This is a genomic window from Pseudomonas reidholzensis (genome assembly GCF_900536025.1).
Taxonomy (GTDB): domain Bacteria; phylum Pseudomonadota; class Gammaproteobacteria; order Pseudomonadales; family Pseudomonadaceae; genus Aquipseudomonas; species Aquipseudomonas reidholzensis.
The window spans coordinates 282484-339687 of record NZ_UNOZ01000030.1; the positions used below are offsets into that span (position 1 = coordinate 282484).

The window sequence follows — 57204 nt, forward strand, 5'->3', positions numbered from 1 at the left end:
TTTTGATTTCAAAAATATATCTATTTGATCTATCAGGCAACTGTCCATAACGTTGTACTCGAAAGGGCGGCCGGCGACTCGCTTGCCTGCCTCACACAAAAAAACAACAAGAGTACATGCCATGCAACGCATCAACGCCGTCGAGATTCTCGACTCCGCGAAGCTCAGTCGTTTTCATTTCCTGCTGGTGTTCTGGTGCTCCTTCATCATGCTGTTCGATGGCTATGATCTGGTCATCTATGGCTCCGTGCTGCCTCACCTGATGACCGAATGGAACCTGACCCCCGCAGAGGCCGGGATGCTGGGCTCCAGCTCCATGCTTGGGATGATGTTCGGTGCAGTGATCCTCGGTACCAGCGCCGATCGACTTGGCAGGCGCCCGGTGATCCTGTTCTGCGTTGCGCTGTTCAGCGTGGCGGCTTTTATCAACGCCTTCGCCTACGACGCCACGACCTTCGGCATCTGTCGGTTTCTGACCGGTGTAGGGCTGGGCGGGGTGGTCCCCAACCTGGTGACCATTCTCAAGGAAATGGCGCCCACCCAGTACCGCAATCGGCTGATCAACCTGATGCTCAGTTTCTTCGCCGTGGGTGGCCTGTTGTCGGCGCTCGCCGGCATGTACCTGATTCCTCTGCTGGGCTGGCACTCGCCGTTCTACATTGCCGGGCTGTCGTTGCTGTCGCTGCCCTTGCTGTACAAGACCTTGCCTGAGTCAGTTGCCTACCTGGTCCAGCGCGACCGCCAGGAACAGGTGGCCAAGCTGCTCAAGCGGATCAACCCGGCCCACCAGCCTACAGGGCCGGTCCGCTACCAGGTCGAGACGGTGAGCAATACCGCCGGCACCGCCATGGCGTCGCTGTTCAGTGATGCACGCGCTGTTGCCACCTTGATGGTGTGGGTCGCGTTCGGCATGTGCATGTTGATGGTCTACGGGCTGAATACCTGGTTGCCCAAGCTGATGAACAGTGGCGGTTACCCGCTGGGGTCGAGTATTGCGTTCCTGCTGGTGATGAACATCGGTGCGCTGATTGGCCAGCTTGCCAGCGGGTTCATCGCTGACCGCTGGGGTTGCAAGCCGACGTTGCTGCTGTTTTTCGCACTTTCTGCAGTGTCGATCTCGCTGTTGGGTGTGCGTCCCGGCCCGGCAACGCTGTACCTGATCCTGCTGATCGCCGGCGGCGCCACCGTTGGCTGCCTGTCGGTGGTGCATACCCTGGCCGCCGATATCTATCCGGCCGTTGCGCGCTCGACGGGCGTGAGCATGGCCGCCGCTGTCGGGCGCTGCGGGGCCGTTGCCGGTCCGCTGCTGGGGGGCTACCTGTTCAGCCTGAGCCTGCCGTTCGAACAGAACTTCCTGTTGTTCGGCCTGCCCGGTGTGGTGGCGGTGATCGCCGTGCTGATGATTGCTCAACGTCATGCCAACCGGGTGCCGCTGGATACCCACGCCAAGCAAGGCGCCTGATCGCGCTCGCACCATCCCGTGCAGGTCTGTAGCTCGCCTGTACACGGGTCTTTGGCGCGCCGGCAGTCGCGCCTTTTTTTATTCCTGCACAGGGTCCTGCTGCGTTCGCGGCACGGCCCGCTGCACCCGAAAACTCGCACACAAGAATAATTCGGAGTGGGTTGGATGAAGAGTACTGGTCAGATGGGGTGGGCTGTAACGGGCCTGGCAGCGCAAATGTCGATGCCCGCGCAAGCAGAGGTATTCAAGGACAGTCACCTGACGTTGGGGTTGCGCAATTTCTATTACGATCGCGACTTCAAGCAATCGGCGGCCCCCAAGTCACGGGTCGGCAGCTGGAGTCAAGGGTTTGACCTGCAATTCAAATCGGGCTATTCGCCAGGCCCGGTGCAGTTCGGGCTCGACGCCTCGGGGCAGTATGCCTATCGCCTCGACGGCGGTGGCGGGCGGGGCCCGGATACGGTCCTGCCGTATGACGACAGCAAGGGTCGGCCGGTACACGAGTACGGCCGTGCGGGCATGACCGCCAAGATCAAGGTGTCGAATACCGAGGTGCGCATTGGTGAGCATCGGCCAGTGCTGCCGGTCGCCTATACCGATGACTCACGCCAGCTGGTCACCACCTATGAAGGTGCAACGATCGAGTCCAGGGAGTGGTCGAAGCTGACCCTCAACGCTGGGCGCTTCTGGAAGATCGCTACGCGCGAGTCGTCTGATCGAGAGGACATCTACCTGTTTGGCGACACCCCCGCGCAAAGCAGCGATGGGCTGAACTTTGCCGGTGCCCGGTACGACCTGACGCCAGCACTCAACGCCACGTATTACGTGGCTCAGCTCGAAGACCTCTATCAGCAGCATTACGCGGCCGCTGCCTACACGTGGGACATGGGGGAGGGCTACAGCCTCAAGACCGACCTGCGCTACTACAACACCCAGGACGAAGGGGCGAAGCGTTCGGGTGATTTCGACAATCGCTCGCTCGGCATCATGACTGCACTGCGTAAAGGTGGGCACACGTTCACCGTGGCGTATCAACGCATGAGCGGCGATGACGCGTTCCCGCTGCTCAACGGCTACGCGCCTCAACCGTTCCTGGTCAACTGGTCGACCATCGCCTTTTACAAAGCCGGTGAGCGCTCCTGGCAGGCGCGCTACGACTATGACTTCGTTGCCATGGGGCTGCCTGGGCTCAAGCTCATGACTCGCTACATGCGGGGCACCGGCATCGACCGCGGCCCAGGGCTGGCAGACAACGTCGAGAGCGAGACCAACCTGATCCTGTCGTATGTCATCCAGAGCGGTCCTCTGCAAGGTTTGGCGTTCGAGGGGCGCAATATCAAGGTGAAGACGCGTTACGGCGCAGACTTCGACGAGAACCGGCTGATCACCAGTTACACCTGGAAATTCTGGTAATCCGCGCGGCGACCTGCTCAAGCCGTTACCCAGGCAGGTCGCCGACGCCTTTGCGCTAACGAGTGGTGAACCATGAACATCGAACTGCTGAGTCATCGAAGCAAGGTGTTTGATGAGGTGGATCCGCGTACGGTCTCTGCTTATGTCAAACAACATGTCGGGGACCATGAGATGGTCCTGGCAGGCGCCGGTACACATGCCAAGCTGAGCCATCGCCAGTTGTCTGGCCTCGACCTCTGCCATATCAGCTACGGCAGTCAAGCACGGATAACCTCGACCTCGTTGCGTGACAGGTATCACCTGCAGATCATGCTGTGCGGCAGCTGTGTGCAGCGCCAGGCCGGGCAGCAACGCACGCTGGTGGAGGGTGACGCGGTGATGATCAATCCACACGAGCCAATTGACCTGACGTACTCACGGGATTGCGAGAAATTCATTCTGAAATTGCCGGTTGCCCTGCTGGATGCGGTGTGTGACCAGCAACGCTGGTCACGTCCTGCAGAAGGCCTGCGCTTCGCCAGTCGGGTCTACAAACTGCACGCGCTGCACGGCATGGCGCCATTGCTGAGCCTGGTCTGCCAGGAGGTCGAAGCAGACTGCACGCTACCGTCGATCCAGGAGCATTTTGTCCAGATCGTTACACGTAAAGTGCTGTCGGGCCTGGCGACCAACCTGGAACTCAAGGCCTGCGATGTCCACGAGCGATCACTCCAGCGCGTGTTGACGCACATTGATGAACACTTGAACGCGCAGCTCGCGCCTGCGGCGCTGTCCAAGCTGGCCAACGTAAGCCTGCGCGGCCTGTACCTGTTGTTCGACCAGCGCGTCGGCGTCTCGCCGCGGCGGTACATTCTCAGGAGGAGACTTGAGCGGATCCAGGCGACATTGCTCGATCCTGGCTGTCGCGTGCGTAGCGTGACAGCGCTTGCCCTGGATTATGGGTTTACCCATTTAGGGCGGTTTGCGGCTGAGTACAGAGCGCAGTGCGGCGAGCTGCCATCCGAGACGCTTGGCCGGCGAAGTCTTGCTCGCGATGCCTGACCCTGAGCCCGCATTCGCGGGCCAGGGCACAATCGATCAGACCAGGTAGCGCTCGATTTCCTTCTCTCGCCAGACGATGCCCACCCCGGGCAAGTCCGGAATAACGGCGTTGCCTTCTTCGAATGCAAGCGTCGGCTCGATCACGCTACCCGCCAGGTCCAACCGTTCCAGCCAGTGCGCCGTGGGCGATGCCGCGAGCAGGTGGGCGCTGATTTCCTGGAACAAGTGGCTGGACATCGGCACGCCGAATTGCTGCGCCAGGGCACTCGCCCGCAGCCAACCGGTGACGCCACCGATCTTCATCGCATCCGGCATCGCCAGCCTGCAGGCGCCGGCGCTCAATGCCTTGAACATGTCTTCTGGCCCCAGCCAGTTTTCGCCCATCTGCACAGGCACCTCGAGGCTGTTCTGGATGCGCTGATGGCCGGCATGGTCGTGCTGCAGTGTGGGCTCTTCGATCCAGGCGACGCCGAGCGCCTGCAAGGCCTGACCGCGCTTGATGGCGGCGGGGACGTCCAGGCTCTGGTTGTAGTCGACCATGATCTCGAAGCCTTCGCCCACTGCGCGGCGAATGCTTTGCACCACTGCAAGGTCTTCAGCCAGGGTCGGGTAGCCGATCTTGGTTTTTACCGCACGAAAACCTGCCTGGGCGGCCGTTACGGCGCGCTCGGTTGCCAGCTTCTCGCCATCCAGGCTGTGGCTGTCGTAACTGCGGATGGGGCGTGGGCTCGCCCCCAGCATACGTACCAGCGGCATGTCATGCGCCTTGGCCAGTGCATCCCAGGCTGCCATGTCGATACCGGCGGCGGCCATCCGGATCAGCCCGGTGAACCCCGCAAGGCAGAAACGTTTTGCCAACAGGGCTTCAAGGTCTACCGGCGCCAGGGGTTGATCGACGATCAGTGGCGCCATGTCATCCAGCAACTGCTTGAGCGCCTTGAGCGCCACCGGCGTGTAGGCGAACAAGTAGGCATGGCCGATCACACCGGCGCTGGTTGCCAGGTCGATCAGCACCAGGGGCGCCGTGCCGACCGTGCCGACCGCAGTGTGCACGGGGTAGGCGAGCGGTACATTGACGGCGCGGGTGCGCAGATGGGTGATGAGGATGTCGCTCATGCGAGTGTTCCTTTGACGCGGGATGGGCCAACGGAGGCTGATTGCGCGCCTCCATCGGGTTCAAGGCAGGTACGGTTCAGTGAGGCCATATCGGCGCAGCCGATCTGCGCGAAGGTGCGGTCGATATCCGCCTTGAGCAGCGCCAGCACCTCGTCGACCCCGGTTTCACCCCGGGCGGCCAGGCCGTACAGCGTGGCGCGCCCCAGCAAAACGGCTTCAGCGCCCAGTGCCAGTGCCTTGACGATGTCGGAGCCCCGGCGAAAACCGCTGTCGATCAGCACGGGCTTGCCGGTCTTGGCCACCGACTCGAGCAGCACCTCCATGGGCGATACCGCACAGTCGAGCTGGCGGCCGCCGTGATTGGAAAGGATCACCCCGTCGGCGCCTTCGGCGATGCAGCGCTGGGCATCGTCGGCGTTCAGCAGGCCCTTGACCAACAGCTTGTGCGGCCACAGGTCACGTAGCCAGCGCAGCGCTTGCCAGTCGAAGCTCGCGTCCATCTGGCGGCTCATCAGGGCCGCTTGCATCTCCAGGCTGGAGGCCTGGCTGCTGACGAAGTTCGCCAGCTGAGGCATGCCGTGGCGCAGCAGATCGAGCGACCAGCGCGGGTGCAGGCAACCGTCGAGCATGACCCTGGGTGTGTAGTTCATGGGCATCTTGAAGCGGTTGCGCAGGTCGCGCTCGCGGTAACCGTTGACCGCAACGTCAGTGGTCAGGACCAGGGTGGTGTAGCCGGCGTGCAGTGCCTTGAGCACCATCGCCTGGGCGATTTCACGGTGGATGACATACAGCTGGAACCACAGGTCGCCGTCGCACTGGCGTGCCAGGTCCTCGATGGACAGGTTGGACGCTGTCGACAGCACGAACGGAATCCCGGCGCGGGTCGCGGCCCTGGCCAGGGCCAGGTCGCCGTTGGGCCAGAGCGCGCCGTTGAGGCCCGTCGGGCCGATCACCAGCGGCATGGCCTGGCGCTTGCCCAGCACTTCGCTGTGCAGGTCACGCTGGCTGACATCGATCAGCCGCTTGGGCTTGAAGCGCCACTGCTGAAACACTGAACGGTTGTGGGCAAGGCCCTGTTCATCTTCAGCGCCGCCTTCGAGGTAGTCGAAGACCATTTTCGGCAGGCGCTTCTGCGCCAGCCGGCGGTAGTCCTCGACGCTGAACACATTCTGCTGAGTCATGCCCCGGCCCTCACTTGGCAGGGCCGGTGGTGCTGACTTCGATCAGCACAGGGCCTTTGCTGGCCAGCGCCTGCTCCAGTGCCTGGCGCAGCTCGGTGACGGTTGCGGCTTTGAGCGCCTGGACGCCATAACCCTTGGCCAGCGAGCAGAAGTCGATGCCTGGCACGTCCAGGCCCGGCACGTTTTCGGCTTCGAGCACGCCGGCGAACCAGCGCAGGGCGCCATAGGTGCCGTTGTTCATGATCACGAAGATCGCAGGGATCTGGTAGTGGGCGGCGGTCCACAGCGCACTGATGCTGTAGTTGGCCGAACCATCGCCGATCACCGCGATGACCTGCCTCTGAGGTTCGGCCAACTGCACGCCGACGGCGGCCGGCATGGCAAAGCCCAGCCCACCTGCCGCGCAGAAATAGTAACTGCCGGGGTTGGCCATGTTCAGCCGCTGCCACATCACTGCGGTGGTCGAGGTTGACTCGTTGAGGTAGATGGCGTCTGCCGGTGCCATCTGGTCGAGGGTGTCGAACACGCTTTCGGGGCGCAGCGCGCCCAGGTCCTGTGCAACCGGCGCTGGCAGGGCAAGCGCGGCGGGCAGAGGCCCGGCCCTGTCGGTCACCCGAGCAGCCAGCGCGGCGGCCATGGCACCGATATCGGCAACGATGGCATCGCCCATCGGCGCGCGGGCCGCCTCCAGCGGATCACAGGTCACCGACACCAGGCGTGTACCTGCCTTGAGGTACTGGCCGGGGTCGTATTGGTGATAGCGGAACACCGGCGCCCCCAGTACCAGCACCAGGTCGTGGCCTTCGAGCAGGTTCGAGATCGCCGCGATCCCCGCAGGCAGCAAGCCGCGAAAGCACGGGTGGCGGGTAGGGAAGGGGCAGCGGGGGGCGGACGGCGCTACCCATACCGGCGCCTTGAGGCGTTCGGCCAAGGTCACGCAGTCGGCGTTGGCATTCGCCGCATCCACGTCTGGCCCGAGCACGATGACCGGGTTGCTGGCGCTGCTGAGGGCGTTGGCCAAGCGCTGCAGTGCTTCATCGTCAAGGCGCACGGAAGTACTGACCTGGCGATCGAACAGGTGATGGGACTGCGGATCGGCCTCGCGGTCCCAGTCATCGTAGGGCACCGACACGTACACCGGGCCTCGTGGGGCCATGCTCGCCATGTGGATGGCCCGGCTCATCGCATGCGGGACTTCGGCGGCGCTCGCCGGCTCATAGCTCCACTTCACCAGCGGCCGGGGCAGGTTGCTGGCATCGACATTGGTCAGCAGCGCTTCGACGCCAATCATCGCCCGGGTTTGCTGGCCGGCGGTGACGATCAGCGGCGAATGTGAGTTCCAGGCATTGCTCAAGGCGCCCATGGCGTTGCCGGTGCCGGCCGCCGAGTGCAGGTTGACGAAGGCCGGTTTGCGGCTGGCCTGTGCGTAGCCGTCGGCAATACCCACCACCACTGCTTCCTGCAGCGCGAGGATGTAGCGAAAGTCTTCGGGGAAGTTCTTGAGGAACGGCAGTTCGTTCGAGCCGGGGTTGCCGAAGACCGTGTCGATGCCTTGCCGACGCAGAAGCTCATAGGTGGTGCTGTGTACCGAAGCCATGGCGAGTTAACCCTTACCAAATGATGTTTGCCACGATAGAATCGAGGCATAAATAGATCAAATAGATAGTGTCTAAAGTTATATATAGACAGTGTCTATTTTATAAATCGCCAACAGAAGGGATGCAGCTATGCACTATTGCGAATGGACCACACTCCAGGAAAGCCGCAGTGGAGTGCCGCCCGCAGGGGTGCCCGACGACCTCTGCGAATTGACCCTCGGCGAGGCAGCGGCGCTGATTCGCCATCGGATGATCACCAGTCGCCAACTGGTTGAAGCGTGTTTGCACCGTGTGTCGAGCAACACGCACTTGAATGCGTTTATCAGCGTCGACGCGGCCGCAGCCCTGCACAGCGCGGATGCCTACGATCGCTACCTGATGGGCGGTGGCGAGCCGCTGGCCCTGGGCGGGGTGCCGATTGCAGTGAAAGACAACATTCAGGTCATCGGCTTTGCCAATACCGCCGGTACCCGGGCGCTGGGCGATTTCTTGCCCAAGACGCATGCTGCGGTTGTCGAGCCGTTGCTGGCTGCGGGCGCCATCGTGCTTGGCAAGAACAACATGCACGAACTGGCTTTTGGCACCTCTGGCTACAACACCGCCTTTCACAGCCCAGGCGTGATCGGCGTACGCAACGCCTTTGACCCGCGCCGGATTGCCGGCGGCTCGTCCTCAGGCGGTGGCAGTTCGGTAGGGGCGCGCCTGGTGCCTGCGGCACTGGGCACCGACACGGGTGGCTCGGTGCGCCATCCGGCCGCCTTGAACGGTTGCGTCGGCTTTCGCCCGACCGTGGGGCGTTACAGTCGCCAAGGCATCGTGCCGTTGTCGCCTACCCGAGACACCCCGGGGCCGATCACGCGATCCGTCGATGATGTGATCCTGATCGACTCGATCCTCACTGGGACCCAGCCGGCACCGCCACCTGCCGCCGAGACCCTGCGGTTGGGCCTGCTCAAGGAATTCTGGGGCGACGTCAGCGAGCCGGTGCTGCAGGTGGCCCGGGCAGCACTGGAAAAACTCCAACTCAGCGGCGTGGAGCTGGTGTGGGTTTCGCTGCCGGAGATCTTCACCCTCAATCACGCGATCAGCATGCCGGTCGTGCTGCATGAATGCCGGGCGGCACTCAGCGAGTACCTGCAGGAGAACGGCAGCGGAGTCACCTTCGACGCGCTGGTGGCTGGCATCAGTAGCCCCGATGTCAGGGCTATCTTCGAGCGCTATATCGTGCCCGGCCAACTTGGCGAGCGCGACGGCAATCCGATTGACCTGGAGCAGGCCTATGTGCAGGCCATGCAACACCTGCGCCCGCAGCTCATCGACAAACTCACGGCATTGTTTGCAGCGCACCGCCTGCACGCGCTGGTTCACCCCACCACCCCGGACCTCGCGCTGACAAGCGAGCCGCAGGCGACGAGCTTCGACGCGTTCGCGCGGATGATCCGCAATGCGGACCCGGCGAGTAATGCCGGCATGCCGGGTATCAGCTTGCCCGCCGGGCTGGCGCCAGACGAAGGCCTGCCGGTAGGCCTCGAATTCGAGGGTCTGCCAGGCAGTGACAGTCAGCTGTTGGCGCTGGCCGCGGTCATGCAGGGCATTCTCGGCCGCGCACCTTCCCCCGTCCACTTTGTTGGTCCAGCAACCGAATAGAGAGAGGCTATAGCAATGACGTATCCAACTCCCGCGCAGATCGACACCGTGTTTGCGCAGCAGAAGGCATTTTTTGCCCGCCGTGCGACCCACGATATCGGCTACCGCAAACAGGCGCTCGAACGCCTCAAGGACGCGGTCATCGACAACCGTGAGCTCCTTTATGCGGCGCTGGCCGAAGACTTGGGCAAAACCCGTGAGGTCGTTGACCTGGCCGAGATTGGCGAAGTGCTGCACGAGATCGACTTCGCCTTGGCCCACCTGACGCAGTGGTCCACCCCGCAGGCCGTGCCGACACCGGATATCATCGCCCCGTCAGAATGCTATGTGGTTCAGGAACCCTATGGCGTCGCCTACATCATCGGGCCCTTCAACTACCCTGTGAATCTCACCCTGACGCCGTTGGTGGGGGCGATCGTCGGCGGCAACACCTGCATCGTCAAACCCTCTGAAACCACGCCCGCAACCTCGGCCGTGATCGAGAAGATCATCAGCGAAGCGTTCGCGCCTGAGTACATCACGGTGGTCCAGGGTGGGCGGGCAGAAAACAGTCACCTGCTGAGTCTGCCGTTCGACTTCATTTTCTTCACGGGCAGCCCCGCAGTCGGCAAAGTGGTCATGAAGGCCGCCGCCGAGCACCTGACGCCGGTCGTGCTGGAGCTGGGCGGCAAGTGCCCGTTGATCGTCCTGCCGGATGCCGACCTCGAGCAGACGGTCGATCAGCTGATGTTCGGCAAGTTCATCAACAGTGGCCAGACCTGCATCGCACCGGATTACCTGTATGTGCACAGCAGCATCAAGCAGGCGTTGCTGGCGCGCCTGGTCGAGCGGGTCAGCCGCGAGCTGCCGCAGGTCGACTCGACCGGCAAGATCATCACAGCCCAGCAGGTCAGCCGCCTGCTGGCGTTGATCGAGCAGACCCGCGGCCGTGTGCTGGTCGGCGCCAAGGCGGATGTTGAGCAGCGCGCCTTCAGCGCGACCGTGGTGGATGCTGTCGAGTGGGATGACGCGTTGATGGCCGAGGAGCTGTTCGGGCCGATTCTGCCGGTGCTGGCGTTCGACGACACGGCCGCCGCGGTCGACCTCATCAACCGCCACCACCCCAAGCCATTGGCGGTGTATGTGTTCAGCAAGGACATTGCGCAGGCCAAGCAGATCATCGAACGGATCCCGTCCGGCGATGCACAGGTGAACGGAGTGATGCTGCACGCGTTCTCCCCGTACTTGCCGTTTGGCGGGATAGGCGCGTCAGGCATGGGGGATTATCACGGACACTACAGCTACCTGACCTTCACCCATAAAAAGTCGGTCAGGATCGTGCCTTAAAGTTGCCACGTGTTGCCCGGCTTTGCAGCCCGGTCGACACGCCTCATGGAACAAGCCCAAGGAGTACAAATGTACTCCTTGGGTTTCACCAGCAAAAAGCGCTCAGGCTTTTTCATACTGCCGTGATGCCGGGTTACGAATATCGACGCCTTCCCACTTGGCAATGACCAAGGGCGCGATGGCGTTACCCAATACGTTCAAGGTCGTGGTACCGCTTTCGATGATCCGGAAGATACCGGCAACCAGGGCGACCGCTTCCAGAGGGAGGCCAGCAGACGCCAGGGTCGCGGACAGGATGATGATCGCAAACCCCGGGACGCCCGCCGCGCCCTTTGAGGTGAGCACCATGGTCACCACCAACAGGATTTGTTGCGTGAGTGAAAGGTCAATGCCGTACAGCTGAGCGATGAAGATGGTAGCCACGCCCAGGAAAATCGACGCACCGTCCAGGTTGAAGGCATAGCCGACCGGTACGACAAAACTCACGATTCGGCGCGGAACGCCGTAGCGCTCGAGCTTTTCCATAAGCTGCGGCATTACAGCGGCGGATGCGGCGCTGGAGCAGGCGAGAATCAACTCATCTTTGAAGTAGCGAATCAGCTTGAACAGGTTTTCACCCATCAGGTAGCAAATGCCGCCCAGGATGACAAACGCAAACAACGCCAGGGCCAGGTAGACGACGCCGATCAGCTTGAGCAGCGGTAACAGCGAGGCAAACCCAAACGTTGCAACGGTAGAACCAATCATGCCGAACACGCCGATTGGGGCGTAGGCCATCACGTAGTTCACCAACTTGAACATGGCGTCAGCGGTGCCTTGAAGCGTTGCAACGACCGGCGCGCTTTTTTCGCGCGGGAGTGAGTTCAGTGCCATGCCGAACAGCACAGCGAAGAACAGGATAGACAGCAGCTTGCCTTCGGACAAAGACAGGAACAGGTTATCCGGGACAATCTGTTGCAGGATCAGCAGCGCGCCTTTGGATGGCTCTGCCTTCAACGCGGTATCAGCGTGAATCATTCCGGCGATATGGGTGCCCGCGCCGGGCTCCATGAGGTTGCCGAGCACCAGGCCTACAATGATCGCCAGCGTGGTGATCGCAAAGAAATACCCCAGTGATTTGGCGCCCATCCGCCCAAAAGACTTATTGTCTCCGCCGCCCGCGATGCCGAGCACCATGCAGCAGAAAACAATAGGCACAACGATCATCTTCATCATCTTGATGAAGATGTCGCCTAATGGCTTGAGGATTTCAGCGCTCACCCATTGCTGGTGTTCGGCATGGGTATTGAAATACCAGCCTACCAGGATACCAAGGAACAGACCGGCAACTATTTGCCAGACGAGTGGGATCTTTTTCATGTCTCTAGCCTTTTTTATAGAAGGTGTGCTGCTTTGTCGGCAGTAGCTAGATGCGTCGGCGACCCGCGCACGCGCAAAGGGCATGCACAGGCCGTGCATGCCCTTTTTATTATTTGGCGAAAATCTGGCTCATGTCTTTGAACGCCTTGAACTCAAGGGCATTGCCGCAGGGGTCGAACAGGAACATGGTGGCCTGCTCACCGACCTGGCCCTTGAAACGGATGTACGGCTCTATCACGAACTTCGTGCCAAGGGCAGTAAGGCGTTCGGCCAGTGCTTCCCATTGTTCCCACTTGAGGATCACGCCGAAGTGCGGGGCAGGGACGTTGTGGCCATCCACCGGGTTGCTCAGTGCGTTCTCCTGGTACGCCATTTTTGGGTGTTCGTGAATGACCAGTTGATGGCCGTAGAAGTTGAAGTCAACCCACTGTGCCGCCGAGCGGCCTTCTTCGAGATTGAAGACCTCGCCGTAAAACTTACGGGCGGCCGGGATATCGTAAACGGGGATCGCCAAGTGAAAAGGGGACAGGCTCATCAGGAACTCCGGGTTGTGTGTTGATTTAATTGTTTAACGCGCAGTGCTTCGAACGGTGGGGTGATACACAGTCGTTTTTAACGGGGATGTACAACAACGCGCTGAGGCTCGCTGTGTGGGGTGGGATGATTTTAGGGCTGGCAATACAATAAAAAAATCAATATATTTTTCTGAGTTACTCAAAGGAAATCTATCAATGATTCGTGAGCTCAAGACCCTGATCAGTGTCGCCCGTGAGGGGACCTTTGCCGCGGCAGGGGCCAAGGTCAACCTCACGCAGGCGGCCGTCAGCGCCCAGATGCAGCGGCTTGAGGCCGAGTTGGGCTATGAGCTTTTCGAACGAAGAGGCAGGAGCGCTCACCTCAACCGGCGCGGCCAGCAGATACTGCTGCAGGCTCAGGAAGTGGTTCGCTTGTACAACAATCTGGGCTCTACGGACCCTGGGGCTGCGCCGTCGGTACAGGTCAATATCGGGGCGATTGCGTCATTCCAGCGGTCACTGCTGCCGTCGGCTCTGGCTCATTTCCATGGTGCGCGGCCCGAGTGCCGAACACGGGTGATACCCGGTCTATCGCTGGAGCTGCTCAGCGCAGTGGATTCTGGCGAAATAGACATGGCGGTGATCATCAGGCCACCGTTCACGCTACAAACCGACTTGTGCTGGCAGACGGTGGCCAGTGAGCCTTACCGGCTGATCGTCCCGCGCAAACTGCCAGAGGCCGAGTGGGGCGACATTCTTGCGTCCCAGCCCTTCATTCGATACGACCGGACATCTTTCGGCGGACGGCAGGTTGACCGTTTCCTGCGCCAATCCCATTTCCATCCTAGGGAGGTCTGTGAGCTAGATGAACTCGAGGCCATCACCGAACTGGTGGGCAAAGGCGTTGGCGTTGCGCTTGTGCCACAGACCATCATGCGCAAGCGTTGGCCCTCTACCGTGCGGGCCCTCGATCTGGGGACCAGCACCTTCCATCGTGATATCGGACTTGTGCACCACGCTCATGCGGTGATGAGTGAGCAGGCCACGCTGCTGGCCAATCTGATTTGTGAGATGGCGAAAGGGGAGGACTGAATGATGGGTAGCCCGTGGGAGGATGGTCATTAGGCAGGGCAGGCGGGACTGTTTGCACAGCCCGCGCTGCCGGTAGGACGGAGACCGACCTACGTTCCTTAGAAGTAAGTGGTTACCCCAGCAAAATACGCCCGCCCGGGCACGTAATAGCTGGTCGAGTCATCCCGTGGGTCTTCATCCAGCAGGTTCTGCACGCCGACGTTCAGGGTCAGCCAGCGGGTGGCTGCCCAGTTGGCGGTCAGGTCATACGTGGTGTAAGAGTTGACGAAGTCGGTCCCCAGGCCGCGTTGCTTGCCTACGTGATTAGCGGACAATTCGGTGCCGATGCGGTCGGTGATCTGCCAGTCGATGGCGCTGAACAACGACAGCTTCGGCGAGCTGATGAGGTCCCGACCGGTCGACAGGTTGCGGCTCTCGAGCATGTAGGTGGCGTTGGTGCGCCAGCTGGCATTTGCCCACAACGGCACCTTGGTGCTGCCTTCCCAGCCGCGGGTGCGGGCTTCATCGGCATTTTCCAGCATGGTCCACCAGCGGCCCTGGAAATTCCCCAGCGGCGCGTACTCGATCTTGTCCTGGAAGTCGGTGTGGAAGTACGTGAGGCTGGCCTCCCAACCGTCATGGTCGAAGGAGACGCCAATCTCCTTGTTGGTGCTGATTTCTGGACGCAGGTTCGGGTTGCCTGCCATCCAGCATTCGCCGGTCACATACCCCAGCGGGCGTAGGGAGGTACAGCCGCGACCGCCCGAGTTGGTCGCCGCACCCGCACTGCCTTCTTTCAGGCTGGGGGCACGGAAGCCGCGTGACACGCCACCGCGTACCGTCCAGTCAGGGTGAGGGTGATAGACCAGGTAAGCACGTGGGCTGTTGTGGTTGCCGTATTCGTCGCTGTGGTCGAAGCGGTTGCCCAGGGTCAGCGAGAGGTTATCGAGCAGGAACAGCTCGTCCTCGATGAACAGCGCGGAGTAGTCGCCCTCAAGGTCCGCGCCCGCCACCGCCGCCCCCTGGTAGTCAACGGGTACGGTGCCCAGCGTGTCGGTGTTGGTCAGTTGCTCACGCTTCCACTGGCCGCCAACGGTGACGCGCTGGTTTACCAGCAGTTCGAACGGGATGTTAAGGCTACCCTCGACGATTTTCTCTTCCGAGTTGGCCTTGCCCACCTCGAGCTCGTTGTTGAACTTGTTCAGGTACGCGTCGATACGCGAGGTGCCAAAGCCCCAGTCGCCGTGGTGAGAGACCACGAAGCTGTCACGGGTCAAGCGTCCGGCACCGAAGCCTTCACCTACCGTGTCACCCCAGTCACCGAAGGTTTTCTTCGACGACCACGAACGCTCCACGCCTTGGCTCGCCTCGAATGACAGCTCATGGTTTTCGTTGATCTGCCAATTCAGCAAGGCGTTGACGCTGTGGTCTTTGGCCCCGCCGACGCCATCGTTGTAAACAAAATCACCCAGTGTATTGACGCGTGGCTCGACTTCATCGGCAGCGCGCCGAGTCACGTTGGCGCCCAAGCGCAGCCCCACCGAGTCGGTGACCGGGCCAGACAGGTTGACGCTGGTCTGGTTGGTCTGACCCCGGTCGGAGTCTTCCGGGATCGTGGTATTGGCGGTGAGCGATCCGCTCCACTCACGGGATACCTTGCGGGTGATGATGTTGATCACGCCACCCATGGCGTCCGAGCCATACAACGACGACATCGGCCCGCGCACGACCTCGATCCGCTCGATCATGTTCGGCGAGATCCAGTTGATGTCCTGGCGACCCAGATCACGACGGTAGTTGGTGTCGGCAGAGCTGCCGATGCGTTTGCCGTCCACCAGGATCAGGGTGTACTTGTCGTCAAGGCCGCGCAGCTTGATCTTCGACTGCTCGCCCACCGGGCCGTAACCGCCGGTGACGCCGGGGATGCGGCGTAGCAGGGTGTTGAGGTCATAGACCGGCTGGCGCTCGATCTCTTCCCGGGTGATGACGCTGACACTGGCCGGCGCATCTCGCACATCGGTGCCACCGCCGGTGGCAGTGACGAAAGAGGCTTGCAGTTCGGTGGCGGGGAGCGCTTCAAGCTCGTGGACTTCCTCGGCCTGGACCGCAGTGGCGGCGAGCAGTGCGACGGTGAGCAGGGCACGGGAGAAAGGTGGGTATGACATCGTGGAACAGTCCTTGTCGATCGGTTGTATTCCAGGGGCAGAATGCAATCGGGACGGGACACTAGCGCAAATGCGAATCATTTAGAAGTAAATGTGAAAAATAATTTACTTTGAATTGACGGAAAATTTACAAAAGGGATGGTCGGGCTGGGCGGGGAGCACGGTTGTCTGGGCGGCGGAACCTGTGACCAGACCTTTGCATGAGCAGGCGTCTGCGTTACGTTGTGCTGTCAGGCGACTTACCCACGAACGGGAATTTTCGAGCATGGATAGGGATAGGGTCGTCAGCATCCGGAAAGGGATCTGCAATGACCTGGCTGCGGTCATCGGCTTTGCCCACGAGTTGAACAGCATTCATCACCGCGAGCGCCCGGACATCTTTGTCGGCGTGGCCCGCGATGCGGATGCGGCTCGGGATTACTGGCTTCCATTGCTGGAGTCAGAGCAAGACGTTGTGCTCATAGCAGAGATAGATTCCCGCCCGGTGGGGTTCGTCTCTGCGCACTTGGCGACAACGTCCAATCCCCTGATACACGCCATACAGACCTGCCGAATTGGCTCGATTTGTGTGCTCGACGGTTACAGAGGGCAGGGCATCGGACAAGCGCTGATGGGCGCCGCGCGGGGGTGGGCGATCGGGAAGGGCGCTGAGGACTTGAAGTTGGCTGTGTGGGCGTTCAATACGGCTGCGATACGGATGTACGAAGAATTTGGTTTGGAGGTACGAACGCTGGAAATGGGGATGCGGCTTGCGCCGTCTGCCTGAAAGCACTGCGTGCGCCGATTGGTTGCCAAACCAGGGCAAATACCAGAGCTTGAAGTTGCTCCGTACTAGGCTATTCCTAAAGCATTAATCCCTAGGTCTAGGTACGGAGGCTAACGATGAAAAGCCTGGCAGCAGAGCTCGACGCCTATCAGTACGGCATCCTACAGGGTGAGCACTTTCATGCAATCAGCTGCATGACTGAGCTCCTGACCGAGTGCCGACTAGGTTTGTCTGATTCTCTGTGGCGGGCCAGCATCGTCGCGCAGTGCCGTGAGCACCCAATCTTCGAGACGTTGAAACTGGATCCTTACACGCTGCGCGCCTTCGAAAAACCCCGGGGGTATCCCGGCGATGCGGTGATGCTCGACTATGCCTACTACCTGGCGACGCCTCCAGGTACAGGGGAGGTAGGCGGGCACATTTTCGAGGTCGTGACGGGCAGTCCTAACGCACTGAGCGTACGCTGGCGTCGGCAGCATATTGCAGACCTTTTGGAACAGGTGGCGGCCGATCGGGTATCGCTGGACGTGCTCAGCGTCGCCTGTGGGCATTGCAGGGAGCTGGAGTTACTCAGCGTACCGGCGAGGAGCAAGATTAAACGGTTCGTGGCGCTCGATCATGATGGGGGGGCGCTGCAACGAGCAGCCGATGCGAACAAGGACGTGGATGTTGCCACTTGGCAATGCGATGTGAAGAATCTGCCGGCGGAAGACGCGCACAGCGGGTTCGACTTTATCTACAGCATTGGGATTTACGATTACCTACAGCGAGACCAGGCTGAAAAGCTAACCCGATGGCTCTTGGCAAAGCTCAACCCTGGCGGCCAACTGTTGATCGCGAATTTCACCCCGGATAACTGGGGGCGAGGGTACATGGAAGCGTTTATGGACTGGAACCTCATCCTGCGATCTAGGGAGCAGATGCGTCGCTTGGAGCCCAGTGAGTGGTTAGGGCATTCGTGTCTGTACTTCGATCCGTACCGGAACATCAACTTCATGCTTCTGCGAAAGCCAGCTTAGCCACAAGGCCGGTGATCATGGATAGCCAGCAAGCATTGCGGCGAAGTCTTCGACTGCGCGCTGAAAGTTCTCAAGGGCAAATACCACCGGCTGGCTGCTACTGATCCAGCGCGTTTGAGCGCCTACTTCAAGCCCTTCTGAAATGCTCCATCCGAAGCGAACCCAGGAGAGGGTGCCTCCCTCGACGACCTGCTCGGCCACGAGCACCGTACAGCCGAGATCCATGTCGTCACTGCAGACAAGAAGCGGGACGATAGTCGATGACCCGTCTTCGCCGGGCGTGAATCGGCGTTTCGCAAGCGCCTCTTCCGCGTCATCGATCAACCAGTTCAATGAGAGGCCCAGAAAGGAAAGCTGTTCATCCGCAAGATGTTCGGCGAGCCACTGCTCGATCCCAACGTCGTCGATAAGCAACCACGCGCAGGCGTTGCGCGAGAATTTGGCCTGGTGCCTGGCAGTCTTGATAGTGTGAAGCATGGAAAGCCCTAGCTGGATATTGAGTGGGCATGCAAGGCGTTATCGGTGATCGCACTGCGGGCCACACAGGAAGAGAAGACAGTAACGCAGGAAAGCAGGTTAGGGTTAGGCTGAGTGCCAGAGTTGTGTTTTGAAGCTACGTCTGCGGCCGCTTTGTACTTGGAGGAAACCCTACCGTGGGGCATAGGAGTGGTGAACAACCTTGGCAACCATTAAGTGGGCTTTCAATGTGAGTTACGGTCGGGCCGCTCTCCTGAGGACCATATGGATGAGTGCTGATCTACGACTATCCAGGGACATTCGCTCTTCGACAGCAAATGGTACGAAGCCCAATTTTGGATAAAGCAGCAAGCCTGCTGTATTTTCGTTGAAACACGATATCTGCACCTCTGTGGCGTCATAGCGGTCGAACGCCAGAGCTGTCATCGTCTCCACGATGAAGGTCGCCACCCCCTTTGCTCGTGCCTCTTGGGCAACGATGAAATTGCCGATACAGCACACCCCACCCGTTTCAGCCCGATAAAAGTTAGCAAAGCCGACGACGCTGTTTTCGGTCTCAACAACCGTCGAGTCGGATCGTTGAGCAATAGCGTTAGACAGCTGAGCTTCAGTCAGAGGGTATTGAGCTTTCGGGAACATATAAAACAGTTCCCGAGCGTTCAGAGGAAAGCTACAGATAGTTTTGATGTCATCAGCCTTCACTGGCCTGTGTTGCAATATCATCGCGCGTCCTTGAGTTCTATACATCCGGCATTCTAGCTTATCGGGATTCGCTCAAATCAGCTAGCTGGGACGACGGCTTTATCAGGGGCATAAGCGGGTAGGGGAGTAGCATGTTCATTCCACAAGGTCTTGCTGACACCTGCTCAATTCTGTTCGGATAATGGCAAGGGGCTTATCAGTATTCGGCGAGCGATGAATTGAGGAAGCACAACATGGAATGTCAGGTTCGTTCCGCAACGGTCGACGATACCGAAGCGATCAGCCGTGTCGTGATCGCGGCTCTCCGAGAGTCAAATTCACAGGATTACTCACCAGACGTTATCGCCCAGGTTGAGCAGAGCTTTGCTCCTGAAATCGTCAGGACACAGCTCGAGAAACGTAAGGTTTTCGTAGCTGTGCGGCGTGAAAACCTTATCGGCACAGCAAGCCTGGACGGTGACGTCGTCAGGAGTGTATTCGTTGATCCTACGTATCAAGGTCGCGGGATCGGTCGCCAGTTGATGGCAGTCATTCATGCTACTGCGGCCCAAGCTGGTGCGAGTGTTTTGCGTGTGCCGTCGTCGGTAACGGCGGAGAAGTTTTATACGACGTTGGGTTATCAGAAAATCCGAGACGAGTTTCATGGAGCTGAGCGGACCATCGTTATGGAAAAACGGCTGCAGGGTTAGTCCAGGCGATTTACTCACTGGGGGATTTAGGGTTACGTTATTGGTGAGAATTAGGTGTCTAAAGGAGAAGCTTGGCGGGGTCAGTGACAGACCATCGCAGCATCAGTTGAATGCCAGAAGCGCTGGTTGTGATTTGAGATGACGCCCCCTGAAGCGGCCCAAAAACTCCACAGTGAATGCCAGGCCTTCCTTGATCGTGTGCCTTTGTTCCAACTCCGCCTCGCCGCGTGCGGCAGTCTTGCTGAGACCTGTGTAGGAGAGCAGCACGGGTGGCAATATAAAGTTTCCAGAACCAGCACAAGCACGCCAATGGTGGCGGTAACCGCCAGATCCTGGATGAGCGGGATGTTGATGATCACCAGCACGGCAGGACCCAGAGCTTGTCTACGCCACAACCGATGTCCTGCATGATACCGTTCATTTTCTGCGCACCGTGGGGCAGGCCGATGGCAAAAATCAATGGCAGGCCAGGTCAATATGATATTGGTTACCAAAGCTCACGCCAGGTTAACGCTTTTAGGCGTTCAGTGATTCAGCTTATCTACCAGCACTCCCAAACCTGCAAGGCGCAGTCGTACGGCAGTTTTGGAGACCCTGAAGTGATGGCTCAGATTCCCCAGCACCAGCTTGAAATTGCCGTAGTTCACCGCTTGCTTGTCGACATACAGAATCCCGTGCCCTCGATTGCGCATGCCGTATATCTCCGCAATCAGAGCGAATCGCTCCAACAAAGCACGACGCGGTAGCAGCAGGTATGACGCAAACATATTGGCCTGCCACTCCAGTCGTTCAATATCGCTCAGCGGGATGCGGCTGCTGGCGGTGATCTCCAGATCATCCGAACGGACCTCCTCATGTCGCAGGTACTGACCATGACCGAGAAAAAAATGACCCAGTTCATGAGCCAATGTGAACCGGCTAAGCGGGGCTTCATGATCCTGTGTGAAAATATTGATCTGTGGAGGGTGGAAGGATATCCGACCTAGTGCCGACTTGGACTCATCCCTAAAGTGGACAGTCAGCCCGCTGATCTGCCGCTCCTGCGCGATTAATGACTGAAGATCCACATTGCCGCCTACATACCCCGCAGCGTTTAGGAGCTCCTGCGTTCGCGCCTCGATCGCCGTCTTGGAAACGAACGCGACCCGGTGCTTTGCCGGCTGGCGCTTCACGCTCAGCATTTCACGGACTGCCGGATCATCTTTGACCCCATTCATGAAGTCCTGCATCACGCCTTGCCATGCATTGGTGAAACCGACGGAAGTCCAAGCATAAGCCGTGTATGCCGAGGGCTGGTATTGCGGCTCAACCATCCCGTGCTCGATTTGTGCACGCTGCCTTGCGGCCAAGCTAAGTGAACGCATGAGAAGGGGGCGTGACAGCTCCCACTTGAAACCTTCCGCATCGAAATGCCGAACTACAGCCACGCCTTTATTTTTTGCGACCTTGAACGCACCGGCTTGGAACGCACTGGCCGAAGCGAATACCCCCTTTACGTTGACACCCGTGACCTGGCCGATTTTTGAGCAAAATTCCTCGATATCATTGACCGGAATCGTGCTTTCGTAGTGTTTGCACTCGATGAGGACAATCAGCGAAGGCTCATCCAGCTCCGGGCGTTTTACCTCAATCGAGATGTCGAAGACGATGAAGTCCTCACGCTCGCGTGAGTAGTATTTCTTCTTCCTGAAGATCTGACTGAATTTGGGAGAAAACCAAAGATCACCTTGCTCCAGCTCGCGCTTCAGATACTCGTAGACCCGCTCCTCGAAGAGATCGCCTTTTGCGTACGTGCTGAGCTTTACAATTTCTATCGGGTCAGACGGCATCTTAATCAAACAGGTTTGCCAGGGGAGGGAGTTATGCCAACGATGGGCCAAAGTACGTCGTAGTTGGAAGTGATATCCAGCGGGCACGCTCAGGATAGCGAAAAGCCATGAGTGATCCAAGTCTTCTGCCGCTGCCCTGAGTCACACGCAAAAAACCTAAGGCATCGTCGCCGACAGCGCGGCGACAAGGGGTGATAGCACAAGGAGTACAAGTGTGCTCCTTGTGCTCTATGCGCATACTGTGTAGTTGAAACTGCCCTGCTCTCAGCCATAGGATCTGCATTCAATTGGACGGAGAGAGGTACTGGGATGTACTGGCTAGGGCCATTCGAATACCGTAGTAAGCAAGCGTTGCTGGCCGGGGTGAAGGAATACCTGCGCACTGCGCCTTTGGGCAGGGAGCGCCGCCCGGTCGCGATTCAGAAGCTTCAGTTGTTGCTGGCCCTGCACCCTGATGCAGAGCGCAAGATCGGTGTCGGCGTCGACCACTTCGTCATTGCAAGGAATCAGTTATCAGGTCGTGGACTTCGCGTAGTGCGCGTGGATGGGACTGAGGAAAGCTTTTCTTACACCAGGTGCATCACCGGTGTCGCACAGTCGCCGCATGGCAAAGTGTGTGAAGCACTGAGGTTCGCCGTCCTGCCCCAGCTTGATGCGTTCAGGGCTCGGCTGACCTTTCCGGTCAAATGCGAGATCAGCGGCGAGCCAATCGTTCATCCCAATGATCTACACGTGGATCACAAAACGCCATTCTGGAAGCTGCTCGCTCGCTTCTGCAAAGACCAGCAGATCGATCTGTCATCGCTAGCTACGACCGGCAGCGGCATGAAGCTGGCGCTGGTAGACAGCAGCGTCACGGATGCCTTTGTGGCCTATCACTCGAAGCATGCGGAGCTCCAGGCCAGTCGCAAGGCGGCCAATCTGCTCAAGGGAGGCTCGGTTGCAACATCTAGCGACTCGTACAGAATCAAAGCGCTTCGACCCAACAGTTCGTGAGCGCTCTAGCCCCGGTTGAACAGCGTCCTCGGCGAACACGTTACCTCTGCCGGCAAGGAAGCCTGTCTTGTGACCTTGTCCTTTGCGCGAGCAAGGCTGCGACTTGTAGGAATGATCTGGCTGGCCCTCGAGCCTATGGACATGCGCGCCGATACCGAAACACCCGTGTAAATGCTTGCGCCAGGTGAAATGAAATGCACCGAGCCTACGTGTGGGCCCACAGTACTATGCCGTTTTCGGCGCTCAAAGCAGTTTTGTATGGCTTCAGCTCAAGCCCTGCTGGCGGACATGCACGTTCTTGGGTGATTGGAAGGGCAAGCTGGTCTGCGACGGCTTCGCTGGCTACAGAGCCGGTTTTGAACAAAGCATCACTGAAATCGGCTATATGGCCCACGCCCGTCGCAAGTTTTTCGATCTGCACGTGGCGAACAAAAGTCAGCTGGGCGAACAAGCGCTGCATTCAATCAGCGGCTTGTACGAGGTCGAACGCCAAGCGCGGCACATGACTCGCAGACGATCGTACCCAGCGTCCGCTCAGCCGCTGACTCACGCGAAGCGCACTTCCGGCAAAGGATCCTGCTTGGCCTCTGCCACGATGCGATCAAGCTCCGCGCAGGCATCATTACGGTTTGCGATGAGGCTGCGGGCCAACTGCACACACTTGGCCCTGACAATTGAAATCGTTACCGCCGCATGCCCAACGTCGTCACTTGAGTCATAGCGGGTGCTATCAAACACCACCGGCAGCGTGTCGATCACCAATCCGGTCTCCTCGCTCGAGAGCTGGCCGCGTTCATGAATGGTACGTAACGACTCGATGATCTCCGACAGCGCATCCAGGCGTTGGGCGCCAAAAATCATGACCAGCAGGTTGACCAGCCGGCGCGTGATCGGGCTATCGGCTCGTGCACGCCATTCCCGGACCGCGTAAGCGGCGTAGGTCACGAACTTGGGATCTTGGTGTTGCAGGGTAAGCCGTAAGGTTTTCTCGACGAGCGTGGCGACAGGATCGGCGTCGGCGAAGTAGATCAGTCCAACCAAGACTCCCGGTGCTTGAACCTCTCGGTAAAAGAGGTCAAGTTGGGCAAACATCGTTTCGTTCGGCAGTCCCTCCAGGTGCGGTACTACAACCAAACCCAACGCTTTACTGATCAACGCCGCTTTCCGTTGCTCACCACCAAACGTGAACGCCATTTCCAGCTGACTTTGAGACTTGGGACGCCAACAGGTCATTAATTCGAAATACCGTTGCGCTTGCTCGGCGCTGGGTTTGATGTCTGCGGTCGCAGCCCCCACCGAGTTAATCAGATCTTCGAGTAAGGCGTCTTCGAACAAACCCTGCGGACTTGCGTCGAACAGCTTCGCGCTCAGCTGGCTTTTCAGCGCCTCTGGTTGATGGCTCGGGAGTTTCAGCAGCGCATGGGCGAACAATTGGTTGGCGCCCTGCAGGATAGGATTTGCGGGATCGCTGCCCCACAATTGCTGAAGTAAGCGATCACGCTCTGCGTAGGTAAGGTAGTCCGCGTCGAGCAGAGGGAGCAGCCTGACCAAGGCTTGGCTGCAGTCCCTGCTTTCGGCGCTCACCGACTGGATGATATGTGCAATCCGCCGATCAATGACGGGGTTCGCGAGGCGCACCCCCGGTTTTTCGATCACCGGATTCGGCCAACCGCTGTTCGCGCTGAGGTCAATCTCGTGCGGCAATGGCACCTCCAGTGCCTGCTGAAGCAAGCTGGCGTGGTCATGCTCGGGAACACTTTCCAGCGAGTAGCGTAACAAATGCTGCAGGGCATCTTTCAGCCATAGGTGTTGCAGGGCAGGCTGTTGGCAGAGTTGGGTGGCCAGGACGAACAATTGCCGGGACCGTTCAGCTGGCAGGCGAACGCTGATGCGCGCCAGGATTTCGATGAATATGCGCAGATAGGCCAGTCCAGCGCGTGTCCCCAGTGCTGCCCGCTCGACGGTCCTGGCTTTCCAATAATCGATCGCGCGCAGGCACTGGTCGACGAGCCGTTCAACCTGCGCATACTCAAAGCGGGCAACCCTGAGCCTGCTGAACGATTTCTTGATGATGTCAGCGGTTTCTATACTCGCGCCTCGCACGGCGAGCGAAAAGCTATAGAGCCCCGCAACGCCCTCCAACTCGACCAATTTGTCCGCCTGGCGGACGAACAGATTGGTTTGTTGCCAGCGCAGCGGAATGCCCACCGTATCCAACACCCCCGTCGTGACAACTAGGGGGTGTGCACCGCTGGAAAAGGACACGCTGCTGGACCCGTCGCGATAGCTGCCAGGGACGAAACTGGGCACGACTGCATGCTCTTTGCGTTGTTGATCAAGAGCATCATCGATACTGGTCTTCATATCCTCCAGCATCGTCCCTGGATCGCATCGGTGATCGCGATAGAGAGACGGGAAGGGGATCCACTGCTCCCCCAGTCCCAGCACATGATAAAGCCAATGGGCCCAGGCGAGTCGCGATAGCAGGAACAGTGAGCGCCGGCTTTGCTGATGAAGCACAAGCAGCTCGCGGTAGGCCTGTGCGACCAGTAGGTTGGCTTCCTCGAACGCGCCGAGTTCAACCGACAGTGAGGCTTTGCGCAGCTTCCACCAGGGTTCATCGATGGAAATGTGGCCATATTGCGCCTGCAACTCCTCATAGTCGAACGCATCCCGCGCGCGGATGGCGCGGTAATACGCCAATTCGTTTGCCGCGTCGGCCCAGTGTTTGGCGTTCGACGTTATAAACCCCTCCACGCCTTTCCAAGAGTCGGAGCCATCATCGGCCCAGCGCTGGTTTTTCAGCAGCAGCACCGCGCCCTCCAGACGCTCCCGTTTGGAAAGCGGGCTTTGTTCGTCTAGCACGGTTTCCAGCAGCAGTTCAGAAAACTCGGTATCGAGCAGATCGTGTGTCAGGCCACTGCGCCAGACACGCTCGTAGATCAGCCGAGCGCGCAGTTGATCCGGCAGCCGCCGCAGGGTACGAGCTGAGAAGGCATGGAAATTGGTCTGTTCAAGCACGCGGTCTTGCAGGCGGGCCGGCAAGACCAACCACCCAGGGTAGGTGTTGCGGTCCGCTTGTAAGGTGGCAAGGCTGTCTTCGAACCACTTATAATTCTGTTCCTGCAGGAACGCTTCGATGTGCTGGTTCTGTTTGACGGGGTGGTTGAGATAAGCCGGCGACCAAGCGCTCTCCGCCTTGGGCTTCAGGTCGAGGAGGGCTTGGAGAAAGAGCTTGGCCGCTTCACGGTGAGCCAGCTCCGGGTCATCGTAGTCGGCGACCAGCGTACTCAAATCGATGGGGGCGATATTGATCGATTCGAGGTACTTTCGCTTGGCAGCGTTGAGCCCAAGCGCCCCCACCAGGTAAATACGACGGGCATGTCCGGCCAGGTGATCACGGACCCAGCCCGCCCAAGCGAGGAAATTGGGATCTTCGCCGGAAAACCCCAGTAAGCAGAGTTCGTTTTCAATGAACACCTGCCGAGCATAGTTGACGAATGCCGCATAGCGAGCGGGATATGTGCGGTAATCTTCCTGGGTAAACACCAAGTGGTTATCGAGCACGATGGTGCCATGCAGTTTGACGATGCGCGGAGACCTGGCACTTGCAAGGTCTTCCTGTTTACGTACCACCCCATAGACCCGCTCGGGCACCTTCGCTGCGGCTCGCTCTAACAAGGTATCCCAATTGGTGGTCAAGACCTCCGACCACGGCAACCGCAACAAGTCTTCATGCAGCGCACCGGGCTGGAATGCCTGGTCATTGATGGCGGTTTTCAGGCTGTCGTGCATGGACTGCGGGCCAAAAAACGCTTGATATTCTTCCGCCAGCCTTAAAGCGTCGGAGCTCGTAGAGCCCAGTTCCGTACCCAGTTTCGCGCAGAGTTCAAACCACAACGGCATCTTTCGTGCTGGATTACCGCTGATGGCAGCGCTCCGGCTAAAACCCGCGCCTACCATAATGGCTGCGCCGTGGAACGTGCCATCCTGCTGCCAAAGTGCCGCTGCGAGTTTCTTAAGCGCCGCGGAATCCGCTAACTCATTTACATCCACGTGCTTGCATCCCTGTTCCGTGTCCAGATTTGTGAAGACGTCTGCTCCCAAGCATGGCCAGATATATCTTAGCGATGCGCGAGCACGAGTGGCGAGACGTCTTTGTCATCAGCCAGTCACCAGCACGCAGGGGCTACTGCAGCGCGAGTCAAGAGCTAGTGACGGCATTGTGCCACTATCTTATCTAAGATCCAATTGTGTCATCGAGCGCGCTTAAACTGCACCGAAACGGTTTCAGAATCAGGGTGCTCCCTGAGGGGCCTGCATTCGACGGCACGCCACTTAACGTGGAGCGCAGGCTCCGACTGGCATTCTGGGCTTCACCCTCATCGAGGCGGGCAATCTAGTCCTCGGACAACACGGTCAACAGACTCGTCAGCCTTACGCCGAACTCACCAGGTACCGTCAGGGACTGCTCGAGCAGCGGCTCCAGCGGGGTCTGCGCCGGGGACGGTGGGGGCAATACTGACTCCCTAACCAGAACCAACATTCGAGACGAAGTGATTGATGGAGGTTATCCATCTGCGGGTGGGCGACCAGAGTTCTTACGATGAGTGCCTCGACTATTATGAAATCGATTATTTGCAGCCATTGTAAGGGATCGGATAGACGCCAGTGATCTCCACCGGCAACACAAACATCCGACGCCTTTTGAATTACCCCCATTCTTTGAGATTCTCCTCAAGCATGTGGGGGAGGGGATAGAACGGACCTTTCTGGGCTGCCCGGCGAGAGATAGATCACCGCTTATTGGGATTCTTCAGAGCTGGTTTTCGTCGACCACTTGCCCAGGGTAACTTCGGCGCTAAACTGGTTATAGGCTATCGAGGAGATGAGTATGGCTATTGCAGAAAGCGTCTCATGGGATTGCAATCCCATTGGCAGTCCAACCCGTAGTGATGGCTTGCTCCCAGGATGGTGCATCCAGACTGCCACGGACGGAGTTACCATGTGGTGCGACAAGCGCGTTTTCGTGTTGAAACTTCAATCAGCGCCCCCCAAAAGTCAATTCGTTCGCGTTCGAGTACAACGTACTTTAGGTACTGATAGAGTTGAGAATTTCGACTTTGTAGTGGAGGCCCGACGCGATTATGGTCCGGTTACTTGGTGCGCCGGAACGGATACTGGATCGATTAAGGTAACCGCCGTTGAACCCTGTGCAATGAAGGGGGCCTTGGATGCTGTCCACAAGCTCGAGATTGTGGATGACCACCGTGCAGGGGGACTCATTATCAAAGAACTCATCAACCACAGTCCGCATTATGTATTCGCTTCAGTAGAGATGGACACCTCTGGAAATCCCTCTAAATTGGCAGCCGCGGTGGTGATTGCTGGCTTTCAACGTAGAGATCTTATCGACGCATTTGGGCTTCAAACCACCAACAGATGGCAAGCAGCTGAATATCTACGCGCTGATCTGTATGGGCCATGGCCTCCATGAGCGGCAGGAAAAGAGGCCGCGTTGCCAAGAGTAAGCTGCGGGCCAGTGCCTTTAAGTAGCTTAACCATTAGCCCGATCAATCTGCCGAACAGGCGTGCGAGGAGCTTCGTGAGCCTAGACAGGCTTAGCATTCTCTATCGCTGGGTTGTGATGTTTGCCGAAATCACCAATTCCTCCCACCGTCTGTTTGGAAACACCAAGCTCCCGAGCCACCTCAGCCTTGGTTAGCCCTTGCCCATTCAGGCGTTGTATCTCTTCCCGGCGCTCATTGGCCGCTGCCGCCCGGGAATGTGTCCTGGACCCAGCCTTGATCGCGAGCGGAGCTATTGACCCACCCAGGGTAGCCACCTCTTTGGACACCTGCTTCAAGAGATCCGTAGGTCGAACGACCTCATCTGCGCTGTATGCCAGGGCGAGAAGGGTGAGGGGATGCACACCAAGCTGCCGAGTTATTAGTGAGTGCTTTGCAAAATGACGTGAGGATGGGATGCAGGCTTGGTCGAATGAAGCTCTGAAAGCTGTCCACTACGCGGCGTTCTCGTTGATCCACTACCACCAGACCAAGCTCGATCGTCTCCATTTCATCAGGCGTTACGACCAGCGGCCTAGCAGGCTCGTCCTTGCCCACATCATCACAGGTTGCTTCGAGGTCTACGCAAAAGAGGTATCGATAGCGGCTGATACATTGCTGGATATCATCTTGGGGAGAGTGATGGGACATGGAATTGCGCTCGATCAGTCGGTGTCATCAGGCTATCCAGTTCTCGGCAATTCTGGCAATGCCTGAATCCAATGCGCCAGCGTGGCGTTTTGTGAACGGATAATGGCTCACAAAGCGGGAAGCTCAGTTTTCGAAAGCCCCCGCTTACGTTAGGCACCAGCGCCTTCTTTGTGAGTCGGCGCGGGATACAGCATCACGCCCGCGGATCAATCCGCGGTTTCTTTAAGCACCAAGGCAGCCCCTTTGGCCAGTCCACCTATAGCCACTTGACCTTTGGGTGTCCAGGGAAGGTGTTTGGTGGGATTGATATAGATGCGAAGCTCAGTCTCATATCCTTCCTCCAAGCCAGAGACGATGACCAGATAGAAGTTGGTTTTGCTTTCTTCAGCGCGGCGGAACTCGGTTTCGGTGAGGGTGACTTCACCAGGAGCTCCGCGAGCGAATGACTTCATCTCGATGAATGTGCTCTTACCCAGAACTCCGTCAGCACCGATTCCTCTGCAGGACTGTAAGTCAACCAGCACAGCATCGTCCCGCTGCAATGAAGCTTCCAGATAAGCCCACGCTTTGGTCTGCAATTCTGCGGAGGAGTACTGCTTGTAGGCGGTTTCTGGCACCGACGTCGAAGGTGCTCTTTTGGGTGTAAGGGGCGGCTTTGACAGAGGGTCAGTTTTGCGCGGCTGCGGCCCCTTATGTTCAAGACTGCTTCCATCTACGCTTTCGACAGTAAATTGGAAGTCGTGAGGCAGCGCCTTCAGCTTGCGTGTCTGGATGGGGCGCTCAGCACTGTCCGTGGTAGACGTAGCGCCGGCATCCCGCTTGATGATGCGTTTACGATTACTGCCATTCAAACGCTCCTGTTCGGCAATCAACATATCAAGACTGGTCTCCTCAGCATCAGTCGCCAGATTGATGTCGGGGAAGTATTCCCGGTCTTGGCTGGTAGCCCAGGCGGAAACCCACGCGAGCGCAATTTCACGCATGCACGTACCATCGCCCAGACCCGCGATCGCGATGCCCCCATACTCGCTCCTGCCGATGAATTTCTCGTCATCGAAATGCACCGCGAGATCGGATAAGTGGGAGTAGGCATGTAGCTGAATTGAAATTTGCCGCGCCCCCTTGGGAGCTGCGTTAACTATCAGCTGTCCCGGCAGATGCATATTGAGTGTCGCGTTATCAAACCGATTCCAAGACTCCATCGCCTTGTAAGAGCGCTCATCATCTCTCGCAAGATCAGCCTTCAGTATGCGAAGTGCAGTTTGGAAACGGAATTCCAGCTCGTCATTGGTCGCATTCGTTTTCGCCGGGGCAGCTGCAGAGAATGGGAGTCGCTCCAGGCCTGCAGCGTTCACGAATCGAGAAATGGTGTCAGCCGCACACGGTGGCGTCCACAAGGCGATCTTCTCAGATCGAAGATTTGAGTAGTGTGAGTAATACAGAGGACGCTTGGTTATCCAGGCATCCCCTGATCGTAATGGCAGGAGGCTCAGGCTTCGTCGATCTGCGGCAGTCGCTTTGTCCAGCTGCCTATCCATGTGCCGATAGATGTCCAGCAACAATGCGTCGTGCTTCGGGTCGTAAGTGGTTTTCGCTAGGGATTCCAGCTCACGAATACAGCTTTTCAAGTCAGGATGACTGATACCCAGCGCGTTCCACAAAGGGGTAAGGCTGCGGTCATACAGAACAAATGGTTGTCTGCCATGAAAGATGTCTTTGCCGGCAAAAACCGCTCGCATGCTGAACCATTCCTTGCAGTCCCTGGAGGTTGTGACGCAAGGAGCAATCAGCCCTTTTTGAGAGCGCTGAATGCCAAACTTGCCACGCAGACTTCCGGCCTGCATGTCGCCGATCATCGCTTCATGCGCGACGGTGGAACCGCCCTGTGGGCAATGACCAGCCAAAGCCTTGTATAACCTCATCAGGCTGACGTCATCAGGTGACGACGTGCTCCTGGCACGCTCAAGAGCCGCTACCAGCTGTGAAACGGGCGGATTGACGCGCATTCCCAGCGCGCGCGCAAATTCGCTATTGGCGTCGGTTTCGGTCAAGCCACTGGCAAAATCCGTGTGATGCTCGTACATCGCGAGCGTGACCTTCGTCTCGACGATGAGGGTGCCAGGTTTACACGGTGTACCTGCGTAATTGGGATACCACGCATTATCAATCAACCTCCCGAGCCACGTGGTTGGCACTGGCGAGCTATCGCTCCTGCCGCTTTCTCGGTAAGCAAAGGTTCTGCTACACGGCTCGAAGGAGAGCCAGTTGCTGTCGATACAGCGAAACAGGGCTATCGCTCTCTCAACGGCTGTGGGGGCGGACGCTGGCGCCGACACGCGAGATTTGCGCCCCTTGCGCGATACTGGCTGGGCTGGGCTCTGTCGAATGTTGCGGATGACGGCATCAAGATCAGGCGATACGAAATCACGTCGCAATCCGCCGCGTGCTCGGCCCAGGAAGCGGCGGGCTGAATATTGAGACGGGAGCACAATGTGTGCAGAGTCCGTGGTGGCCTCAACAAGGCGAGGAGTAACCTCGGCGCCGAGCAATGACAGAAAACGCTTCACGCCTCGCTTTCGACTGGTGGCCACTGACTCGCCTTGGATGCCCCGTTGTTCTGCTTTGCTGATTTTGAACACCTCGGCATAGCTGGGGGACGCCCACAGCAGCTCAGGGGTGGTAGCAGCCGCCTTCGACCACGTGTCCTGTGAATCAGCGATGGATGCTGGCAGGTATACGCTGATAGGCGAGGCGAGCACCTTCGATACTGTTGATCGACCATCCTCGAGCGCAACATGACTGAACGCGTCAATCAGCAGTGCCGCGCCTACCTCCTGGCCCAAGTGGCTGTTCTTCGTATCGACGTGCTCAAACAAATCTCGCAGATCGAGGAGGTCTTGTTTATCGGCTGTAATGGCATTTTGCGCGAATCGCCTGGCAAATGCTTCAAGCACGTCTTGGGCTGCTACGTCTGTCTTGTAATTCGCGCTTTCTGATAGCCATTCGACGAGGGAGGCGTAGGGCGTAGAAAGCAGAAGAGGGTGAACTACATTCGTCAGATGATGGCGAGCTGCAAAGCCAATTGTGGGTGGCTGCCCTGTTAGCCACGAATCGGCTTCGTCTTCAGCCTTGGCTTGTGTACGCTGTCCGCTTGCAAGCGGCACCCATCGAGAGTCCAGCAGCAGATAGTCTTCATCCAGTTCGAGGCACCTTACAGCCATGTCCAGGAACCATGCCGGAGATTTTTGCTCGAATCCATCTTCGTCACAGTGTTCGAACACATCCCCGAGCTCTAGAGCGTGTGAAATGGAGAGCGCTTCCAGGACGCCCCGCCAGCGTCCGTCTCTATCCCGCATCCACTCGGGCAGCATTGGCCACCCGCTCACCGCGAGGTGGTCAGCTTCCGTCAGCATCCCGTCGATCGACACATCGCAATACGAAATCTGACTCAGCCCATAGCGGCCATCAATGAGTGTGGGACACGCTTTGAAGGCCTCTATTCCTTTGCTCCACTGTTCATGGAACAATTTGTTGAGCCAGTCCGAACTGCTGTCTGTCTTTGCCCCGACAGGGACGGCTAGCCAAGCGAGGGTATTGCGTTGCTGGGCTAGATAGATGGCCAGCTGACCTAGGAATTGGCCGGATGCCTCAGTCAACCACTGATTCCAGGCGCCGTGAATCATGTCTTCCCGAGAGGTAGACGGGTCAAACTGTGCGTCCAGAGAAAACGCAGCACTCGTCTGAATCTTGGTGGGCAGCGCTACATGGATCCGCCCGCTAGCACCCCCATTCACCGGTATCGCAACACCAATGGGCGTGAAATCACCGGTCGCCTTGGCAGCGCGAGCCTTACCGGCTGGAACCTTCACGTCACAAACGAAGCGCTCCCAAAGGTTGTCGTCCACCAGGAAGGTTGAGTGGGTGACACGGCTCTGGTGCTTGCCAAGTGCGAGTTTGAAGTGGCGATCGGATTGAGTCTGCTGAATCGACAGATGCTTTAGCGGGATGCCCTCATCCAGGTCAAATAAGGTGATCGCGCGGACGTTGTCCAAGAATATCAGGTCGCTAGGGGCCCAGTCATCGAACCAGGCTTCCAGAGAGTCAACGTCAAAATCTGGATAGAGATCGACGCTCACCAGGGTCTGGCCGGCGTGGGGGTCGTAAAAATTCCTGATAGCCTCGGCTTCCTCCACCATGGCCACGTGGTCATCGCGCGAGCCGAAATGGAAGGGGGCGCTGTGGACTGTCAGGTTGTCGCCGAGCTGGGTGAGGGTTTTCAGGCCGATGCCGAACCGCCCTTTAAGCTCCGCTGACTGCTGCTTAGTGGAGTAGAACGGGTAGATCATCGGTAGCACGTGGGGCAGCTCAACGGGCAGACCGTTATGGACGATCACCAGCTGCTTATTGCCTCGAACCGTTTGCACACCGAACTGCACGGAAGTGGCATCAAGGTCATCAGCATTCTGGATAACCTCGCGAAGCCCCTGGTAGGGGTCGGTGTTCAACCGTTTGGCGCCCTGATTGCCTCCCTTGAGGAGGGTGGTCAGGATCTCGGGCTGCTCACGCTGAAGCTTTACAAACTCAGTTAGCGCGGCATTCGCATACGCTTTGCTGCGCAGCGTCGTCTCCTTGAAGGTAGAGGCTGAGTTGAAGCAGGCTGTAGCGTGCAAGCGTCCGAGTTGCTCGTCCATAATGGACTACTCCATGAAGGCATTTTGAGATCAGCCGATCATAGACTGGCTTTGGAGCGAGTTCCATGCGTGCTTGTTTCACGTGACGTGCGATGACTGGATCTTTAGCTTGGCTGGCGCTTAGCAATTATCAGACTGACAGCAAGAGGGAGCGCTCGGATGAGGCTACTTGCGTGGTTGTTTGGCAAACGTGAAAAGCCAAGCCCCCCCAGCAGTGATGACCAAGGATGCCCCCCAACCGATTGTCGAGCTGTCGAATACCTTATTATGCATCTACGCAATCGAGTGGAGCGGCTTGTTCAAGAAATCTCGAAACCGCAAATGGGCTGTGTCGTGGCGCGACAATACCCCGAACGGCTCCAGGGGAGGCCACCGGGAGAGCGGGGAGGGCCGGTATCTCCTGGTCAATCTTTCGACTGGCGCCTTTGCTGCACAGGGATCCCTGCCTAGGCCGAACCAGGGTCAGGTTGCCGACAACGGCACCTTCTCCATAGAGGACTGGCATTTCGGAAGTCACCTGTCCGGTACATTCCATGTCTTTTCCGCAGATGGGACGCCCATCGTCTTACGCACATTTACAGCCAACATCCTGGAAAGCGGACTGTCCAGAAACGGGAAGCTGGCTTACTGCATAACGGCAAATAGCCCGACGGAGGATGTCGGAAAACTGACCCTGTTCGATCTGACGACCGGGCATATCCTTTTCTCTGTAAGGCCGCGACGCTTTGGCGCTGACACGATCGAGTTTGACGAGAAGCACCGCCAGCTGGTCTTCAAGGTTTCCGGCGGTGGCGAGTACCGCTACGGTGCTGATGGCGTCATCCTGGATGAGCACAGGGCCGATGATGCATTCTTGAATTCGAGCGACTACTCCGCCGTGAGCCTGTCTGCAGAATCAATGTTAAAAGGCGACTTTTCGTTGCTAACCACTGAAAAGGGGCAAGAAATTCTAGAAGCTCTGATTCGCGCCCGGCGCATTGGCGCGGATGTGAATCCTGCATGGAAGCCTACAGCGCTCAAGTCCAAGGCCTGGCACACGAAGCCTTATCACAGGTTGCGGAGGCGATTGCATGCTACGAGGAGGCGCTCACCCTGAATCCCAAGATCGGGGTAAAAAGAAAGCGCGACTTGCTGCGTAAACGAGCCGGTACGGACATCTAAAGGCGGCTAAATAAGCATTTTTCAATAGGAGTACAAATGCACTCCTACCATTTAGCGCCATTATGAAGCAGCCTCAGAGCGAGCCTCCGTGCGGGCGTTTCCCAGGCTGCTTATCGGTTCGTGGCTATGAGTACGTCAGACGCGCTCCGTTGGTTAATCGTGTTGGCGTGGGCTCCGCAGGCGCTCAGTCATCGGCTGAGGCGTCGATGCTGCTAGCCACACTCAGGGTCACCCGCGCCAGAGCGCCTAGACATGCGGGATCGCCATGTTTTTATGGTAGTTCTGCACAGCCGCCTCCATCTCTCGTACATACCTTTCAAACTCATCGACGGCATATGTCAGGAACGTTTGACCCATGATGACGCCATCGAACATGTTGAGCGACACTCCCGTAGCTCTACGAATGGCTGACAAGACCCTTTTTTCTGCAGGGGTCTTTCTAGATTTACGCGTGCTCATCTCCTCATATCCCTTAGCAACGCCGTCGCTGTGGATCATTATGTTCCTAAGGACTGTGAGGTGATCTAGATCCTTTATTCCGTTGCCACCAACGACATTCAGCAGCATGTACTGCGCCCTTTCTAAAGGACCCATACCCTTGACCTCTCCATCGTATCTAGTGAGATCAATCATGAATTCCAGGCATTGGCTAATACGATGCTCGAATAAACCGAACATGGTGAGATACGCGGAGCGTCGCGTGAGCTGAGTGATCAAGAACTGGTGCATGGCTAAAGCCTCTTCAGGGTCATAATCCACAGAAGAGCCGCACGAATAGCACGTTCGGATCCTTACGTAGCTTTCGCCATCCTGGTCGCATGATTCTTCTTCGAATTCATGCTCCTTTACTGCTCCTGGCTCATTAGCCTCTTTGACGGCGAGCGCCACATTTTTTTCTGCCTGTTCAGCGAGCATTCGCATAATGGAAATGGACTGACTGATAGCACACATGTGAACACTAAAAATGAAATCAAGCTTAGCCACGTTGCCTCCTTGCAAACTTAAACTAGCGCCTAAAATTAACATTGACCTAATGTTTTGAAATGCCTGCCTCATGAACCCGAGCTGACATCCACATGGATGAGCTGTGAGTTTCCTTGAATTTGATTTCCAGGCTACGAGCTTCCCTCAAGCCTCTGTGCCAATCCCCCAAACTGCTGTGCCGGCTCGACGTAGCGCAGAGCCGACTTCAGATCGCTCCAGCCAACGTACTCCATCAGTGTCTTGATATCCCAGCCAGAGCTGGCCGCCCAAGTAGCAAAACACCTACGCATCGAGTGAGCGCTGTAGATCTCAGAAGGTAGCCCGCATCGTTCCAATGTACCCCTTAGCAGTGGAATCAAGCTGTGAGCCGCAAGAGCCTGCTCGCCGACATTACCCCAACGATCAATCCCCCTGAACACCGGGCCTCGTGCAATGTCAGCAGCCTCGATCCAGTTCAGGTAAGCCTCAATAGGGCATAGCTTATTGAGCGATGGCGTCCTGTATTCGCGACCAACATGCTGGCGATCGCCCTTGCTGTGAGCCAGGTAGAACCTGATACCCACATTAAGCAGCGCGATGTCCCGGGTCAACACACCTTTCATGTTGCCAGCGATGCGCGCATCACTCGCTTCCTGCTGCAGAAACACAACCGCCTTCTCAAGCTGCATTAAGGGCAGGGGAGCTGCTTGCTTCTGCTGGACGAGATGAAGCACTCGAATGCCCTTCAGGAGCTGGCGCACCTTCGGCGCCTTGGTGGGATCAGGAAAGCCATGGGTCTGGTGCCAGTTTGCAAGTGCTGCAAGACGCTGCTTCAGCGTGCTGAAACCTGGTTCTGGTGCGCAAAGCGCGCGAGGCACTGCTGTCCAGAGGGCAAAACCCCAGTATCGATGCAATGCGCATTGAGCTGGGAAATACCGGCTCGCAGACAACAATACATGCCCTGCTGCGTCGCCGTCACGACTGAGCGAAGAACTGAGCGGTCTGATTGAAAAGTTGCTGGAGCGGCTGCTGGAGGAGGGGAACGAAGCGCTGCTCCATGAGCGAGCCTCATTCGAGCAAGAGCGAAAGGGTATGCGTGAAGCGCACGTTACGATTTAAGCTGAGCTCAATGCTGCAAAGCAGGAGATCGCAACGTTGCGCCAGGCGCTGAAATCCCAAGACCAGGAGCTTCAAACAACCCAGTCTTCGCTGCAGGGCGAGCTGACTCGCAACACACTGGAGATACGAGACAAGCACACGGCACAGTTACTCGATCAGGCTAAGGCTGAAAGTGAAGCGTTGCGCTCTCAAATTACAGCAGGGCAAGCATCACACTAAAGCCACTCGAAGCTGTCGTGACCAGATGACGAGCAAGTCTGTAGCCCGAACGCCCATAACGCTGTCCGGAGGTCAGTGATTCAACGTATTCACTAATACCCCCAAACCGGCAAGGCGCAGTCGTACGGCAGTCTTGGACACCCTGAAGTGATGGCTCAGATTCCCCAACGCGAGCTTGAATTTGCCGTAGTTCACTGCTTGCTTGTCGACATACAGAATCCCGTGCCCTCGATTGCGTATGCCATATATCTCAGCTATCAGAGCGAATCTTCGATGGGCCGTGATCACGCGGAGGATTGGTAAACCCAAGGGCTCATAAGATTCCGTTGTGATTTCAACGGTTACAGCAGCCTAATCATGGTTTGCGGGTATCGACCACATAGAGAGGTATTTCATCCAGTACGGCATTTAACATAATATACATTATGCGTAGTATCGTATGAAGGCGTGGCCCCGGTTGCCCACCAGAATCAAAGCCACGCCACAGCCATTTTCCCGCTACCGTCCCAACGCCTCACCAACCGCGTTCACAAACACCGCCTGTTCGTCATACAGCGAACTCGGCGTCTCTGCATTCTTCCACGTCGACCATTGCACCATCACCAACCGCTCAGCCGGATTGATCGCGATCGTCTGTCCGTAAATCCCCAGCGCCCAGAATGTCTGATCTCTGTTCGCCGTCCGTTTCGGTTCAGGCTCAGCATCGGGCGCCGGCGCGTTGTACCACCATTGATAACCGTACTGACCCTTGGGCGCTGCAGCCGTCACCGAGCCCTTGGCTTGAGTCCAATGGGTCGAACGTGCAATCCAGTCATTGGGCAGCAACTGTTCGCCGCCAGGCAACTGACCGCCGCTGAGCACGAACTGGCCGAACCGGCCCCAGTCCCGCAGCGTGGCGTTGAAGCCGTGGCCGCCCATGTCAACCTTGCCCGGCACCAGTGCATGCCAGACGCCATCCTGCTGCATGCCGTAACGGCTCCAGATGCGGCTCTCCAGGTACTTGGCCAGGGTCTCACCTGTGGCATTTTCCAGCACCCGGCCGACCAGCCAGGCGCCGCCGGTGTTATACGACCAGACCTCGCCGGGCTTTACCCCGGGCTTGCGCTTGACCGATTTGACCAGGTTGAGCACGCAATCATAAGGGTCCGGCTTGGCCTCGCACTGGGTCATGTGCGAGAAATCGGAGGTTGGCGAGGCGTAATTCTCGTCCCAGATTACCCCTGAGGTGTGCTGCATCAGCTGGTGCAGGGTCACGTCTTGCCAGGCGGTACCCTTCAACTCCGGGATATAGGAAGTGATCTTGTCGTCAACTGACTTGATCTTGCCTTCCTTTATAGCCACGCCAACCAGCACGCTGACCACTGACTTGGCCACGGAACGTGAGGTCCAGAGGGTCTGCGGGGTGTTGTCTTTTGCGTAGTATTCGTACGCTATCTTGCCGTCCTTGAGCACCAACAAGCCTGTGACGCTCTGATTTTTCAGGTAATCGGCGAGCCTTTGCTGCTTGCCCCCAAGGCTGTATTTCACGTCGCTGAGGGCGTGATCCGCTGCGGGCAACGGGTAAGGTTTGGCACCTCGGGTAGCGAACACGTCGCCTTCGTAGAGTCGGTAGGTATTGCGAAAGCCCACCACGCGGGTGTCCTGGTCCCAGGTCAGCATGTTCTTCGGGGCTGGCAGCACCTTGTCGAACGGCTGCGGGCAGGTCTGCAGGTTAGGGACGCCACAGGGGCCTTTGTTTTCGGCGGCCTGGGCCGCGCCCACCGTCGTTGCCATGGCCAGCACCAGAAAGGACAAAACGGTGATCGGCTTGCTTGTTATGGGTGTAGCCCGCATCGGTAACTCCTCGTTTATCGCCAGGTCCGGGGACGTCTCGGGCAAGGCCCGCTCCCACCGCGAGTCTCGACAACTTGAGCTATGCGGAAAAGAACAATAAATTTGTCGCCACTATTACAAAAACTAACACCTGAGGTTTTCATGGCCATCGATCGGCTCCCTCCGTTGAACGCCGTGCGCGCGTTCGAAGCGGCTGCGCGACTGGGCAGCTATGTGGCTGCGTCGCAGGCACTGCACGTGACCCAGCCTGCCATCGGCCGGCATGTGAAGAACCTGGAAGACTGGCTGGGCGTGCGCCTGCTCGAGCGGAGCTCGCGTGACGTGAAGCTGACGTTGCAAGGTGCGCATTACTACCAAGCCGTGGCCGAGTCCCTGCAGATTCTGGCCGATGCCGGCACCCGCCTGGCCCGCCGGGACTCTGAGCGCTGGTTGCGCATCCTCTGTGTGCCAGCCTTCGCTTCGCGCTGGCTGACCCCGCAGATCGAAGCGCTGCGTGCCCTGAGGCCTGAGTTGAAGATTGCGATCGAGCCCAACGCTTCGTTTACCGCGGTGGATCAGCGCCAGGCGGATCTGGCGATTGCCTATGGTTTACCTGGCGAGTTGACCGGTGTGCGCGAGGTACTGATCCGGCCGGAGGTTTTCGCGGTGTGTTCGCCGAGTTACCTGGCGCGGCTGCCAGGCCAGTTGCAGGCCGCGGATCTGCCGTCCTGCAAGCTGATCCATGTGGACGACGGTACCTGGTGGAACAGCTGGTTTGCGGCCATTGGGCTGCGCGTGCGGGTCACGTCGGACGCATCGCACATGAGCAACGACATCGTGCTGAACCTCGCCCAGCGCGGGCATGGCGTGGCGCTGGCGACTGAGGTGCTGGTGCAGCGTGAGCTACAGGAAGGCAGCCTGGTGAAATGTGTTGATGAGGCCGTGGCGTTGGAAAGCTATCAGCTGCTGACGCCCCAAAACGCGCCTGGCGAGGATGCTTTATGGTTCATGGAATGGATCGGGCGGACGTTGCGCGAGTCGTTTCCGTCGGCGAACGTTGCCAGCGCGTCCCCTCTTCTTTAGAGTATCGCCCTACCCCATTTTATAAGCTTTATTGATAACTCAACTAAATGACTATTTAGTTGAGTTATTATAATCGCACTCGTTCGAGCCCCAGCGCCTCGCCTCTTTTATACCTTCATCCAAAGCCGCCGGTCGGCCTCGCACTACAGGCGATTGAGCGTAGTACCGGCACCGCTACCTAGAGGACCTGACCATTGAACACCGAGGTTCTTCGAGTATGGCCGGTCAACCTCGACAATGCGGGCCTCGATCTCCTCTGTTTACGGGAGTGATCAACGGCTGTCAGATAGGTGCGCAGATCGGCCAGGCGTTCGTCACTCATGCGTGCAACAACTGACGAGCCTTCCTCTGCGTTCAAGCTTTCCCCCTGGTCGAGCGGGAACGCCCTAATGGCCTCAGGTGACGTAATGTTGCGAACCTTCATCACAGAAACCTTGGTGTAAAGCAGTCCACGAGGACCAGTGACAAAATCTATAGCTTCATCCCAAGTTACATCTCTCATTTTCATCGAAAGCGAACCCGTAACCCCCCACCCGCAAGGCGCCTGGAACTGAGGTTTGTTCATACCGGGTTCACATGGTAACTAGGTCGGAAAAAACTCGAGACTGAACGTACCTTCCTCTTCTCCTGGGTTAAAGGAAAGAGAAAGCCTTGAAAGCTCGATGACCTGCATATCGCTGCCATCAGGCTTCAAAGATGCCTTGAGAAAACCTCCATTTGAAAACTCAAAGGCTTCATGAACTCGCCCTGCTTCGTCAACCGGGACGCTAACATGACCAGTCAAGAAATGAGGGGACACGCTCGTGCTCCAGGCCTTGAGAACGTAATCAGATTGAAGATAGCGGCCTGCCAACGAAGCTCTTTCAGGCGGTGGTTTACCTGCGCCCAAATCGGGCTGGGCGGTCCTCTCAACCAATACCAGAGCAGCCTCACGTGCTTCTGACAGGGTTTGAGACAGGGCGGAATTTGTTCGCTCGAGCTCCTGAATTTTTTGCTCCAACTCCCTAACGTGCTGCCTCATGGGAATGAAAGCTTCGCATGCAGCCAGCACTGCTTTACTAGCAGTTTGAGTGCGGGTGAGTAGCTTGAGGCGGATTGCCAAAGCATCAGGAAATTCGCGAATAGTGACAAACATGTCAGCGGCCCTGTGTGATTGCTATCAGAATTGAATGATTACTGGAATTATGGCCAGCATTGATATCAATTGACCTGGATTTTGATAGAAAAATGCCTCGCATAATGCACGCTATGTGTAAATCCGACACCGGGGCTTCGCAATTTTCCCGGCGCCAGCTTCGGCCGATTCGCCGGCTTCGCTAACATAACGTGCCCCACATTATGCGTAACCTCAGATGCAGGGCTATGGGCCTGCCAGGCTGCTTTGTGATGTTTTGGCCGCGCTGCGGGATATCGCGCGGAGGTTTCAGCGCTTGGCTGTCGAACCTGTGCCGCCTAATCCCCTTCGGGTACGGCTTCAGACGTCTTTGAAACCCGGTAAACCATTAGCTGCACGCCAAGCCTTAATCGTTAGGGTGATCCCTTCGGCGGAATCATCCGCGCCCTCTTCGGGATAGTATATTAGGTCAGTCCCAGCTGGATGCTCGGCAAGCTCGCAAAACTGGTCTAGAAGAGTCGCCATCATTTCATCCGAGGCACCGCCGCTATTAGCTACAAAAATCTCCTGTATGAAGCTGGCGAATTGGGATTCCGTGTAGTCTGAAATTGTTTCTTTCATTGATTTACCTACCTGTGAATATCAATGTGATTTTTGGGAGTGTTGACCCGCAGATTGTCTACGTCGTAAACCTTGCCGCCTTCAGATACCAATTCAACGTGATGTATTTCAAAAACCTTTCTCTTGCCGATGGCATCTGCATAGCGGGCGGTTGGAGCAAACCCATCTCGCATACGATCTATATTTCTCGGAATGAATTGACTGCTTAGCTCTGGATCTTCAGATACAGCCTGCCAAAACGCTTTCCGGAATGCGTCGAAACTAGCAAAGCTTTTACCCCGGAGCTGGTCAGCAACACGAGTCGGAATCGGTGCGCCAAGCCCAATCCCTGCACCGGCTAACCAGGTCCCCGAAACGTCCTGCCCTTTCCCTGTCACTGTGCCCGCATCCAAGCGCACGCTCATCACGATGTAGAGCGGTTTTATACCCGAACTGGCCGGAAAAACGAGGATGAAATCCCTGTAATCAGGCGGATGAATCGGGTCAACGATCATATTATCCGCTTGTTCGGTCGGCGGATAAATCCAGATATGCGGGGCTTGCGGAGCGGCTTCCAACGCTGGAATGCCCAGCGTTTCAGAAGGATTAGCAGCCGGTGTCCAGATTAATGTAACGCCGTCGCCAAAATCGGCCACCTGCAGTTCACCTTGGGCAACGAACTGCACGACCGGAATCATTTCCCAGTCGCGGCGCTTCTGAGTGTTGTAACCGTAGCCTTTCAGCGTACCGTCGGCTTGTTGCTCTACGTGCAACCGAACCCGTGTACGGCCTTCCTTGAGCGACTTAAGCTGTTCGTCAGTGTACAGACTGCTATCACCGAGGCTTGACGGCCAGAGCAGCGCAACCACACCCGCCAAGGCACCGGCAGCAACACCAGCCGTGACTATGCCTGAACCAGCCGCTGTGCCAGGTGCAGCGGTTCCCGTGCCAGCAACAACGCTCGCTCCGGCGGTGCAAAGGCCACCACAGGAAGCACCGGCGCTTGCCATTGAGGCACCACCGAGCAAGAGCGTCCCCAGTTCCGGTGGCAAGGCGTTACCGCTGATTTTCTTGAGTGGAATGTTGCCGTTTGCGTCTGTTTCGCGACCCCCGAGCAAGGCAAATTCGCCGTACTCGTTGACCGCATCGGTGGAAATGAATCCGGAAGGACTGGCGTAATCAATCGTGCCATCGGGCAGCTTGCTGGGCTTGGTAAATGTGCAACCGACTACAACCTGTTCTTGTTTTTTCGGTGGTTTGATCAAGCTGTCTTCATAGGCCTGCTGTCTGGCCAACATAGCTTGATAAGGCTTTTGCATTTCTTCACGGTCGGCAATTTCAGCGTCTGTCATGTCACGCAAATAACGACCGCCGCTACCGCCGCCATCGCCTCCGCTATAACGTTGCCAAACCTGCGGAATATCCTTGTTTCTGGCCATATGACTGTCCTTGTTTCGGCTCACAAGGATAACGGTTGCGAAAACGCGCTCAAATGCTGGCTAATAGCCACACGGAGAAGAGGGTTTTAAGATGATGAATGCTATGGCTAACTCGGGGCCGTGAGTGGCCAGATTTCAAGCCAGCCCCAGGCGTCGATCACTCCGTTCGAGTTGGAGCCCCAGCGCCCCGCCTCTTTTATACCTTCATCCAAAGCCGCCGGTCGGTCTCGCACTACAGACGATTGAGCGTACCCCTGCTCATCCTGCTCTCAATACTAGAGACCTGAGCGAGGACGCAGCAATGAACGAGCATTTCAACATGGGTGGTGGCAACGTCGAGGACGACTGGCCGGAGCTGGAGCCCGATCGGCGTAATGACCGGGCGGACGATCCGGATGCTGATCCTCACGTGGGCGAGGAAGAGGATCGGCCAGGCGTACCCGCGAGTGACCCGGAATCAGGTGCTTGAGCCTGAAGGGCTGGGGCCGCACGGCGGCCCCAGGATCACAGCGTCGGCTGAGTAGTCTGCCCCTCCTCCCCCGCCTCTGACTCCGCTGGCGCCGAGCGACTGCCCGACAGCCGCCAACTCACCTGGCTGATCCCGTACCGCTCAGCCATCGGCCTGCTGACTTTGCGAATCTTCTCCCGCCCGAACTTTGGAATGATCCCAATACCGGCATCACAACTGGCCCAGTGCCAGGCTTCGGCGTTGTCCATCCGCTCCAGGCGAATGATGAAGCTGCGCGGCTGGTCGTGCAGCCGATAATCGATGATGTACAGCTCTGGGCTAGGCATCTCAGGGGGCCTCCTGTTCTCCGTGGATGACACCCAATGGATCAGCCTGCTGCGTGAAAATTCAATACATTGTCGAACAATGTGAATGAGCGGTCTGATGGCCAAAGGCCGGGTGCTACGTGCCGGCCGGGTCCAACTGCAGAAACAGGCAGTAACTGCCCAGGACCACCCAGAACACCAGGAACAGCCACGGCGCTCGGATCGAGAACATCAGCGACTTGCGGTACCCCCGGTGGCTCGACTCGGCTTCGCAGAACAGCGGCCAGTCGTCATATGCCAGACCCACGCTGGGTTCGCTGTGCAACAGCTGGCTTTGCTTGAAGTGCCAATGGTCGATGATGCCGTAGGCTGCGCGGATGCCCGGCCATGCATTGAGCGAGCTGAGCGCCCCTAGCAGCGCCAGAAACGGCGGCACGATGAGGGTGAACTGCCCTCCCCACTTGGCGTTCAGGTTACCCATGCAGGAGATGAAGGCGATCACCAGAAACGACTGCGCCGCGAGGAACGCATCGGTGCGGTTGGCGAGGATGGTGGTTTCGTACTGGATTTCCCGGCGGTAGAACTCCAGGCGCTCCCTTGGCGAGCCAAACAGCAGGCCCTGATCCGGGGGATGCAGGTCCTGGCTGTTGACTGATGTGATGATCCGTCGTGACATGCGGTCCTCTTAATGATGAAGGTCGAGTACGGAGTCGGCGGCTTCGCCGGGCACCATGATGACTTTGCGACAGCGTTCCTGTTGTTCGTCGAACAGTTCGTAGCCGCGCATGGCGTCTTCCAGCGCCAGCCGATGGGTGACGATGGCTTCCGGGCGCAGGCGGCCCGCCTCGATCAGTTCGAGCAGTTCAGGCAGGTAGCGCTGCACGTGGGTCTGGCCCATGCGGAAGGTCAGGCCTTTGTCGAACGCATCGCCAAACAGGAAGCCGTGGATAAAGCCGGCGTACACCCCCGGCACGCTGACCACGCCACCGCGCCGCACCGCCGCCATGCTCTGGCGCAGGGCCTTGCCGTTGCTGCCCTCGAGCTTGAGCGCGGTGAGCACTGACTCGGCGGTACTGCCTTTGGCTTCGAAACCGACGGCGTCGATCACCGCGTCGACCCCGCGCATGCCGCGGGTCTGGCGAATGATCGTGTCGGCGGGGTCGTCGTCGTGCGAGAAGTCGATCGGGATCACGCCATAGGCCGCACGGGCGTAGTCCAGGCGATAACCGCATTCATCGACCATGAAGATCTGTTCGACACCGAGCATCTGCGCGCAGGCGGCGGACAACAGGCCGACCGGGCCGGCGCCGAAGATCGCCAGTGACGAGCCAGGGCCGACTTCGGCGTTGCGCACCGCTTGCCAGGCGGTCGGGAGGATGTCGGAAAGAAACAGCACCTGGTCATCCGCCAGGTGGCCAGGCACCTTGAAGGGCCCGACATTGGCCTTGGGGACCCGCACAAAGTCGGCCTGGCCGCCGGGGATGCCGCCGTACAGGTGGCTGTAGCCGAACAGCGCCGCGCCCGGCGGGATGGGTTTCTTGTTGAGGATGGCGCCGCGCCCGGTGTTGGTGGTTTCGCACGCGGCGAACAGGTCATGCTGGCAGAAGAAGCAACTGCCGCAGGCAATCACGAAAGGGATCACCACCCGATCGCCTGGGCGCACGGCGGTGACTTCGCTGCCCACTTCCTCGACGATGCCCATGAACTCATGGCCAAGGATATCGCCCGCCTCGATGGCGGGAATCTTGCCGTGGTAGAGGTGCAGGTCCGAGCCGCAGATGGCCGTGGCGGTTACCCGCAGCACGATATCGTCATTCGCCTGGATCGTTGGGTCCGGTACGGTGTCGACCCGTACGTCCCCGGCACCGTGGTAGGTCAATGCGCGCATGCTCGGATCTCCTTGGCTTTTCTTGTTCTTGTCACTTAGCTAAGCGCCGCAGAAGCGAACGTGCTCGATCATTGTCGGGTTTCGCCGACGAGCGGTGATTTTTGTATCGGCCTTGTTCAGGCATGCACACTCCACTGGGTGTCTTGCGTATCGATCGGACGCTCATCGATGGCCTGGATCAACCCGGTCTCCAGGGCCTCTTTAGGCCCAAGAATGCGCGGATAGGCCATCAGGTAGCGCTGTATGTCCAGCGCCTCACGCGCGCCCTGGGTGCGCTCGGCGACGATCTCGGCGTACAGCCGCAGGTCGTAGTCCAGGCTCATCGCGTATTCGGCCATGCGCGCATGGTCCACCGAGCCGTGCAAGGTCCAGTGAAAGGGGTGGAACAGAAACTTGCTCAACGCGCACGCCGTACGGTGCTCGCCGGCCAGGAAGAGAATATTGCCCATCGACTCCACCGTGCCGAGGTTGTGCGTGTGCAACGGCACCGGCAGCGCACGGAGAAAGTTGTACAGGGTGAACCCATAGCTGCACTCGCCGCCCATGGTGGCGATGTTCAGCTGCAGCACGTCGGGGCTCTGCTGCAGGATGCGCGTGCAGGTGTTGATCAGGTTGCCGCAGGTCGACGAGTTGATCGGCCCGGTGAAGTGGATGATGTGCCTGGCCATGCGTGCCTCCAGAGGTGGCGGTCATTCCCGTAACTGGGCAGATGTGACTGGGCGAAGCGATCGCTGCCAGCGCGGGCGCTGAAATCCATTGCCCCGCTTGCGGTGGAATCGTCCACGCCGCCAAAGTTCAACCGGCGACGCCTCTGGCCCAGGCCATTCGTCCCCCTGTGGTGAACCCTTGGGCGCGCGCACCAGTCGCATTCATGGATAGCCTGATTCCCGGTTCCCTGAGCGCAGGAGGTAGTGTGAGCGAGATTCGCATCGGTATTTCAGGCTGGCGATACGGGCCTTGGCGCAAGGACTTCTACCCGGAGGGCCTGCGTCAGGACAGCGAGTTGGCGTTCGCCTCGCGGGCGGTCAACAGCATCGAGATCAATGGCTCGTTCTACAGCCTGCAGACCCCTGACCGCTATCGTCAGTGGGCCGAGCAGACACCTGAAGGTTTCGTTTTTTCAGTCAAGGCGCCGCGCTACATCACTCACGTGCGCCGGCTCAAGGACATCGAGCAGCCGCTGGCCAACTTCTTCGCCTCCGGCCCGTTGGTGCTGGGGGCCAAGCTTGGCCCGATGCTGTGGCAGTTCGCGCCCAACATGCACTACGACGAAGCCCGTTTTGCCCATTTCCTGCAGTTGCTGCCCTATGACCGCACGGCCGCACTGCAATGCGCCGGGCATTGCGCCGAGCGTTTGCGCGGCAACGGTGGTACCGAGGTCCAGGGCGACGCGAAGCTGCGACATGCCGTGGAGATACGCCACGAGAGCTTTCTGTGTGCGTCTTTCATCAACCTGCTGCGCGCACACAACGTGGCTCTGGTGGTCGCCGACAGCGCTGGCAAGTGGCCCTGCGTGGAAGATGTCACGGCGGACTTCGTCTACATGCGCCTGCACGGCGACGTCGAACCCTACAGCAGTGGTTACACCGCCCGCGCCCTGCGCCGCTGGCGGATGCGCATCGAGGCGTGGAGCCAGGGCGGCCAGCCCGAGGATGCCCATCGGGTGGTTGAGGAAGCACCGCGCGAACGCCGCTCGCGGGATGTGTACTGCTATTTCGACAACGACCAGAAGGTGCATGCCCCCTTCGACGCCCGGCGGATGCTGTCCAAGCTCAAGCTGGACGGTGAGCTGGTCACCGAACCCGGCGTGGAACCGGAGGCTGACCTGTGAACTCGACGCTCCCTACCCCCGGCCGGATCATCGACACGAGCGCCGCAGTGCATCGCCTGAATGTGCTGACGATCAACGTGCACAAGGGCTTTACCTTCTTCAACCGCCGTTTCATCTTGCCCGAGCTGCGTGAAGCCGTGCGGGCCACGGATGCCGACCTGGTGTTTCTGCAGGAGGTGCACGGCAGCCATGAGCAGCACGCGCAGCGCCATCCGGCGTGGCCGGAAACACCCCAGTACGAGTTTCTCGCCGACAGTATGTGGCCGCAGTTCGCCTATGGGCGCAACGCGGTCTACCCGCACGGTGACCATGGCAACGCCTTGCTGTCGAAGTTTTCCATCAGCGAGTACCACAACCTCGATGTATCGATCGACGGCAACGAACAGCGCGGTTTGCTGCATTGCCGGCTGGACGTGCCTGGGCATCAGGAGGTGCATGCCATCTGCGTACACCTGGGCCTGCGCGAGGCGCACCGTCAGCGGCAGGTGCGGCTGTTGCTAGACTTCCTCGACAGCCTGCCCGCGCAGGCGCCGGTGATCGTCGCGGGTGATTTCAATGACTGGCGCCTGAAGGCCGACGCAGTGCTCTCCGAGCGCCTGGTCGAGGCTTTTGGCGAGCGTTTCGGCACACCGGCACGCAGCTTTCCGGCGCGCTTGCCGCTGCTGCGGCTGGACCGTATCTACCTGCGCAACGCCATGCCCTGCGCGGCCCAGGTGTTGTCCAAGTACCCCTGGTCGCATCTGTCTGACCATGCCCCTCTGGCCGCGGAGATAAGCCTGTGAAAACACCCTGGACAGACGGCAACAGCGTACAGCTGCTGATCAACGGCGAGGAATACTACCCGCGGGTGTTCGAGGCCATGAGCCAGGCCCGCGAAGAAATCCTCCTGGAAACCTTCATCATCTACGAAGACAAGGTCGGCCTGCAGTTGCAGCAGGTACTGATCGAAGCCGCCCAGCGCGGTGTGCGGGTCGAAGTCGCCGTCGATGGCTATGGCACCGCCGACCTGACCGATCAATACGTCTCGGCGATGACCGCGGCCGGTGTGCGCTTTCATGCCTTCGACCCGCAGCCCCGGCTGGTCGGCATGCGCACCAACCTGTTCCGCCGCTTGCACCGCAAGATCGTGGTGATCGACGGCGAGCTGGCGTTTATCGGCGGCATCAACTACTGCCTCGACCACCTCGGCGAATTCGGCCCCATGGCCAAGCAGGACTACGCCGTGGAAGTCAGCGGCCCGGTGGTGGCGCAGGTGCATGCCTCAAGCCGGAGGCTGATGGCACAAGTACTGGAACCGCCGAGCCAGGTCCGCCCGCAGACCGCCGCGACCGGCTCGGCCTGTGCGGTGCTGGTCGAACGCGACAACCGCCACCACCGCACCGACATCGAACAGCAGTATTTGCAGGTGTTTCGCGGCGCCAAGCAGCGCATCGTGGTGGCCAACGCGTACTTCTTCCCCGGCTATCGGCTGTTGCGCGAGCTGCGCAATGCCGCCCGGCGTGGCGTCGAGGTGACCCTGATTCTCCAGGGCCAGCCGGACCTGCGCTGGGTGCGGGCGCTGTCACGGTTGCTCTACAACTACCTGCTGCGCGACAACGTGCGGATTCACGAGTACTGCCAGCGGCCGTTGCACGGCAAGGTCGCGCTGGTGGATGACGAGTGGTCGACGGTGGGCTCGAGCAACCTCGACCCCTTGAGCCTGTCGCTGAACCTCGAAGCGAACTTGCTGATCCGCGACCGGGCGTTCAATCAGATGCTCTACGAGCATCTCAATGAGCTGGCCATGCAGCAGTGCAAGGCCGTCACCCTGGAGCGCATGATCCGCGGCTACTGGTGGCGGGCGCCGTTGATCTTCCTGGGTTTCCACCTGACGCGGCTGTTCCCGCGGGTGGCCGGCTGGTTCCCGGCGCACCGCCAGCGCCTGCAGTCATTGCAACCGGAAATCGACACCCCAGCCAACCTTCACGAGGGCAAGACCTGATGGCCTCCACACCTTGGCATACCTGGGGCAAACGGCTGTTCACCGTGGCCTTTCTGATCCTGATCCCGGTGCTGCTGTACATGCTGGCAAGAAACCTTGACTGGAACGAAGTGCGCCAGTCGTTGCTGGCCTACAAACCCAGCACCTTGGTGATCGGCCTGCTGTTGGCGTTGTGCAGCTACCTGGTGTTCGCCAGCTATGACCTGCTGGCACGGGCGTATACGGGGCATCAGTTGCCGGTGCGCCAGGTGCTGCCGGTGGCGTTCGTCTGTTATGCGTTCAACCTCAACTTCACCACCTGGGTCGGCGGCGTTGCCCTGCGCTATCGGCTGTACGGCCGCCTGGGCCTGGACAATGCGACCATTACCAAGATCCTCACCCTGGGCCTGCTGACCAACTGGATGGGCTACATGCTCCTGGCCGGCGTGGTGTTCGCCTCGCGCCAGGTCAAGCTGCCAGACAGCTGGGCCGTGGGCGTGACCGGCTTGCAGCTGATTGGCGTGGTGCTGCTGGCGGTAGTCGCGGCTTACCTGCTCGCCTGCGGCTTTGCCAAGCGCCGCACCTGGAGCATCCGCGACCACGAGATCACCCTGCCGTCGCTGCGCCTGGCGCTGTGCCAGGTGTTACTGGGCGCCAGCAACTGGGCGCTGATGGCCGCATTGATCCACTGGCTGCTGCCGCATGAGCTGTTCTACCCCTCGGTGCTCGGCGTCCTGCTGATCAGCTGCGTGGCGGGTGTGGTGGCGCACATCCCCGCGGGCCTCGGCGTGCTCGAGGCGGTATTCCTCGCCCTGCTCCACGGGCAGCTGGGCCAGGGCACGCTGATTGCCGCCCTGCTCGGCTATCGCACCTTGTACTACCTGATCCCTCTACTGCTGGCGGTGGTCACCTATCTGGTCCTGGAAAAGCGCGCCAGGGCCATGCGCCAGCAGGGCAAGGCGACATTGCGCAAGACCTGAACATGGGCTGCGGCCCGGGAGGTATGCCATGCGTGTCCCTGTTCTGCTGTTGCTGCTCGCAAGCCTGGGCAGTGGCCCCATCTTGGTGGGGGAAGTGTTGGCGGATGAAGCCTGCGATGTCGTGATGCGTTCTTCCAGCGAGGCGATCAAGCCCGTGGAGCGCCACACCTGTTACAGCTTCAGCAATATGCCGGCCGAGGCGATCAATTGGTCGTGCAGCAATGAGAGCAAGGAGATGCTCAATGCGCAGAAGCGCAAGGTGGCGCGGTGTGCCGATGGCAGTGTTGGCAGCTGCATTGCGCCGCTGACCCAGGAGTCACTGGCCAACGCCAAGGCCGCAGGGGCGGACGAGCCGTCGACGCGGCCTGCGCTGTCCAAGGATGCGCGGGTGGTTACCTATTATTACGACACGCAGGCCTTGGGGCAGTCGCGGGCCGACTGCGAGCGCAATAACGGCATCTGGCAGACCCACTGACGACCAGTCGTTGGGGAGGGGTTCGGGGCTGCTCGGCAGCCCCGCGTTCAACTACGATTTGTCCTGCTCATCATCCCCTTCCGCCGGCGACACCCGATCGGTCCAGGGCTCGCCGTCCAACGGTGCGGAACGCGCCAGCTCTGCCTCATCCAGGCCAAAGCCGCCGCCGATCTCACTGGCATCCACCTGCCGCAGGGTCTGGTCGGCGGGCCCGTCGTCACCGCCTGGCTCGTCAGCGTCACGCGCACCGCTTTCGTCATAGAGGGTGTCGGGGCTGAGGTCATCCATGGTGACGTTGTCCTCATGCAGGCTGTCGCTCAGTGCCTCACCCCCGCTCATGCCGCTTTCGGCGACCCGCCGTGGTGGGAACTCATCAGCGACTTCGCGTGCCGGGCGCTCGTCGCCGACACGGCCCCGGCGCTCGTCATTGCGCTCATCGAAGTCCAGTTCGTGGACGCTGCCCATGCGGTCTTCGATGTCATCGATATCGACCGGCTGGCGGTTTTTCGGATCGTCTGGCTGGGCCATCTGTGTTCTCCGGCAATTGGCTTGGCTTCAATCGGTCGACCGTCGCAGCCCGGCAATGATTCAGAGTTTTTGCCCAGTGGCGCCCGGTAACAGATTGAACTCTGCCCATGGCCGCCCTCTCCCACCTCTAGAGACCCGCGAATCGTCCCGGAGCCCGCCATGGCCAAGCCCCTGCAGGAGTACCAGCGCAAGCGTGACTTCAATGCCACGCCCGAGCCCGCCGGTAAGCGCCAGCGCGGCAAGCAGGCGCATGCCTTGCAGTACTGCATCCAGAAGCACGACGCCAGCCACCTGCACTACGACTTCCGGCTCGAGCTGGACGGCACGTTGAAGAGCTGGGCGATCCCCAAGGGCCCGTCGCTCGACCCCAAGGTACGGCGCTTGGCGGTGCACGTCGAAGACCACCCGCTGGACTACGCCGACTTCGAGGGGACTATCCCCGAGGGGCACTACGGCGCCGGTGACGTGATCGTCTGGGACCGGGGTGTCTGGGAGCCGGAGGGCGACCCGCAGGCGAGCTACGCCAAGGGCAAGCTGCGCTTTCGCTTGCAGGGCGAGAAGCTGTCCGGCGTGTGGAACCTGTTTCGCACCCACCTGGCAGGCAAGAAAGAACAGTGGATGCTGGTCAAGTCGCACGACGACGTGGCCCGCAGTGAGGCCGAGTACAGCATTGTCGACGCGCAGCCCGACAGCGTCATCAGTGACCGTACCCTGCTCGCGCGCAGGACCACGGCGGCCCCCAAGCCCGCCAAGCAGCCTGCCGCCACTCGCAGGCGCGCTGCCGCGCCCAAGGCCGAATTGCCCGAGCACCTGGCGCCGCAGTTGGCGACGCTGGTCGATTCGCCCCCCAGTGGTGAATGGCGCTATGAAGTGAAATTCGACGGTTACCGCATCCTGGCCCGCATCGACGGCGACGACGTGCGCCTGTTTACCCGCAACGGCCATGACTGGAGCGCCAAGATGCCGCGCCAGGTCGCTGCCTTGCGCACGCTCAAGCTCAGGTCCGCCTGGCTCGACGGCGAAATGGTGGTGGCCAACGAGCACGGCGTGGCGGATTTTCAGGCGTTGCAGAACGCCTTTGATACCGAGCGCGATGAGCAGATCACCTACTACCTGTTCGACCTGCCTTACCTTGACGGTCGGGACCTGCGTCAGGCGCCGCTGCAGCAGCGCCGCGAGCTGCTCGGCAAGCTGCTGGCCAAGGCCCGCACCGAGGTGCTCAAGTATTCGGCGGATTTCGATGAGCCGGTGGCGTCGCTGCTCGACAGTGCCTGCCGCCTCGAACTCGAAGGCCTGATCGGCAAGCGGCTCGACAGCCCCTACACCGGCCGGCGCAGCAGCGACTGGATCAAGCTCAAGTGCCAGCAACGCCAGGAGTTCGTGATCGTCGGCTACACCGACCCAAAAGGCAGCCGCACGGCCTTTGGTGCGTTGCTGCTGGCCCTGCACGATGAGCACAGTGGTGAGCTGCGCTATGCCGGCAAAGTCGGCACCGGCTTTACCGCTACCACCCTGGCCAGCATCCATGCCCGGCTCAAGCCGCTTGAAGTCGGCAAGCCGGCCCTGGCCAATCCGCCAACCGGTGCCGAAGCCCGAGGCGTGCACTGGCTCAAGCCCACGCTGCTGGCAGAAGTCGCCTACGCGCAGATGACCCGCGACGGCGTGGTGCGTCACTCGGTATTCCATGGGCTGCGCGATGACAAGCCGGCGTCGCGGATCGATCTCGAGCGCCCTCGCCGCGGTCACAGCGCCTCGGCACCCAAGGAGAACACCACCTTGAGCGAACTGCACCTGACCCACCCCGACCGGGTCATCGACGCCAGCACTGGCGCCACCAAACGCCAGGTCGCCGAGTACTACGCCGCTGTCGCCCCGTGGCTCATGCCGCAGCTCAAGGACCGCCCGGTGGCGCTGGTGCGGGCCCCGGAGGGATTGAGTGGCGAGCTGTTCTTCCAGAAACACGCCGGCCAACTGAATATCCCCAAGGTCATCAGCTACGACAAGGCTGAGGCGGGCCAGGCCGCGATGGTCCTCAATCGCCCCGAGAGCCTGCTCGGTGCGGTGCAGATGAACATGCTCGAACTGCACACCTGGAACGCCACCGACAAAGACTTCGACAAGCCCGACCGCTTCGTCCTCGACCTCGACCCGGACCCGGCCTTGCCGTGGAAGGCGATGATCGAGGCGACCCAGTTGACCCTGACCCTGCTCGACGAACTGGGCCTCGAGGTGTTTCTCAAGACCAGCGGCGGCAAGGGCATGCACCTGGTGGTACCGCTGACCCGGCGGGCCGGCTGGGACGAGGTGAAGGATTTCAGCCACGCCATCGTCGATTACCTGGCCAAGCTGTTCCCTGAGCGCCTGAGTGCGGTGTCGGGCCCGAAAAACCGCGTCGGGCGAATCTTCATCGACTATTTGCGCAACGCCAAAGGCGCCACCACCGCCTGCGCCTACTCATTGCGAGCGCGCGAAGGGCTACCGGTCTCGGTGCCGATCTGGCGCGAGGAGCTGACCGCGCTCAAAGGCGCTAACCAGTGGACCATCGACAACCTGCACGAGCGGCTGGCGGAAGTCGACGACCCTTGGGCTGAGCTGGCCAAGACCCGGCAATCGATTACCGCGCGGATGCGCAAGCAAATGGGGCTCAAGTGATGACTGGCGTCGGTGAGAACGTCGAGCACACGCCGTTGGAGGTGTTGCTGCGAAGGTTCAGCGAGCGCCGACAACCGTTGGCGCTCGATCACCCGCTGGGTCAGCTGATGCGGGCGCTGCGCGCTGAACAGCTGGACCAGTTGCCGTTGCCCGGCCACGGCCACACCTTGCAGCGCTGGCAGACCTTGGCGCGTATTGCCGGCTGTGACCTGGCGTTGGCCAAGCTGTATGAAGGCCATACCGATGCCTTGGCGATCCTGGCCGAGTGCGCCGCAGCGCCACTGGCGGGTGACGCCATTTGGGGCGTATGGGCGGCCGAGCCACCGGACGCGCGGGTGCACATCATCGCCCGCGACGGTGACCACGTGCGCTTGAGCGGGCGCAAGGCCTGGTGCTCCGGAGCGCTGCAGATAGACCGCGCGTTGATCACGGCCTGGGGCGACGATCAGCACCCGCAGTTGGTGGCCATCGACTTGGCGCACCCGAGCCAGCGCATCCAGGCCAACAACTGGCAGGCGGTGGGCATGGCCGCGACCGCCAGCGCCGATGTCGAGTTCGAGGACTCGCCGGGGATCGTCGTCGGGCAACCGGGTCAGTACCTGTCCAGGCCAGGCTTCTGGCATGGCGGTGGCGGCATTGCCGCGTGTTGGTACGGCGGCGCCGAGGCGCTCGCGGAGTACCTGCGCGCGCACTGCGGCAAACCCCGCCCCGAGCCCCATGCCGATGCTCACCTGGGTGCGGTCGATGCCGCGCTGTGTGGCGCATGTGCGACGCTACGCGAGTGCGCAGCGTGGATCGATCGGCACCCCAGCGACGATGCCGGTTTTATCGTGCAGCGCAGCCGCGCTCAGGTGGAACAGGCCGTGGATTGCGTCATCGGCCACGTCGGGCGTGCCTTGGGCGCCACACCGTTCTGCCGCAACCCGCACTTCGCCCGGCTGATCGCCGACCTTCCGGTTTACCTGCGCCAGAGCCACGCCGAGCGTGACCTGGCGAACCTTGGACAACAGCTGGCGCAGATGCCAGCAGGAGCCTGGCACCTATCATGAGCGAGAACCTGATCCAGTCCAGCCGTGGCATTACCTGGGCCGACTGGCAGCACTCCGCGCACTTGGCCAGGGCGGGTTGGATCACCCCCGACCAGCTGTGTCCACCCGGCCGGCGGCTGGTGCTGGTAGCGCCGCACCCGGACGATGAAATCCTCATGGCCGGTGGCCTGTTGGCCGGGTTCGGCGGCCGTGAGCATGAGCTGGTGCTGATCTCGGCCACCGATGGCGAGGGCAGCCATCCGAACTCGACGCGCTGGACCGAGCATCGCCTACGGCGCCAGCGCCCACTGGAAAGTCGGCATGCCTTGCAACTGCTCGGCCTGAACCCCAACAACCTGGACTGGCGACGTCTGCACCTGAAGGACGGCGAGGTGCCCCGCGATGAAGCGTTTCTGGTCAACCACCTGAACCAGCTGCTCAAGCCCGATGACCTGTTGATGACCACATGGCGCAGCGACGGCCATTGTGATCATGAGGCGGTCGGCCGCGCCGCGGCCCAGGCGGCGCGAGTGCGCAAGGCGCAGTTGGCCGAGGTGCCGGTGTGGGCCTGGCATTGGGCCGGCGCCGATGATGCCCGGTTGCCCTGGTCACGGGCCCATCGCCTGGAGCTGGACGAAGGGCGCCTGGCCCGCAAGCGCGAGGCCATCGCGGCCCATGTCAGCCAACTGGAACCCGACGCCGGTTGCCCGCCGGTGGTTGGGCAGCACTTGCTCGAATGCCTGCTGCAACCCTTTGAACTGGTGTTTCTATGAGCCTCGACTCGCAGTACTTCGCCGACCTTTATGCAGGCAACGACGACCCTTGGGCGTTCCGCACGCGCTGGTACGAGCGGCGCAAGCGCGACCTGGTCATGGCCAGCCTGCCGCGCCAGTGTTACGAGCGGGTGTTCGAGCCCGCCTGTGCCAATGGCGAGCTCAGCGTGCTGCTGGCCGATCGCTGCGCCAGCTTGCTGTGCCAGGACCTCGACCCCACGGCAGTGGGGCTGGCCCGCCAACGGTTGGCCGGCATGAGCCATGCCACGGTCGAGCAAGGCCGGCTGCCCGCGGATTGGCCCGGCGAGCGCTTCGACCTGATCGTGCTCAGCGAAGTCGGCTATTACCTGAACCCTACCGACTGGTTACAGGTGATCGAACAGTCGGTGGCCAGCCTCAACTATGACGGTGCCCTGTTGGCCTGCCACTGGCGCCACCCGATTGCCGGCTGCCCGCAGGACGGTCGGGAGGTGCACGACCTGCTGGCCAAGCACCTGCCGCTGTACCCGCTGCTGCGCCATGAAGAAGCTGATTTTCTCCTCGAATACTGGTCGTGCCAGCCCAGCGTGGTGGACCTCGACGAGAGGTGCGCATGATTGCCGTGGTGATCCCGGCACACAACGAAGCCAGGCGCCTTGGCCGCTGCCTGAAATCCGTCAAGGCGGCGGCGCTGCTCGCCGAGCAGGCCGGGTACCAGGTCGAGGTAGTGGTGGTGCTCGACCGCTGCACCGACGCCAGCGCAGCCGTTGCCCGCCGCCATGGCGTCGAGACACTGGCCGTGGACGCCGGCAATGTCGGCTTGGCGCGGCGCGCCGGCGCCGCGTTGATGCTCGAGCGTGGTGCGTCGTGGCTGGCGTGTACCGATGCCGACAGCCGCGTGCCCAGCCACTGGTTGCTGTGGCAGCTGGCGTGTGCGGCGGACGTGGTGTGCGGCACGGTGCACATCGAGCGTTGGCAGCCGTGGCAGAAGGCGGCGCTGCGTGAGGTGTACCGCAGCCGCTACCAGGCACGCGAGGGCCATCGGCATATTCATGGGGCCAACCTTGGGGTGTGTGCCCGGGCGTATGAGCAGGTGGGCGGGTTTGCACCGCTGCCGGCGCATGAAGATGTGCAACTGGTGCGCGCGTTGGAGGCGTTGGGGGCACAGATTGTGTGGACGGCCAAGCACAGTGTGGCGACCAGCAGCCGGCGTGATAGCCGGGCGCGGGAGGGATTTGGCGATTATCTGGCGGGATTGGAGGCTGCAATTCCGTGAACTGAGGCTGCTACGCGCCCTTTTCGCGACACAAGGCCGCTCCCACAGTTACGGCGTCGTCTTCACGGCCTGCGCGGTCTCTGTGGGAGCGGCCTTGTGTCGCGATAGGGCTGCGCAGCAGCCCCAGCAATCTCAATAACGCTAAAAATCAGGAAGCCTTGCGCGCCCGCTTGGTCGGTTTTTTCTCCGGCTCGTCCTTGGCTGCCGCCTTCTTCTTAGGCGCCGGCGCCTTCCCCCCCAGGCTGCGTTTAAGCAACTCGGTAAGGTCG

The 57204-nt window shown here is 59.6% G+C and carries 49 protein-coding genes and 2 pseudogenes (1 of these 51 only partly in view); 26 read left to right on the forward strand and 25 right to left on the reverse strand.

Features of this window, described 5'->3' with window-relative positions:
• Positions 1–121 precede the first annotated feature (121 nt).
• The 3 genes from CCOS865_RS20895 to CCOS865_RS20905 all read left to right on the forward strand — a co-directional run bounded on the left by CCOS865_RS20895 (position 122) and on the right by CCOS865_RS20905 (position 3916).
• The gene (locus CCOS865_RS20895) at positions 122–1462 is read left to right on the forward strand and encodes an MFS transporter (protein WP_119144373.1); all 1341 of its coding nucleotides are present in this window, start codon (positions 122–124) and stop codon (positions 1460–1462) included.
• Positions 1463–1627: 165 nt separating this feature from the next.
• Complete coding sequence (locus CCOS865_RS20900; RefSeq protein WP_119144375.1) at positions 1628–2875, forward strand: OprD family porin; 1248 nt, start codon at positions 1628–1630, stop codon at positions 2873–2875.
• 72 nt (positions 2876–2947) lie between these two features.
• Positions 2948–3916 carry an AraC-like ligand-binding domain-containing protein gene (locus tag CCOS865_RS20905; RefSeq protein ID WP_119144377.1) on the forward strand — a complete coding sequence of 323 codons (969 nt, stop codon included), beginning with the start codon at positions 2948–2950 and terminating at the stop codon, positions 3914–3916.
• A 36-nt stretch (positions 3917–3952) separates the two neighbouring features.
• Here CCOS865_RS20905 and CCOS865_RS20910 read toward each other — a convergent pair whose 3' ends face one another.
• The 3 genes from CCOS865_RS20910 to mdlC are packed head-to-tail and all read right to left on the reverse strand — an operon-like array spanning position 3953 to position 7810.
• Complete coding sequence (locus CCOS865_RS20910) at positions 3953–5032, reverse strand: enolase C-terminal domain-like protein (RefSeq protein ID WP_119144379.1); 1080 nt, start codon at positions 5030–5032, stop codon at positions 3953–3955.
• Positions 5029–6213 carry an alpha-hydroxy-acid oxidizing protein gene (locus CCOS865_RS20915; RefSeq protein WP_119144381.1) on the reverse strand — a complete coding sequence of 395 codons (1185 nt, stop codon included), beginning with the start codon at positions 6211–6213 and terminating at the stop codon, positions 5029–5031. Before CCOS865_RS20915 ends, CCOS865_RS20910 begins: the two co-directional genes overlap by 4 nt.
• A gap of 10 nt (positions 6214–6223) precedes the next feature.
• Complete coding sequence (gene mdlC, locus CCOS865_RS20920) at positions 6224–7810, reverse strand: benzoylformate decarboxylase (RefSeq protein ID WP_119144383.1); 1587 nt, start codon at positions 7808–7810, stop codon at positions 6224–6226.
• A gap of 130 nt (positions 7811–7940) precedes the next feature.
• Between mdlC and iaaH the strand changes: the two genes are divergently transcribed.
• Together iaaH and mdlD are read left to right on the forward strand one after the other, a co-directional pair.
• Positions 7941–9458: an indoleacetamide hydrolase gene (gene iaaH, locus CCOS865_RS20925; RefSeq protein WP_119144385.1), complete on the forward strand. Its 1518-nt coding sequence runs from the start codon at positions 7941–7943 to the stop codon at positions 9456–9458.
• Between the two features lie 15 nt (positions 9459–9473).
• Positions 9474–10784: an NAD(P)-dependent benzaldehyde dehydrogenase MdlD gene (gene mdlD, locus CCOS865_RS20930; protein WP_119144387.1), complete on the forward strand. Its 1311-nt coding sequence runs from the start codon at positions 9474–9476 to the stop codon at positions 10782–10784.
• 102 nt (positions 10785–10886) lie between these two features.
• On the opposite strand, the gene CCOS865_RS20935 is transcribed toward mdlD, so the two are convergent.
• Positions 10887–12143: a cation:dicarboxylate symporter family transporter gene (locus CCOS865_RS20935; protein WP_119144389.1), complete on the reverse strand. Its 1257-nt coding sequence runs from the start codon at positions 12141–12143 to the stop codon at positions 10887–10889.
• A gap of 109 nt (positions 12144–12252) precedes the next feature.
• Complete coding sequence (locus CCOS865_RS20940) at positions 12253–12678, reverse strand: VOC family protein (protein ID WP_119144391.1); 426 nt, start codon at positions 12676–12678, stop codon at positions 12253–12255.
• A 196-nt stretch (positions 12679–12874) separates the two neighbouring features.
• Between CCOS865_RS20940 and CCOS865_RS20945 the strand changes: the two genes are divergently transcribed.
• Positions 12875–13750 carry a LysR family transcriptional regulator gene (locus tag CCOS865_RS20945; protein WP_119144393.1) on the forward strand — a complete coding sequence of 292 codons (876 nt, stop codon included), beginning with the start codon at positions 12875–12877 and terminating at the stop codon, positions 13748–13750.
• Between the two features lie 98 nt (positions 13751–13848).
• Here CCOS865_RS20945 and CCOS865_RS20950 read toward each other — a convergent pair whose 3' ends face one another.
• Positions 13849–15894: a TonB-dependent receptor domain-containing protein gene (locus CCOS865_RS20950; protein WP_119144395.1), complete on the reverse strand. Its 2046-nt coding sequence runs from the start codon at positions 15892–15894 to the stop codon at positions 13849–13851.
• 265 nt (positions 15895–16159) lie between these two features.
• Here CCOS865_RS20950 and CCOS865_RS20955 point away from each other — a divergent pair, with 265 nt between their 5' ends.
• Together CCOS865_RS20955 and CCOS865_RS20960 are read left to right on the forward strand one after the other, a co-directional pair.
• Positions 16160–16660, forward strand: coding sequence for a GNAT family N-acetyltransferase (locus CCOS865_RS20955; protein ID WP_119144397.1), 501 nt, complete (start codon positions 16160–16162; stop codon positions 16658–16660).
• 116 nt (positions 16661–16776) lie between these two features.
• The gene (locus CCOS865_RS20960; RefSeq protein ID WP_119144399.1) at positions 16777–17679 is read left to right on the forward strand and encodes a class I SAM-dependent methyltransferase; all 903 of its coding nucleotides are present in this window, start codon (positions 16777–16779) and stop codon (positions 17677–17679) included.
• Between the two features lie 15 nt (positions 17680–17694).
• Here CCOS865_RS20960 and CCOS865_RS20965 read toward each other — a convergent pair whose 3' ends face one another.
• Both CCOS865_RS20965 and CCOS865_RS20970 read right to left on the reverse strand, forming a co-directional pair.
• Complete coding sequence (locus CCOS865_RS20965; protein WP_119144401.1) at positions 17695–18156, reverse strand: hypothetical protein; 462 nt, start codon at positions 18154–18156, stop codon at positions 17695–17697.
• A 234-nt stretch (positions 18157–18390) separates the two neighbouring features.
• Positions 18391–18879: a GNAT family N-acetyltransferase gene (locus CCOS865_RS20970; protein ID WP_119144403.1), complete on the reverse strand. Its 489-nt coding sequence runs from the start codon at positions 18877–18879 to the stop codon at positions 18391–18393.
• Positions 18880–19091: 212 nt separating this feature from the next.
• Here CCOS865_RS20970 and CCOS865_RS20975 point away from each other — a divergent pair, with 212 nt between their 5' ends.
• The gene (locus CCOS865_RS20975; protein WP_119144405.1) at positions 19092–19547 is read left to right on the forward strand and encodes a GNAT family N-acetyltransferase; all 456 of its coding nucleotides are present in this window, start codon (positions 19092–19094) and stop codon (positions 19545–19547) included.
• A gap of 204 nt (positions 19548–19751) precedes the next feature.
• Here the strand turns inward: CCOS865_RS20975 and CCOS865_RS28485 are convergent.
• Both CCOS865_RS28485 and CCOS865_RS20985 read right to left on the reverse strand, forming a co-directional pair.
• Positions 19752–20007: pseudogene (locus tag CCOS865_RS28485) on the reverse strand (RND family transporter); the annotation flags it as partial.
• Between the two features lie 64 nt (positions 20008–20071).
• Positions 20072–21376 (reverse strand): ImmA/IrrE family metallo-endopeptidase, encoded by a 1305-nt coding sequence (locus CCOS865_RS20985; RefSeq protein ID WP_244216151.1) that lies wholly within the window; start codon positions 21374–21376, stop codon positions 20072–20074.
• A gap of 309 nt (positions 21377–21685) precedes the next feature.
• Here CCOS865_RS20985 and CCOS865_RS20990 point away from each other — a divergent pair, with 309 nt between their 5' ends.
• Both CCOS865_RS20990 and CCOS865_RS20995 read left to right on the forward strand, forming a co-directional pair.
• On the forward strand, positions 21686–22372 hold the full coding sequence (locus CCOS865_RS20990; RefSeq protein WP_119144407.1) for a DCL family protein: 687 nt from the start codon (positions 21686–21688) through the stop codon (positions 22370–22372).
• A gap of 156 nt (positions 22373–22528) precedes the next feature.
• A pseudogene (locus CCOS865_RS20995) lies at positions 22529–22880 on the forward strand (IS66 family transposase); the annotation flags it as partial.
• Positions 22881–22918: 38 nt separating this feature from the next.
• Here the strand turns inward: CCOS865_RS20995 and CCOS865_RS21000 are convergent.
• Complete coding sequence (locus CCOS865_RS21000) at positions 22919–26428, reverse strand: SIR2 family NAD-dependent protein deacylase (RefSeq protein WP_119144409.1); 3510 nt, start codon at positions 26426–26428, stop codon at positions 22919–22921.
• 838 nt (positions 26429–27266) lie between these two features.
• On the opposite strand from CCOS865_RS21000, the gene CCOS865_RS28080 reads away from it, so the two are divergent.
• On the forward strand, positions 27267–27869 hold the full coding sequence (locus tag CCOS865_RS28080; protein ID WP_147406528.1) for a hypothetical protein: 603 nt from the start codon (positions 27267–27269) through the stop codon (positions 27867–27869).
• A gap of 391 nt (positions 27870–28260) precedes the next feature.
• On the opposite strand, the gene CCOS865_RS21005 is transcribed toward CCOS865_RS28080, so the two are convergent.
• The gene (locus CCOS865_RS21005; RefSeq protein ID WP_119144410.1) at positions 28261–28590 is read right to left on the reverse strand and encodes an exonuclease domain-containing protein; all 330 of its coding nucleotides are present in this window, start codon (positions 28588–28590) and stop codon (positions 28261–28263) included.
• A gap of 206 nt (positions 28591–28796) precedes the next feature.
• Positions 28797–33281: a sacsin N-terminal ATP-binding-like domain-containing protein gene (locus CCOS865_RS21010; protein WP_119144412.1), complete on the reverse strand. Its 4485-nt coding sequence runs from the start codon at positions 33279–33281 to the stop codon at positions 28797–28799.
• A 217-nt stretch (positions 33282–33498) separates the two neighbouring features.
• Between CCOS865_RS21010 and CCOS865_RS28490 the strand changes: the two genes are divergently transcribed.
• Positions 33499–34377, forward strand: a complete 879-nt coding sequence (locus CCOS865_RS28490) for a hypothetical protein (protein ID WP_244216152.1) — start codon at positions 33499–33501, stop codon at positions 34375–34377.
• Positions 34378–34688: 311 nt separating this feature from the next.
• Here CCOS865_RS28490 and CCOS865_RS21020 read toward each other — a convergent pair whose 3' ends face one another.
• Together CCOS865_RS21020 and CCOS865_RS21025 are read right to left on the reverse strand one after the other, a co-directional pair.
• Positions 34689–35426 (reverse strand): hypothetical protein, encoded by a 738-nt coding sequence (locus CCOS865_RS21020; RefSeq protein ID WP_119144414.1) that lies wholly within the window; start codon positions 35424–35426, stop codon positions 34689–34691.
• Between the two features lie 131 nt (positions 35427–35557).
• Positions 35558–36283: a tyrosine-type recombinase/integrase gene (locus CCOS865_RS21025; RefSeq protein ID WP_147406529.1), complete on the reverse strand. Its 726-nt coding sequence runs from the start codon at positions 36281–36283 to the stop codon at positions 35558–35560.
• On the opposite strand from CCOS865_RS21025, the gene CCOS865_RS28495 reads away from it, so the two are divergent.
• Positions 36262–36390 carry a DNA-binding protein gene (locus CCOS865_RS28495; RefSeq protein ID WP_244216153.1) on the forward strand — a complete coding sequence of 43 codons (129 nt, stop codon included), beginning with the start codon at positions 36262–36264 and terminating at the stop codon, positions 36388–36390. The genes CCOS865_RS21025 and CCOS865_RS28495 overlap by 22 nt on opposite strands.
• Positions 36391–37241: 851 nt before the next feature.
• Here the strand turns inward: CCOS865_RS28495 and CCOS865_RS21035 are convergent.
• A complete protein-coding gene (locus CCOS865_RS21035; RefSeq protein ID WP_244216154.1) occupies positions 37242–38621 on the reverse strand; it encodes a serine hydrolase domain-containing protein in 1380 nt (459 codons plus the stop codon).
• A 96-nt stretch (positions 38622–38717) separates the two neighbouring features.
• Between CCOS865_RS21035 and CCOS865_RS21040 the strand changes: the two genes are divergently transcribed.
• Positions 38718–39638, forward strand: coding sequence for a LysR substrate-binding domain-containing protein (locus CCOS865_RS21040; protein WP_119144419.1), 921 nt, complete (start codon positions 38718–38720; stop codon positions 39636–39638).
• A gap of 583 nt (positions 39639–40221) precedes the next feature.
• Here the strand turns inward: CCOS865_RS21040 and CCOS865_RS28085 are convergent.
• From CCOS865_RS28085 to CCOS865_RS21050, 3 genes are all read right to left on the reverse strand, one after another.
• Positions 40222–40773 (reverse strand): hypothetical protein, encoded by a 552-nt coding sequence (locus CCOS865_RS28085; RefSeq protein ID WP_147406530.1) that lies wholly within the window; start codon positions 40771–40773, stop codon positions 40222–40224.
• Positions 40774–41112: 339 nt separating this feature from the next.
• Positions 41113–41373, reverse strand: coding sequence for a bacteriocin immunity protein (locus CCOS865_RS21045; RefSeq protein WP_119144421.1), 261 nt, complete (start codon positions 41371–41373; stop codon positions 41113–41115).
• An 8-nt stretch (positions 41374–41381) separates the two neighbouring features.
• On the reverse strand, positions 41382–42791 hold the full coding sequence (locus CCOS865_RS21050; protein WP_119144423.1) for an S-type pyocin domain-containing protein: 1410 nt from the start codon (positions 42789–42791) through the stop codon (positions 41382–41384).
• 301 nt (positions 42792–43092) lie between these two features.
• Between CCOS865_RS21050 and CCOS865_RS28230 the strand changes: the two genes are divergently transcribed.
• Positions 43093–43260 (forward strand): hypothetical protein, encoded by a 168-nt coding sequence (locus CCOS865_RS28230; protein ID WP_167469082.1) that lies wholly within the window; start codon positions 43093–43095, stop codon positions 43258–43260.
• 35 nt (positions 43261–43295) lie between these two features.
• On the opposite strand, the gene CCOS865_RS21055 is transcribed toward CCOS865_RS28230, so the two are convergent.
• From CCOS865_RS21055 to CCOS865_RS21070, 4 genes are all read right to left on the reverse strand, one after another.
• Complete coding sequence (locus tag CCOS865_RS21055; protein WP_119144425.1) at positions 43296–43586, reverse strand: DUF6555 family protein; 291 nt, start codon at positions 43584–43586, stop codon at positions 43296–43298.
• A gap of 115 nt (positions 43587–43701) precedes the next feature.
• Positions 43702–44241, reverse strand: coding sequence for a hypothetical protein (locus CCOS865_RS21060; protein ID WP_244216155.1), 540 nt, complete (start codon positions 44239–44241; stop codon positions 43702–43704).
• Positions 44242–44250: 9 nt separating this feature from the next.
• Positions 44251–45453 (reverse strand): zinc-dependent alcohol dehydrogenase, encoded by a 1203-nt coding sequence (locus tag CCOS865_RS21065; RefSeq protein ID WP_119144427.1) that lies wholly within the window; start codon positions 45451–45453, stop codon positions 44251–44253.
• Positions 45454–45569: 116 nt separating this feature from the next.
• Positions 45570–46121, reverse strand: coding sequence for an ATP-dependent Clp protease proteolytic subunit (locus CCOS865_RS21070; RefSeq protein ID WP_119144429.1), 552 nt, complete (start codon positions 46119–46121; stop codon positions 45570–45572).
• A 245-nt stretch (positions 46122–46366) separates the two neighbouring features.
• Between CCOS865_RS21070 and CCOS865_RS21075 the strand changes: the two genes are divergently transcribed.
• From CCOS865_RS21075 to CCOS865_RS21095, 5 genes are read left to right on the forward strand one after another with little or no spacing between them, the layout of a single operon-like run.
• Positions 46367–47284, forward strand: coding sequence for a DUF72 domain-containing protein (locus tag CCOS865_RS21075; protein ID WP_244216156.1), 918 nt, complete (start codon positions 46367–46369; stop codon positions 47282–47284).
• Complete coding sequence (locus CCOS865_RS21080; protein WP_119144433.1) at positions 47281–48066, forward strand: endonuclease/exonuclease/phosphatase family protein; 786 nt, start codon at positions 47281–47283, stop codon at positions 48064–48066. The genes CCOS865_RS21075 and CCOS865_RS21080 overlap by 4 nt, the downstream gene beginning before the upstream one ends.
• Complete coding sequence (gene clsB / locus CCOS865_RS21085; RefSeq protein ID WP_119144436.1) at positions 48063–49265, forward strand: cardiolipin synthase ClsB; 1203 nt, start codon at positions 48063–48065, stop codon at positions 49263–49265. Before CCOS865_RS21080 ends, clsB begins: the two co-directional genes overlap by 4 nt.
• The gene (locus tag CCOS865_RS21090) at positions 49265–50224 is read left to right on the forward strand and encodes a lysylphosphatidylglycerol synthase domain-containing protein (RefSeq protein ID WP_119144438.1); all 960 of its coding nucleotides are present in this window, start codon (positions 49265–49267) and stop codon (positions 50222–50224) included. The genes clsB and CCOS865_RS21090 overlap by 1 nt, the downstream gene beginning before the upstream one ends.
• A 28-nt stretch (positions 50225–50252) precedes the next feature.
• Positions 50253–50699: a hypothetical protein gene (locus CCOS865_RS21095; RefSeq protein ID WP_119144440.1), complete on the forward strand. Its 447-nt coding sequence runs from the start codon at positions 50253–50255 to the stop codon at positions 50697–50699.
• Positions 50700–50750: 51 nt separating this feature from the next.
• Here CCOS865_RS21095 and CCOS865_RS21100 read toward each other — a convergent pair whose 3' ends face one another.
• On the reverse strand, positions 50751–51227 hold the full coding sequence (locus CCOS865_RS21100) for a phosphotransferase system, HPr-related protein (protein WP_119144442.1): 477 nt from the start codon (positions 51225–51227) through the stop codon (positions 50751–50753).
• 159 nt (positions 51228–51386) lie between these two features.
• On the opposite strand from CCOS865_RS21100, the gene ligD reads away from it, so the two are divergent.
• From ligD to CCOS865_RS21125, 5 genes are read left to right on the forward strand one after another with little or no spacing between them, the layout of a single operon-like run.
• Positions 51387–53879, forward strand: a complete 2493-nt coding sequence (gene ligD, locus CCOS865_RS21105) for a DNA ligase D (RefSeq protein WP_119144444.1) — start codon at positions 51387–51389, stop codon at positions 53877–53879.
• The gene (locus CCOS865_RS21110) at positions 53879–54928 is read left to right on the forward strand and encodes an acyl-CoA dehydrogenase family protein (RefSeq protein WP_119144446.1); all 1050 of its coding nucleotides are present in this window, start codon (positions 53879–53881) and stop codon (positions 54926–54928) included. The genes ligD and CCOS865_RS21110 overlap by 1 nt, the downstream gene beginning before the upstream one ends.
• Complete coding sequence (locus CCOS865_RS21115) at positions 54925–55680, forward strand: PIG-L deacetylase family protein (protein ID WP_119144448.1); 756 nt, start codon at positions 54925–54927, stop codon at positions 55678–55680. Before CCOS865_RS21110 ends, CCOS865_RS21115 begins: the two co-directional genes overlap by 4 nt.
• Complete coding sequence (locus CCOS865_RS21120) at positions 55677–56276, forward strand: class I SAM-dependent methyltransferase (RefSeq protein ID WP_119144450.1); 600 nt, start codon at positions 55677–55679, stop codon at positions 56274–56276. Before CCOS865_RS21115 ends, CCOS865_RS21120 begins: the two co-directional genes overlap by 4 nt.
• Positions 56273–56935, forward strand: coding sequence for a glycosyltransferase family 2 protein (locus tag CCOS865_RS21125; RefSeq protein ID WP_119144451.1), 663 nt, complete (start codon positions 56273–56275; stop codon positions 56933–56935). The genes CCOS865_RS21120 and CCOS865_RS21125 overlap by 4 nt, the downstream gene beginning before the upstream one ends.
• Positions 56936–57083: 148 nt before the next feature.
• On the opposite strand, the gene ku is transcribed toward CCOS865_RS21125, so the two are convergent.
• Positions 57084–57204 carry the end of a non-homologous end joining protein Ku gene (gene ku, locus CCOS865_RS21130; protein WP_119144453.1) on the reverse strand. It continues 749 nt past the right edge of the window, so the window shows 121 of its 870 coding nt (coding positions 750–870); the start codon falls outside the window, past its right edge; it ends in the stop codon at positions 57084–57086.

Coding starts and splice junctions, on each gene's coding strand:
- CCOS865_RS21115 (WP_119144448.1), top strand. CDS start 54,925: ATGAGCGAGAACCTGATCCAGTCCAGCCGTGGCATTACCTGGGCCGAC.
- CCOS865_RS21050 (WP_119144423.1), bottom strand. CDS start 42,791: ATGGCCAGAAACAAGGATATTCCGCAGGTTTGGCAACGTTATAGCGGA.
- mdlD (WP_119144387.1), top strand. CDS start 9,474: ATGACGTATCCAACTCCCGCGCAGATCGACACCGTGTTTGCGCAGCAG.
- CCOS865_RS20900 (WP_119144375.1), top strand. CDS start 1,628: ATGAAGAGTACTGGTCAGATGGGGTGGGCTGTAACGGGCCTGGCAGCG.
- CCOS865_RS20990 (WP_119144407.1), top strand. CDS start 21,686: ATGTACTGGCTAGGGCCATTCGAATACCGTAGTAAGCAAGCGTTGCTG.
- CCOS865_RS20895 (WP_119144373.1), top strand. CDS start 122: ATGCAACGCATCAACGCCGTCGAGATTCTCGACTCCGCGAAGCTCAGT.
- CCOS865_RS21055 (WP_119144425.1), bottom strand. CDS start 43,586: ATGCCTAGCCCAGAGCTGTACATCATCGATTATCGGCTGCACGACCAG.
- CCOS865_RS21120 (WP_119144450.1), top strand. CDS start 55,677: ATGAGCCTCGACTCGCAGTACTTCGCCGACCTTTATGCAGGCAACGAC.
- CCOS865_RS28080 (WP_147406528.1), top strand. CDS start 27,267: ATGGCTATTGCAGAAAGCGTCTCATGGGATTGCAATCCCATTGGCAGT.
- CCOS865_RS20965 (WP_119144401.1), bottom strand. CDS start 18,156: ATGCTTCACACTATCAAGACTGCCAGGCACCAGGCCAAATTCTCGCGC.
- CCOS865_RS21090 (WP_119144438.1), top strand. CDS start 49,265: ATGGCCTCCACACCTTGGCATACCTGGGGCAAACGGCTGTTCACCGTG.
- CCOS865_RS21040 (WP_119144419.1), top strand. CDS start 38,718: ATGGCCATCGATCGGCTCCCTCCGTTGAACGCCGTGCGCGCGTTCGAA.
- CCOS865_RS21010 (WP_119144412.1), bottom strand. CDS start 33,281: ATGGACGAGCAACTCGGACGCTTGCACGCTACAGCCTGCTTCAACTCA.
- CCOS865_RS20950 (WP_119144395.1), bottom strand. CDS start 15,894: ATGTCATACCCACCTTTCTCCCGTGCCCTGCTCACCGTCGCACTGCTC.
- CCOS865_RS20945 (WP_119144393.1), top strand. CDS start 12,875: ATGATTCGTGAGCTCAAGACCCTGATCAGTGTCGCCCGTGAGGGGACC.
- mdlC (WP_119144383.1), bottom strand. CDS start 7,810: ATGGCTTCGGTACACAGCACCACCTATGAGCTTCTGCGTCGGCAAGGC.
- CCOS865_RS28230 (WP_167469082.1), top strand. CDS start 43,093: ATGAACGAGCATTTCAACATGGGTGGTGGCAACGTCGAGGACGACTGG.
- CCOS865_RS21110 (WP_119144446.1), top strand. CDS start 53,879: ATGACTGGCGTCGGTGAGAACGTCGAGCACACGCCGTTGGAGGTGTTG.
- CCOS865_RS28490 (WP_244216152.1), top strand. CDS start 33,499: ATGACCAAGGATGCCCCCCAACCGATTGTCGAGCTGTCGAATACCTTA.
- ligD (WP_119144444.1), top strand. CDS start 51,387: ATGGCCAAGCCCCTGCAGGAGTACCAGCGCAAGCGTGACTTCAATGCC.
- CCOS865_RS20985 (WP_244216151.1), bottom strand. CDS start 21,376: ATGCCGTCTGACCCGATAGAAATTGTAAAGCTCAGCACGTACGCAAAA.
- CCOS865_RS21070 (WP_119144429.1), bottom strand. CDS start 46,121: ATGGCCAGGCACATCATCCACTTCACCGGGCCGATCAACTCGTCGACC.
- CCOS865_RS28085 (WP_147406530.1), bottom strand. CDS start 40,773: ATGTTTGTCACTATTCGCGAATTTCCTGATGCTTTGGCAATCCGCCTC.
- CCOS865_RS20970 (WP_119144403.1), bottom strand. CDS start 18,879: ATGATATTGCAACACAGGCCAGTGAAGGCTGATGACATCAAAACTATC.
- CCOS865_RS21005 (WP_119144410.1), bottom strand. CDS start 28,590: ATGTCCCATCACTCTCCCCAAGATGATATCCAGCAATGTATCAGCCGC.
- CCOS865_RS21125 (WP_119144451.1), top strand. CDS start 56,273: ATGATTGCCGTGGTGATCCCGGCACACAACGAAGCCAGGCGCCTTGGC.
- CCOS865_RS21095 (WP_119144440.1), top strand. CDS start 50,253: ATGCGTGTCCCTGTTCTGCTGTTGCTGCTCGCAAGCCTGGGCAGTGGC.
- CCOS865_RS20940 (WP_119144391.1), bottom strand. CDS start 12,678: ATGAGCCTGTCCCCTTTTCACTTGGCGATCCCCGTTTACGATATCCCG.
- CCOS865_RS20935 (WP_119144389.1), bottom strand. CDS start 12,143: ATGAAAAAGATCCCACTCGTCTGGCAAATAGTTGCCGGTCTGTTCCTT.
- CCOS865_RS20975 (WP_119144405.1), top strand. CDS start 19,092: ATGGAATGTCAGGTTCGTTCCGCAACGGTCGACGATACCGAAGCGATC.
- CCOS865_RS21065 (WP_119144427.1), bottom strand. CDS start 45,453: ATGCGCGCATTGACCTACCACGGTGCCGGGGACGTACGGGTCGACACC.
- CCOS865_RS20905 (WP_119144377.1), top strand. CDS start 2,948: ATGAACATCGAACTGCTGAGTCATCGAAGCAAGGTGTTTGATGAGGTG.
- CCOS865_RS21060 (WP_244216155.1), bottom strand. CDS start 44,241: ATGTCACGACGGATCATCACATCAGTCAACAGCCAGGACCTGCATCCC.
- CCOS865_RS20910 (WP_119144379.1), bottom strand. CDS start 5,032: ATGAGCGACATCCTCATCACCCATCTGCGCACCCGCGCCGTCAATGTA.
- CCOS865_RS21045 (WP_119144421.1), bottom strand. CDS start 41,373: ATGAAAGAAACAATTTCAGACTACACGGAATCCCAATTCGCCAGCTTC.
- CCOS865_RS20960 (WP_119144399.1), top strand. CDS start 16,777: ATGAAAAGCCTGGCAGCAGAGCTCGACGCCTATCAGTACGGCATCCTA.
- CCOS865_RS21100 (WP_119144442.1), bottom strand. CDS start 51,227: ATGGCCCAGCCAGACGATCCGAAAAACCGCCAGCCGGTCGATATCGAT.
- CCOS865_RS20955 (WP_119144397.1), top strand. CDS start 16,160: ATGGATAGGGATAGGGTCGTCAGCATCCGGAAAGGGATCTGCAATGAC.
- iaaH (WP_119144385.1), top strand. CDS start 7,941: ATGCACTATTGCGAATGGACCACACTCCAGGAAAGCCGCAGTGGAGTG.
- CCOS865_RS20915 (WP_119144381.1), bottom strand. CDS start 6,213: ATGACTCAGCAGAATGTGTTCAGCGTCGAGGACTACCGCCGGCTGGCG.